The organism is Streptomyces sp. NPDC096040 (genome assembly GCF_040303265.1).
Classification (GTDB): Bacteria; Actinomycetota; Actinomycetes; order Streptomycetales; family Streptomycetaceae; genus Streptomyces.
Genome location: NZ_JBEOTA010000009.1, coordinates 1 through 56,501 on the forward strand (window position 1 = coordinate 1; position 56,501 = coordinate 56,501).

The 56,501-nt window shown below is 71.2% G+C and carries 53 protein-coding genes, 3 tRNA genes and 3 pseudogenes (1 of these 59 running past the window's edge); 39 read left to right on the forward strand and 20 right to left on the reverse strand.

Annotation, left to right across the window (positions count from 1 at the left end; translation table 11 throughout):
• Window positions 1-743: 743 nt before the first annotated feature.
• Window positions 744-872, reverse strand: a complete 129-nt coding sequence (locus ABTY98_RS13560; protein WP_352221061.1) for a hypothetical protein — start codon at window positions 870-872, stop codon at window positions 744-746.
• Window positions 873-884: 12 nt separating this feature from the next.
• On the opposite strand from ABTY98_RS13560, the gene ABTY98_RS13570 reads away from it, so the two are divergent.
• The 3 genes from ABTY98_RS13570 (at window position 885) to ABTY98_RS13580 (ending at window position 3,660) form a co-directional block, all read left to right on the forward strand.
• On the forward strand, window positions 885-1,442 hold the full coding sequence (locus ABTY98_RS13570) for a hypothetical protein (RefSeq protein ID WP_352221062.1): 558 nt from the start codon (window positions 885-887) through the stop codon (window positions 1,440-1,442).
• A gap of 40 nt (window positions 1,443-1,482) precedes the next feature.
• Window positions 1,483-2,502, forward strand: coding sequence for a non-homologous end-joining DNA ligase (gene ligD, locus ABTY98_RS13575; RefSeq protein ID WP_352221063.1), 1,020 nt, complete (start codon window positions 1,483-1,485; stop codon window positions 2,500-2,502).
• Window positions 2,503-2,622: 120 nt separating this feature from the next.
• On the forward strand, window positions 2,623-3,660 hold the full coding sequence (locus ABTY98_RS13580) for a LacI family DNA-binding transcriptional regulator (protein WP_352221064.1): 1,038 nt from the start codon (window positions 2,623-2,625) through the stop codon (window positions 3,658-3,660).
• Between the two features lie 302 nt (window positions 3,661-3,962).
• Here ABTY98_RS13580 and ABTY98_RS13585 read toward each other — a convergent pair whose 3' ends face one another.
• Entirely contained in the window at window positions 3,963-4,751 is a 789-nt protein-coding gene (locus ABTY98_RS13585) for a VOC family protein (RefSeq protein ID WP_352221318.1), read from the reverse strand.
• Window positions 4,752-4,971: 220 nt separating this feature from the next.
• Between ABTY98_RS13585 and ABTY98_RS13590 the strand changes: the two genes are divergently transcribed.
• The 5 genes from ABTY98_RS13590 (at window position 4,972) to ABTY98_RS13610 (ending at window position 8,064) form a co-directional block, all read left to right on the forward strand.
• On the forward strand, window positions 4,972-5,265 hold the full coding sequence (locus ABTY98_RS13590) for a WhiB family transcriptional regulator (RefSeq protein WP_352221065.1): 294 nt from the start codon (window positions 4,972-4,974) through the stop codon (window positions 5,263-5,265).
• 115 nt (window positions 5,266-5,380) lie between these two features.
• Window positions 5,381-5,453 (forward strand) — tRNA-Gly (locus tag ABTY98_RS13595).
• A gap of 11 nt (window positions 5,454-5,464) precedes the next feature.
• A tRNA-Ala gene (locus tag ABTY98_RS13600) sits at window positions 5,465-5,536 on the forward strand.
• Window positions 5,537-5,566: 30 nt separating this feature from the next.
• Window positions 5,567-6,895 carry an SDR family NAD(P)-dependent oxidoreductase gene (locus ABTY98_RS13605; RefSeq protein WP_352221066.1) on the forward strand — a complete coding sequence of 443 codons (1,329 nt, stop codon included), beginning with the start codon at window positions 5,567-5,569 and terminating at the stop codon, window positions 6,893-6,895.
• On the forward strand, window positions 6,892-8,064 hold the full coding sequence (locus tag ABTY98_RS13610; RefSeq protein WP_352221067.1) for a leucine-rich repeat domain-containing protein: 1,173 nt from the start codon (window positions 6,892-6,894) through the stop codon (window positions 8,062-8,064). Before ABTY98_RS13605 ends, ABTY98_RS13610 begins: the two co-directional genes overlap by 4 nt.
• Window positions 8,065-8,227: 163 nt before the next feature.
• Here ABTY98_RS13610 and ABTY98_RS13615 read toward each other — a convergent pair whose 3' ends face one another.
• Window positions 8,228-8,896, reverse strand: coding sequence for a methyltransferase domain-containing protein (locus ABTY98_RS13615; RefSeq protein WP_352221068.1), 669 nt, complete (start codon window positions 8,894-8,896; stop codon window positions 8,228-8,230).
• Between the two features lie 124 nt (window positions 8,897-9,020).
• Here ABTY98_RS13615 and ABTY98_RS13620 point away from each other — a divergent pair.
• The 3 genes and pseudogenes from ABTY98_RS13620 to ABTY98_RS13630 form a co-directional block, all read left to right on the forward strand.
• Window positions 9,021-9,236: pseudogene (locus ABTY98_RS13620) on the forward strand (helix-turn-helix domain-containing protein); the annotation flags it as partial.
• An 11-nt stretch (window positions 9,237-9,247) separates the two neighbouring features.
• Window positions 9,248-9,952, forward strand: coding sequence for a helix-turn-helix domain-containing protein (locus tag ABTY98_RS13625; RefSeq protein WP_352221319.1), 705 nt, complete (start codon window positions 9,248-9,250; stop codon window positions 9,950-9,952).
• Window positions 9,953-10,117: 165 nt separating this feature from the next.
• Window positions 10,118-10,193: transfer RNA gene (locus tag ABTY98_RS13630), tRNA-Trp, on the forward strand.
• Window positions 10,194-10,397: 204 nt separating this feature from the next.
• On the opposite strand, the gene ABTY98_RS13635 is transcribed toward ABTY98_RS13630, so the two are convergent.
• Entirely contained in the window at window positions 10,398-10,661 is a 264-nt protein-coding gene (locus ABTY98_RS13635; RefSeq protein WP_352221069.1) for a hypothetical protein, read from the reverse strand.
• 289 nt (window positions 10,662-10,950) lie between these two features.
• Here ABTY98_RS13635 and ABTY98_RS13640 point away from each other — a divergent pair, with 289 nt between their 5' ends.
• Window positions 10,951-11,562, forward strand: coding sequence for a hypothetical protein (locus ABTY98_RS13640; protein WP_352221070.1), 612 nt, complete (start codon window positions 10,951-10,953; stop codon window positions 11,560-11,562).
• Here the strand turns inward: ABTY98_RS13640 and ABTY98_RS13645 are convergent, their stop codons facing one another.
• The 4 genes from ABTY98_RS13645 to ABTY98_RS13660 form a co-directional block, all read right to left on the reverse strand.
• Window positions 11,563-12,408: a hypothetical protein gene (locus ABTY98_RS13645; protein ID WP_352221071.1), complete on the reverse strand. Its 846-nt coding sequence runs from the start codon at window positions 12,406-12,408 to the stop codon at window positions 11,563-11,565.
• Window positions 12,409-12,475: 67 nt separating this feature from the next.
• Window positions 12,476-13,450: an acyl-ACP desaturase gene (locus ABTY98_RS13650; protein ID WP_352221072.1), complete on the reverse strand. Its 975-nt coding sequence runs from the start codon at window positions 13,448-13,450 to the stop codon at window positions 12,476-12,478.
• Window positions 13,451-13,679: 229 nt separating this feature from the next.
• Window positions 13,680-14,456, reverse strand: a complete 777-nt coding sequence (gene ddaH, locus ABTY98_RS13655; RefSeq protein WP_352221073.1) for a dimethylargininase — start codon at window positions 14,454-14,456, stop codon at window positions 13,680-13,682.
• A 98-nt stretch (window positions 14,457-14,554) separates the two neighbouring features.
• The gene (locus tag ABTY98_RS13660; protein ID WP_352221074.1) at window positions 14,555-16,192 is read right to left on the reverse strand and encodes an ABC-F family ATP-binding cassette domain-containing protein; all 1,638 of its coding nucleotides are present in this window, start codon (window positions 16,190-16,192) and stop codon (window positions 14,555-14,557) included.
• Between the two features lie 326 nt (window positions 16,193-16,518).
• Here ABTY98_RS13660 and ABTY98_RS13665 point away from each other — a divergent pair.
• A pseudogene (locus tag ABTY98_RS13665) lies at window positions 16,519-17,349 on the forward strand (isocitrate lyase/PEP mutase family protein).
• 6 nt (window positions 17,350-17,355) lie between these two features.
• Here the strand turns inward: ABTY98_RS13665 and ssgD are convergent.
• A complete protein-coding gene (gene ssgD / locus ABTY98_RS13670; RefSeq protein ID WP_352221075.1) occupies window positions 17,356-17,772 on the reverse strand; it encodes a spore wall synthesis regulator SsgD in 417 nt (138 codons plus the stop codon).
• Window positions 17,773-17,975: 203 nt separating this feature from the next.
• Between ssgD and ABTY98_RS13675 the strand changes: the two genes are divergently transcribed.
• The 4 genes from ABTY98_RS13675 (at window position 17,976) to mmpA (ending at window position 20,571) form a co-directional block, all read left to right on the forward strand.
• Complete coding sequence (locus ABTY98_RS13675; RefSeq protein ID WP_352221076.1) at window positions 17,976-19,079, forward strand: WD40/YVTN/BNR-like repeat-containing protein; 1,104 nt, start codon at window positions 17,976-17,978, stop codon at window positions 19,077-19,079.
• 46 nt (window positions 19,080-19,125) lie between these two features.
• The gene (locus ABTY98_RS13680; protein WP_352221077.1) at window positions 19,126-19,458 is read left to right on the forward strand and encodes a plasmid stabilization protein; all 333 of its coding nucleotides are present in this window, start codon (window positions 19,126-19,128) and stop codon (window positions 19,456-19,458) included.
• A gap of 214 nt (window positions 19,459-19,672) precedes the next feature.
• Window positions 19,673-20,362: an endonuclease V gene (locus ABTY98_RS13685; RefSeq protein ID WP_352221078.1), complete on the forward strand. Its 690-nt coding sequence runs from the start codon at window positions 19,673-19,675 to the stop codon at window positions 20,360-20,362.
• A 62-nt stretch (window positions 20,363-20,424) separates the two neighbouring features.
• Window positions 20,425-20,571, forward strand: coding sequence for a morphogenic membrane protein MmpA (gene mmpA, locus ABTY98_RS13690; RefSeq protein ID WP_352221079.1), 147 nt, complete (start codon window positions 20,425-20,427; stop codon window positions 20,569-20,571).
• A gap of 9 nt (window positions 20,572-20,580) precedes the next feature.
• Here the strand turns inward: mmpA and ABTY98_RS13695 are convergent, their stop codons facing one another.
• Entirely contained in the window at window positions 20,581-21,759 is a 1,179-nt protein-coding gene (locus tag ABTY98_RS13695) for a saccharopine dehydrogenase family protein (protein WP_352221080.1), read from the reverse strand.
• A gap of 178 nt (window positions 21,760-21,937) precedes the next feature.
• Between ABTY98_RS13695 and ABTY98_RS13700 the strand changes: the two genes are divergently transcribed.
• From ABTY98_RS13700 to ABTY98_RS13715, 4 genes are read left to right on the forward strand one after another with little or no spacing between them, the layout of a single operon-like run.
• Window positions 21,938-23,086: a CaiB/BaiF CoA transferase family protein gene (locus ABTY98_RS13700; RefSeq protein ID WP_352221081.1), complete on the forward strand. Its 1,149-nt coding sequence runs from the start codon at window positions 21,938-21,940 to the stop codon at window positions 23,084-23,086.
• Complete coding sequence (locus ABTY98_RS13705) at window positions 23,086-24,099, forward strand: LLM class F420-dependent oxidoreductase (RefSeq protein ID WP_352221082.1); 1,014 nt, start codon at window positions 23,086-23,088, stop codon at window positions 24,097-24,099. The genes ABTY98_RS13700 and ABTY98_RS13705 overlap by 1 nt, the downstream gene beginning before the upstream one ends.
• 39 nt (window positions 24,100-24,138) lie before the next feature.
• Window positions 24,139-25,353 carry an acetyl-CoA C-acetyltransferase gene (locus tag ABTY98_RS13710; RefSeq protein ID WP_352221083.1) on the forward strand — a complete coding sequence of 405 codons (1,215 nt, stop codon included), beginning with the start codon at window positions 24,139-24,141 and terminating at the stop codon, window positions 25,351-25,353.
• Window positions 25,354-25,391: 38 nt separating this feature from the next.
• Window positions 25,392-27,569, forward strand: coding sequence for a 3-hydroxyacyl-CoA dehydrogenase NAD-binding domain-containing protein (locus tag ABTY98_RS13715; protein WP_352221084.1), 2,178 nt, complete (start codon window positions 25,392-25,394; stop codon window positions 27,567-27,569).
• Between the two features lie 69 nt (window positions 27,570-27,638).
• Here the strand turns inward: ABTY98_RS13715 and ABTY98_RS13720 are convergent, their stop codons facing one another.
• A complete protein-coding gene (locus tag ABTY98_RS13720; protein WP_352221085.1) occupies window positions 27,639-28,364 on the reverse strand; it encodes a MerR family transcriptional regulator in 726 nt (241 codons plus the stop codon).
• 264 nt (window positions 28,365-28,628) lie between these two features.
• On the opposite strand from ABTY98_RS13720, the gene ABTY98_RS13725 reads away from it, so the two are divergent.
• Both ABTY98_RS13725 and ABTY98_RS13730 read left to right on the forward strand, forming a co-directional pair.
• On the forward strand, window positions 28,629-30,098 hold the full coding sequence (locus ABTY98_RS13725) for an amino acid permease (RefSeq protein ID WP_352221086.1): 1,470 nt from the start codon (window positions 28,629-28,631) through the stop codon (window positions 30,096-30,098).
• Window positions 30,099-30,140: 42 nt separating this feature from the next.
• Window positions 30,141-30,632, forward strand: coding sequence for a macro domain-containing protein (locus ABTY98_RS13730; RefSeq protein ID WP_352221087.1), 492 nt, complete (start codon window positions 30,141-30,143; stop codon window positions 30,630-30,632).
• 69 nt (window positions 30,633-30,701) lie between these two features.
• On the opposite strand, the gene ABTY98_RS13735 is transcribed toward ABTY98_RS13730, so the two are convergent.
• Entirely contained in the window at window positions 30,702-32,186 is a 1,485-nt protein-coding gene (locus ABTY98_RS13735; protein ID WP_352221088.1) for a M1 family metallopeptidase, read from the reverse strand.
• A 222-nt stretch (window positions 32,187-32,408) separates the two neighbouring features.
• Here ABTY98_RS13735 and ABTY98_RS13740 point away from each other — a divergent pair, with 222 nt between their 5' ends.
• Window positions 32,409-34,364, forward strand: a complete 1,956-nt coding sequence (locus ABTY98_RS13740; protein WP_352221089.1) for a Xaa-Pro dipeptidyl-peptidase — start codon at window positions 32,409-32,411, stop codon at window positions 34,362-34,364.
• Window positions 34,365-34,368: 4 nt separating this feature from the next.
• On the opposite strand, the gene ABTY98_RS13745 is transcribed toward ABTY98_RS13740, so the two are convergent.
• Entirely contained in the window at window positions 34,369-35,340 is a 972-nt protein-coding gene (locus ABTY98_RS13745; protein WP_502994229.1) for an FAD-dependent oxidoreductase, read from the reverse strand.
• Between the two features lie 89 nt (window positions 35,341-35,429).
• On the opposite strand from ABTY98_RS13745, the gene ABTY98_RS13750 reads away from it, so the two are divergent.
• A complete protein-coding gene (locus tag ABTY98_RS13750) occupies window positions 35,430-36,452 on the forward strand; it encodes an oxidoreductase (protein WP_352221091.1) in 1,023 nt (340 codons plus the stop codon).
• Between the two features lie 58 nt (window positions 36,453-36,510).
• On the forward strand, window positions 36,511-38,151 hold the full coding sequence (locus ABTY98_RS13755; RefSeq protein ID WP_352221092.1) for an ABC-F family ATP-binding cassette domain-containing protein: 1,641 nt from the start codon (window positions 36,511-36,513) through the stop codon (window positions 38,149-38,151).
• A gap of 56 nt (window positions 38,152-38,207) precedes the next feature.
• Here the strand turns inward: ABTY98_RS13755 and ABTY98_RS13760 are convergent, their stop codons facing one another.
• Complete coding sequence (locus ABTY98_RS13760) at window positions 38,208-38,693, reverse strand: DUF4232 domain-containing protein (protein ID WP_352221093.1); 486 nt, start codon at window positions 38,691-38,693, stop codon at window positions 38,208-38,210.
• A gap of 13 nt (window positions 38,694-38,706) precedes the next feature.
• Between ABTY98_RS13760 and ABTY98_RS13765 the strand changes: the two genes are divergently transcribed.
• Window positions 38,707-38,829: a hypothetical protein gene (locus tag ABTY98_RS13765; RefSeq protein ID WP_352221094.1), complete on the forward strand. Its 123-nt coding sequence runs from the start codon at window positions 38,707-38,709 to the stop codon at window positions 38,827-38,829.
• A 111-nt stretch (window positions 38,830-38,940) separates the two neighbouring features.
• On the opposite strand, the gene ABTY98_RS13770 is transcribed toward ABTY98_RS13765, so the two are convergent.
• From ABTY98_RS13770 to ABTY98_RS13780, 3 genes are all read right to left on the reverse strand, one after another.
• Entirely contained in the window at window positions 38,941-39,531 is a 591-nt protein-coding gene (locus ABTY98_RS13770) for a DinB family protein (protein WP_352221095.1), read from the reverse strand.
• A gap of 178 nt (window positions 39,532-39,709) precedes the next feature.
• The gene (locus ABTY98_RS13775; protein ID WP_352221096.1) at window positions 39,710-42,118 is read right to left on the reverse strand and encodes a Tex family protein; all 2,409 of its coding nucleotides are present in this window, start codon (window positions 42,116-42,118) and stop codon (window positions 39,710-39,712) included.
• Window positions 42,119-42,274: 156 nt separating this feature from the next.
• A complete protein-coding gene (locus ABTY98_RS13780) occupies window positions 42,275-43,144 on the reverse strand; it encodes an SCO6745 family protein (protein ID WP_352221097.1) in 870 nt (289 codons plus the stop codon).
• A 47-nt stretch (window positions 43,145-43,191) separates the two neighbouring features.
• On the opposite strand from ABTY98_RS13780, the pseudogene ABTY98_RS13785 reads away from it, so the two are divergent.
• Window positions 43,192-43,497, forward strand: a pseudogene (locus ABTY98_RS13785) (DJ-1/PfpI family protein); the annotation flags it as partial.
• On the opposite strand, the gene ABTY98_RS13790 reads toward ABTY98_RS13785, so the two are convergent.
• On the reverse strand, window positions 43,469-44,224 hold the full coding sequence (locus tag ABTY98_RS13790) for an enoyl-CoA hydratase/isomerase family protein (protein WP_352221098.1): 756 nt from the start codon (window positions 44,222-44,224) through the stop codon (window positions 43,469-43,471). The pseudogene ABTY98_RS13785 and the gene ABTY98_RS13790 overlap by 29 nt on opposite strands.
• A gap of 272 nt (window positions 44,225-44,496) precedes the next feature.
• Between ABTY98_RS13790 and ABTY98_RS13795 the strand changes: the two genes are divergently transcribed.
• Window positions 44,497-44,991, forward strand: coding sequence for an ATP-binding protein (locus ABTY98_RS13795; RefSeq protein WP_352221320.1), 495 nt, complete (start codon window positions 44,497-44,499; stop codon window positions 44,989-44,991).
• A gap of 6 nt (window positions 44,992-44,997) precedes the next feature.
• Here ABTY98_RS13795 and idi read toward each other — a convergent pair whose 3' ends face one another.
• A complete protein-coding gene (gene idi / locus ABTY98_RS13800) occupies window positions 44,998-45,591 on the reverse strand; it encodes an isopentenyl-diphosphate Delta-isomerase (protein WP_352221099.1) in 594 nt (197 codons plus the stop codon).
• A 213-nt stretch (window positions 45,592-45,804) separates the two neighbouring features.
• Complete coding sequence (locus ABTY98_RS13805; RefSeq protein WP_352221100.1) at window positions 45,805-46,746, reverse strand: cation diffusion facilitator family transporter; 942 nt, start codon at window positions 46,744-46,746, stop codon at window positions 45,805-45,807.
• 376 nt (window positions 46,747-47,122) lie between these two features.
• Between ABTY98_RS13805 and ABTY98_RS13810 the strand changes: the two genes are divergently transcribed.
• The 10 genes from ABTY98_RS13810 to ABTY98_RS13855 form a co-directional block, all read left to right on the forward strand.
• A complete protein-coding gene (locus ABTY98_RS13810; protein ID WP_352221101.1) occupies window positions 47,123-48,895 on the forward strand; it encodes a DUF5941 domain-containing protein in 1,773 nt (590 codons plus the stop codon).
• The gene (locus ABTY98_RS13815) at window positions 48,892-49,644 is read left to right on the forward strand and encodes a phosphocholine cytidylyltransferase family protein (protein ID WP_352221102.1); all 753 of its coding nucleotides are present in this window, start codon (window positions 48,892-48,894) and stop codon (window positions 49,642-49,644) included. Before ABTY98_RS13810 ends, ABTY98_RS13815 begins: the two co-directional genes overlap by 4 nt.
• Window positions 49,632-50,693, forward strand: coding sequence for an iron-containing alcohol dehydrogenase family protein (locus ABTY98_RS13820; RefSeq protein ID WP_352221103.1), 1,062 nt, complete (start codon window positions 49,632-49,634; stop codon window positions 50,691-50,693). Before ABTY98_RS13815 ends, ABTY98_RS13820 begins: the two co-directional genes overlap by 13 nt.
• Before the next feature lie 13 nt (window positions 50,694-50,706).
• Complete coding sequence (locus tag ABTY98_RS13825; protein WP_352221104.1) at window positions 50,707-51,450, forward strand: CDP-alcohol phosphatidyltransferase family protein; 744 nt, start codon at window positions 50,707-50,709, stop codon at window positions 51,448-51,450.
• Window positions 51,447-52,331, forward strand: a complete 885-nt coding sequence (locus tag ABTY98_RS13830) for a glycosyltransferase family 2 protein (RefSeq protein ID WP_352221105.1) — start codon at window positions 51,447-51,449, stop codon at window positions 52,329-52,331. The genes ABTY98_RS13825 and ABTY98_RS13830 overlap by 4 nt, the downstream gene beginning before the upstream one ends.
• A gap of 140 nt (window positions 52,332-52,471) precedes the next feature.
• Window positions 52,472-53,401, forward strand: a complete 930-nt coding sequence (locus ABTY98_RS13835) for an ABC transporter permease (protein WP_352221106.1) — start codon at window positions 52,472-52,474, stop codon at window positions 53,399-53,401.
• Window positions 53,394-54,188 carry an ABC transporter ATP-binding protein gene (locus ABTY98_RS13840; RefSeq protein WP_352221107.1) on the forward strand — a complete coding sequence of 265 codons (795 nt, stop codon included), beginning with the start codon at window positions 53,394-53,396 and terminating at the stop codon, window positions 54,186-54,188. Before ABTY98_RS13835 ends, ABTY98_RS13840 begins: the two co-directional genes overlap by 8 nt.
• 359 nt (window positions 54,189-54,547) lie before the next feature.
• Complete coding sequence (hpnC, locus tag ABTY98_RS13845; RefSeq protein ID WP_352221108.1) at window positions 54,548-55,450, forward strand: squalene synthase HpnC; 903 nt, start codon at window positions 54,548-54,550, stop codon at window positions 55,448-55,450.
• Window positions 55,447-56,400 carry a presqualene diphosphate synthase HpnD gene (gene hpnD, locus ABTY98_RS13850; protein WP_352221109.1) on the forward strand — a complete coding sequence of 318 codons (954 nt, stop codon included), beginning with the start codon at window positions 55,447-55,449 and terminating at the stop codon, window positions 56,398-56,400. The genes hpnC and hpnD overlap by 4 nt, the downstream gene beginning before the upstream one ends.
• Window positions 56,400-56,501: the 5' portion of a DUF6380 family protein gene (locus ABTY98_RS13855; protein WP_352221110.1), read on the forward strand. Its footprint extends 39 nt past the window's final position; the window shows 102 of its 141 coding nt (coding positions 1-102); the start codon lies at window positions 56,400-56,402; its stop codon lies off the right edge, out of view. The genes hpnD and ABTY98_RS13855 overlap by 1 nt, the downstream gene beginning before the upstream one ends.

Genomic DNA, 56,501 nt, shown 5'->3' on the forward strand with positions numbered 1-56,501 from the left:
GGACCGGACACGACCAGCACCACACACGCAGCAGCCGCCTCGAACACCTCGCCTACCGGCTCACGGCCTGACCCCGGAATTGCGCAGCAGAGTCACCCGCGCGCTCAAAGCCACCCACGCTGAACTCCTCGAACGCCTCCTGCCACGACCCCGCCGCCGGGCCAACCCCCGCGTCATCAAACGCAAAGTCGCCAGCCGGCCCCTCAAACGCGCCGTCCACCGGGCAGCAGATCGCCCACCCGCCGCGGCCACCACCCTCGTTGGCGCCACCAAACCCAAACAGGTCAAGAGAACACCAAAGCCCTAAGTTACCGGTATTGAGGTTAGCCCCACGAGCTTGTCATCGAGAGTCTGTTCAGTGACCTTCAGCGGGCCCCCGAACTGCCCCATCAGACGGTCGACGATCCGCTTCTCCAGCGCGTCCAGGTTATCGGGGAGATTCGGCGGCCGCGCCTCCAGATCGTCGACGCGTTTTCAAGGGTCTGGTTCGCCCGGCGCACGACGAGCGCGATGGATGCCGAGGCAGCGACGCCCGCCGATGCGTACACGGTGCCGGGGCGACGGAGGTAGTCCGAGAGGCGCACCGTGGATGTCGTGAACGGTCCAAACGGTCCATACGGTCCATACGAGTCCGCCAAGTTCTAGAAGGGCGGCGACGACGTTGAGGGGCACAGCGGCGACGTCATGCGGGGGAGGGCTAACCCAGCACTCCCGTCAGTGCAGTGCGTCGATGGCCTTCACGATCAGGGCCCGCGCCTCGGCGCGTACATGGCCATGGAGCACAGCCGCTCGAACGTCTCCAGGTACTGGGCGATCTCACCGGCGCGGCGCTCGCACAGGCAGCATGATGCTCGTTCGGACACACGCTCCACGGGGGAACATCCATGCGTATCCGTACGACTGTCACCGCCGCCCTGCTGCTCGCCGCGACCGCGACGGCCTGCGCCGGCGGTGGCGCGGACGCGACCGGCGCCAAGGCGTCCCGCCCGTCGGCCGCCGCCGAGGCCCTCACGCTCGGCTCCGGCCGGCACTGGAAGGACATCGACGGCGACGGCAGTTACATCAGCGCCACGACGACCGCCGTCAGCTACACCCAGCCCGCCAGGGGCGTGAACCTCCCCCGCTACCTCGCCGACATCCCCGACCCGGAGTGGGCGGTGCTGGAGGTGAAGACCTGCGCCGACGCCGCCAGCACCAACGTCATCGTCGCGCAGTCCCCCTGGACCCTCCGGCTCAAGGACGGCACCGAGGTCAAGCCGCTGGGGCTCGGCGGACACGGCATACCGGCGCCGACCTATCCCGTCTCGGGCGAAGCCGTGCGACCGGGTGACTGCCTGCGCGGGAAGATCACGTTCAGTGTGCCCAAGGGCAGCCGTCCTGAGCGGATCGTCTACGACGTCCGGCGCCGGCCCGCCGTCACCTGGTCCGTGCCCCGGGCGTAACCGATGTGCGAGGGCCGGACGGTGCGCCTACCGTAGCTGCATGGGTGATGCGGTGGAACTGGAGGTGGCCGGCCGGACCGTACGGCTGTCCAGCCCCGGCAAGGTGTTCTTCCCGGAGCGCGGTTTCACCAAGCTGGACGTGGCCCGCTACTACGCGGCCGTGGCCCCCGGCATCCTGCGCGCCCTGCGCGACCGCCCCACCACGCTCCAGCGCTACCCGGACGGCATTGAGGGCGAGTGGTTCTACCAGAAGCGCGCGCCCAAGGGCATGCCCGACTGGATCCCCACCGCCCACATCACCTTTCCCAGCGGCCGCACCGCCGACGAGATGTGTCCCACGGAGGAGGCCGCCGTGGTGTGGGCCGCCCAGTACGGCACCCTCACCTTCCACCCCTGGCCGGTGCGCCGCGCCGATGTGGACAGTCCCGACGAACTCCGTATCGACCTTGATCCGCAGCCCGGCACCGACTTCGCCGACGCCGTCCGCGCCGCCCACGAACTGCGCGCTGTCCTCGACGAGTTCGGCGGGCTGCGGGGCTGGCCCAAGACCTCGGGCGGCCGTGGGCTGCATGTCTTCGTGCCCATCGAACCCCGCTGGACCTTCACCCAGGTCCGGCGCGCCGCGATCGCCGTGGGCCGTGAACTGGAACGCCGGATGCCGGACCAGGTGACGATCAGGTGGTGGAAGGAGGAGCGTGGCGAGCGCATCTTCGTCGACTACAACCAGACCGCCCGGGACCGCACCATCGCCTCCGCCTACTCTCTGCGGCCCCGCCCGAACGCCCCGGTCTCCGCCCCCCTGCGCTGGGAGGAGGTCGACGAGGTGCAGCCGGGCGACTTCGACCTCGCCACGATGCCGGCCCGCTTCGCCGAAGTCGGCGATGTGCACGCCGACATGGACGACCACGCCTACTCACTCGACGCACTCCTGGAACTCGCCCGCCGCGACGAACACGAGCACGGCCTCGGCGACCTGCCGTATCCGCCCGAGTACCCCAAGATGCCGGGCGAGCCCAAACGCGTCCAGCCGAGCCGCGCCCGGCCCGAACAGCCCTCCTGACGACAGTACTTGGCGCGGATGCCCGATCCGCCGACGGGCTGCCACACCCCCGAGAGCGCTCCCGGCGCCCCTGCCACCCGGGGCTATGCTGATCGCCAGCCGCCGACGAGGAGGGCCGTGGTGTCCGAGGCAGTGTCGCGCCCCACACTGGAGGCCGTGGCCGCGCGGGCCGGGGTGTCCCGGGCCACCGTGTCACGGGTGGTCAACGGCGGCGACGGGGTGCGCGAACCCCTCGTCGAGCGGGTCCGGAAAGCGGTCGAGGAACTCGGGTACGTCCCCAACCAGGCGGCCCGCAGCCTGGTCACCAAACGGCACGACGCGGTCGCCGTCGTCATCGCCGAACCCGAGGCCCGGATCTTCACCGACCCCTTCTTCGCCCTCCAGCTACGTGGTATCAGCAAGGAGCTGACCACCCACGACAACCAGCTCGTGCTGCTGCTCACCGAGGGGCGGGACGACCACGCCCGCGTGGCCCGCTATCTCGCCGGCGGCCATGTCGACGGCGCGCTCGTCTTCTCACTTCATCTCGACGACCCGCTGCCCGGACTGATCGAGGGCGCCGGAGTCCCGACCGTGTTCGGCGGCCGGCCCGGCTGGAGCGATGGCACGGACAGCGCCGTGTACGTCGACTGCGACAACCGCGGCGGCGCCCAGGACGCCGTACGGCATCTCGCCGGCCTGGGCCGGACCCGGATCGCCCATATCACCGGGCCCCTGGATCAGACGTCGGCCGCCGACCGCCTCCAGGGCTATCGCGACGTCATGGACGTCCTGGGGAAGGCCGATCCACGGCTGGTCGTGCCCAGCGACTTCACCCCGGCCGGCGGCGAGCGCGCCATGGGCGAACTCCTCGACCGCTGCCCGGACCTCGACGCCGTGTTCGCGGCCAACGACCTCACCGCGATCGGCGCCCTGCGTGTCCTGCGCGAGCGCGGCCGCAGGGTGCCTGAGGACGTGGCCGTGATCGGCTTCGACGATGTGCTGCCCGTCACCGAGGAGACCGAGCCGTCGCTGACGACGGTTCGTCAGGACATCGAGGAGATGGGCCGGTTGATGGCCCGGCTCCTGCTGGGCTCCCTGCCCCGGGGCAAGCCGGTGACCGGCACGCCGTCCAGCGTCATCCTGCCCACGACACTGGTACGACGCGCCACGGCTTAGGGGGTGCCCGGTGGATCATGCCGGGCAGTGGGGTCTGGCACGCGCTCCCCCAGAGGGGGGACCCCCAGCCGTGTTGTCGTCACTCGCCGACGTCGGCCAGTCTTCGGCCGGGGGTGCCCCCATCGCGTCCCCCGCCGCGATGGGGGTGGCCCGCGCGAGCCTGTTCGAGCGTGGGGGAGGCTGATCGTCCGGGGCTCCGCCGCCTTGCAACTGCACGCACCAGACCCCGCTCGGCTCGGCCACAAGGCGCCGTTTCTCACAGCCGACCTGATCCGCCGGACATCCCCTGGCCCGTCTCCGCCTCAGCTCTGCTGCTCGCTCCTGATCACCGCGAAGCGGGCGCCGTACGGGTCGGCCAGCTTGGCCATGCGGCCCACACCCTCCAGCGTGGTCGCGGGCATCCGCACCTTGCCACCGGTCTGCTGCGCCTTCTCCACCACCGCGTCCGGGTCCTCGACCTCGAAGTACGGCAGCCAGTACGCGCCGACCTGCGCCTCGGCCGGGTCCTCGGCCAGCGGGACCACCCCGCCGAAGACCGAGTCGTCGTCGCCGTCCGCCGGGTTGACACAGGTGTAGGTGCCGCCGGGGTAGGGCACTCCGGAGGTCTCCAGGCCGAGCACCTTGTGGTAGAAAGCAGCGGCCGCCGCGATGTCCGGGGTGTACAGCTCGACCCAGCACAGCGAACCCGGATCGCCCGCCACCTCCACGCCCTTGGTCAGCCCGGGCTGCCAGATACCGAAGGGCACGCCCGCCTGGTCGGTGAGGATCGCCATATGGCCCCGGCCCATCACGTCCATCGGCTGGGCGAGGACGCTGCCGTGCGCCTGCTCGGCGGTCTTGGCGGTGGCCTGCGCGTCTTCGCTCTGAAAGTACACGGTCCAGGACGGCGGCCCCTGTTCGGGAGTGGTCTGCATACCGCCGGCGACCGTCCTGCCGTCCAGCTGGAAGAAGCCGTAACCGCCGGCTTCGGGTCCCGCCGACTGGAACTGCCAGCCGAAGAGACCGTTGTAGAAGGAGACAGCGCCGTCGATCTCGGGGGTGCCGAGGTCGATCCAGTTGGGAGCGCCGTTGACAAAACGGGTGGTGAGCATCATCGCCCTCCTCGGAAGGGTCCCGTTCATTGCACAGCCGAGTCTTCCACCGCCCACTGACAATCGCTGCCGGAGCGCGCCCACCGGAACCCGGTTACCGTGGGTCACTTGACGCACTCGGCGAGTTTTGAATCCGTTGCGCGCGCCGCCGTGCGCAGGCGTGTTGCCGTCGCGCATCATCGAGGCTGCGGTGGTCCGTCGCGCCTGCGTTGAGCGGGCGTTGATCGAACGTTTTTCGCCGCACGGCACGATCCTGGCCATGCACTTCGACACCACCATCCCGCCCCGCTCGCCCGTCCCGGTCTGGCATGCGCAGGCGTTGTGCGCGCAGACCGGGGCGGACTTCTTCTTCCCCGAGCCCGGCAGCTCGGTGCGCGAGGCGAAGCGCATCTGCGGTATGTGCGAGATGCGTTCGGCCTGCCTGGAGTACGCGCTGGACAACGACGAACGCTTCGGCGTCTGGGGCGGACTGTCCGAGAAGGAGCGACTGGAACTCCGGCGCGCCTCCCGCTGAACCACGGCCGCCCCGGAGAAGCCGAACCACGGCCGCCCCGGAGGAGCCGAACCACGGCCGCCACGGAAAATGTGTGCGGTCCCTCGCCCGGCCCGGCTACGATCCCGGGACGCGGCCGGACGTAGCGCAGAGGCAGTCGCACCGCCCTGCCCGGGCGAACACGCCGGTTCGAATCCGGCCGTCTCGGGCCGCGTGACGAGGTCCTGTAGAGCAGAGGCAGACTCGCCGCCTTTGCAAGGCGGATACGCCGGTTCGAATCCGGCCGGGACCACGGTACGGCGGGCACGGAGCGGCGGGACGGATGAGCGAGGTGATCACCGAGGCGGAACTGGCGGCTTTCCACGACGTGGTGGGGAAACTGCGGGCCCTGCCCGTCGACGACCCGGTGCGGCTGCGCGCCGAGCAGGTCGCCGCCTCCTTCGCCCGCGACGGACGGCTGCGCCGCCGCAAGACCCGCGGCACCGAGCTGTCGTCGGCCGACGCCTCGGTGATGGCCGCGACCGCGACCGGCGCCCTGGACCGCCGCGAGGACGCGCCACTGGCCGTGCCCGGCGCCGGGGGCGTCTTCCGCAAACCGCGCACCTGTTACGTCTGCAAGTCGCCCTACCGACAGGTCGACGCCTTCTACCACCGGCTCTGCCCCGGCTGCGCCGCCGACAACACCGCCCGCCGCTCCCTGAGCACCGACCTGAGCGGCCGCAAGGTGCTGCTGACCGGCGGCCGGGTGAAGATCGGCTTCCAGCTGGCGCTGATGATGCTGCGCGACGGCGCCGAAGTCCTGGTCACCTCCCGTTTCCCGCACGACACCGTGCGCCGCTTCGAAGCCGTCCCCGGCAGCGCGAAGTGGCGGGACCGGCTGGCCGTGCTCGCCGTCGACCTGCGCGATCCGCGCCAAGTGCTCGGCCTGTGCCAGGAGTTGCGGCAGGAGGGCGAGCCGCTGGACATCCTTGTCAACAACGCCGCCCAGACCGTGCGCAGACCACCCGAGTCGTATGCCCTGCTGGCCTCAGGCGAGCGCACCGCGCTGCCTCCGGGCACCCGGCGGGCCCCCGGATTCACGCCGCTGCGGATGCCGGCGGACGGAGCCGCGTCCCTGCCCGTCGCGCTGCGGGAGGCCGACGAGGCGGGGCTGCTGCCCGACCCCTCGCCGGAGAACTCCTGGTCGGCCCGGCTCGGCGACCTCGACCCGGCCGAGGTCCTGGAGACCCAGCTCGTCAACGCCCTCGCCCCGGCCCTGCTGTGCGACCGGCTGTTGCCGCTGCTGCTGGCCTCTCCGCACCCGCGCCGGTACGTGGTCAACGTGACCGCCGTCGAGGGCCGGTTCGCCGTCCGCAACAAGATGGCGGGCCATCCACACACCAACATGGCCAAGGCCGCCCTCAACATGCTCACCCGCACCAGCGCCGCCGAACTCGCCGAGCGGGGCGTCCACATGTGCGCCGTCGACACCGGATGGATCACCGACGAGAACCCGGTCCCGAAGAAGGCCCGGATGGCGGACGCCGGCTTCCGCACCCCCCTCGACGTCGTCGACGGGGCGGCCCGCGTCTACGACCCGATCGTGCGCGGCGAGGCCGGCGACCCGGTGTCCGGGGTGTTCCTGAAGGACTTCCGGGAGGCGGCGTGGTGAGCGAGAAGCCGACGTTCGCCGGGGTACCACATGTCCGGCCGCGGCCGGCCGCCGAACTCGCCCCGCTGCTCGACTGGTTGCGGGCCGGGCGCCCGGCGGGGGAGCGGCTGGACTTCACGGCCGGCACCGCTCTGCCGGACGGCCGCCTCGACCTGTGCAAGCAGGGCGTCGGCGCTGCGGGCGCCGCCCTGATCGCCGAGGCCCTGGGCGAGGGCCCCGCTCCGGTACGGCATCTGCTGCTCGGCACGGACGCGCTCGGTGACGAGGGCGCCGCCGCGGTGGCCGGGTCCGGCGCCGGGGTCGAGACGCTCTACCTCGGCTGCAACGGCATCACGGCGGGCGGCGCCTGCCGGATCGCCGACCAACTGCGCGCCTCGCCCCAGGTCGTCACCGGCGTCTGGCTGAAGCGGAACCCGCTGGGCAGCGGGGGCGGGCGGGCCGCCGCCGAACTCATCGAGTCCGCCCGCTCCCTGCGCACCCTCGACCTCGTCCAGACCGGGCTGGACCCGGCCGGCGCGGCGGTGCTGGCCGACGCGCTGCTGGTGGCCGCCGACGGCGGGCGCCGGATCGAACGGCTCTTCGTCGGCGGCAACCCGCTCGGCGAGGCCGGTGCTCGGGCACTGGCCGCCGTCGTCGCCGCAGGCGCGGTCGACGAACTGTACGTGTCCGCGGCCCGGTTGGGCGACGCGGGTGCGCTGCTGCTGGCCGACGCCCTGGACCGAGCCCCTTACGGGCGTCTCACCCGGCTCTCCGCCGCCAGCAACGGCGTCGGTCCCTCGGCCGCCGCCCGCCTGGTGACTGCGTCGGCCTCGGCCGGGGTCACCCTGCTCGACCTCGGGCGGGTCCGCGCGGCCGCCGTCCTTGCGGCGCCGGACAACCGGCTGGACCTGGCCGCCGCCGACACCATCGGGCAGGCCCTCGCCGGCGCCGAGCACCGCCTCGCCCATCTCGTCCTGACCCACACCGGCATACGCAGCCGCGAGGCCCACCGCCTCCTCGACCACGCGGCCCGCGCCGGCACGGCCACCCGCTACCGCCTCGGCGCCGGCATCGCCGCCAGTGTCAAACGCCGCCTGGACGACCTCAGCGCCCACATCCCGGCCCCGACAGTCCCGGCCGACGTGGCCGCCGTACGCAGTGTGCACCGGACGGCAGCACCGGAGGGCTGACCCTCAGCTTCCGCGCACCTCCCTGAACTAAGTGGTCGCCTCCGGAGGTCCTTCGGGGGTCACCTCCGGAGGCGGGCGTCGTGCGGGGCTGGTCAGATGTCGGGGGCGGCGAGGTGGAGGGAGGAGGCGCAGTCCAGGGCGTGCTGCCTCCGGCGCCTGGTCCTCAGACGGGGCGCTTGGCCATGACGACCACGCCCGGCCCGCTCCACTCATCCGCGGGGAGCCGGAGTTCGGCGACCGGGTGCAGTCCGGCCTGCTCGATCAGGTCCACGAGCTGCTCCGGCCGCCACTTGTGCGTGGTCCAACGAACGGGCACTCCTCCGTATGCCTCGGTGCGCAGCACGTCCTCGTCGCCGACGTGTGTGCCGGCGATGAGGTGCCCGCCCGGCTTCAGGGCGTGCGCGAAATGGGCGAGGACCTGGGGAAGGACATCACGGGGGAGGTTGAACAGTGACCACCACCCGAGCACGCCGCCGAGGGAGGCTTCACCGAGGTTGAGCTCGGTGGCGGAGGCGACGCTGAAGCGGCATTGCGGATGTAGACGGCGCGCGTTCTCGATCATGCGGGGAGAGAGGTCCACCCCGGATACGTCGAGTCCGCGTTCGGCGAGGTAGCCGGTCACCGTGCCGGGTCCGCAGCCGACGTCGAGGACGGGTCCGAGCTCGCCCACGGTGTCGGCGAAGGCGTCAATCGACGCCTTGAGCCATGGATGGCGGCGGATGTCGCCCATGCCCGTTGTCGCCACCATGTGGGCGTAGTTGTCGGCCACATGGTCATAGGACTCACGGACGACGTCGAGATCGGCTGGGCGGTCTATTTGGTGTGCGCGCATCAGCCAACAATAGGACGGTGGCCTTGTTGAATCCGGTGGTGCGGGTATGCCGGTCACCCTGCCCGGCATGGGCCCGGCAGACTGCGGCCCCGGTGATCCACTTCTCCCGATCGGCCTGCCTGTCATGCCTGTTGCCCTCGCCCGTCCGATCGCCCTGACCAACGCCGAACGTGAGCGGTTGAAGAAGGCGGCCTACGGTCACAAGACCGCATACCAGGCCCGGCAGCGGGCCGCGATCGTGCCGCACGCGGCCCGCGGGCGCCCCAACGCGCACATCGCCCGCGAGACGGGCCTGCACCTGGACACCGTGCGGACCTGGCGAAACCGCTTCGCCGACGGCCGGCTGCCAGCCTGGCCGACCGCAGGCGCTCGGGGCGCCCGGCCCGTTTCACTCCCGGTCAGGTCGCCGAGGCCAAGGCCCTGGCCTGCCAGCTCCCGGCCGAGACCGGGGTCCCGTTGTCGCGCTGGTCTTGCTCTGAGCCGGCTGCAGAGCTGACCGCGCGCCAGATCACCGACAGCATCTCCGCGTCCACGGTGCGCCGCTGGTTGCGCCAGGACGCGCTCAGGCCCTGGCAGTACCGGCCTTGGATCTCCATCCGCGACCCGGACTTCCGCGCCAAGGCCCAGCGGGCCCTGGACCTGTACGCCCGCACCTTCGAAGGAGAACCCCTCGGCGCGGACGAGTACGTAGTATCCAGCGACGAGAAGACCTCGATCCAGGCCCGCTGCCGCTGCCACCCGACCCTGGCCCCGGGCCACGCCAGGGCGATGCGCGTCAACCACACCTACGGACGCGGCGGCGCGCTGGCCTACCTGGCCGCCTACGACGTCCACCAAGCCCGAGCGCTCGGCCGCTGCGAACCGCGCACCGGCATCGAGCCGTTCATGAGCCTGGTCATCCAGGTCATGACACAGGAACCCTACGCCAGCGCCAGGCGCGTCTTCAGGGTCGTCGACAACGGTTCCTCCCACCGCGGCAAGAGGGCCGCCGACCGGCTGACGGCCGCGTTCCCGAACGCCGTCATGGTCCACCCCCCGTGCACGCCTCCTGGTTGAACCAGGTGGAGATCTACTTCTCCGTCGTCCAGCGCAAGGTCGTCCAACCCAACGACTTCCCCGACCTGACCCAGGTCGGGGACCGGCCCCGAGCAATCGCCGCGCTGGCAGCCTGATCAACCCCCGAAGGACTTCCGGAACGGACCACCAAGATCTGCCGCAAGGGCGGGGCCGTAGCGCAGAGGCAGGCGCACTGGTCTCCAAAACCGGAACACGCCGGTTCGAATCCGGCCGCCCCGCCCCCTGGAAGGCCTCTGGACGGTCGCCAGCAGGGCGTCCAACCAGTCGAAGACCAGCTGTTCGAAGAGCGCGCGGCCCATCGGCTCGCAGCGCAGCTGCGCGCCCTCCGCCGCCGTGAAGCGGACCAGCTGCCGTGGGCCCGGCAGCGCGTCGTAGAGCCGCTGCGAGGCGCCCGGCCAGAAGTGCTCCCCCTCCGGGTCGGTGATCAGCAGCGGGGTGCTGATCCGGTCGGCGACCGGTGTGATGACATGATCCGGGAGCAGCCGCTGCCGTTTCCGGCGATCAGCGTGGGCCGCGGGCCGTCGGCGCCGGGCGGGCCGAGCAGGTAGCCGGGGAGGAAGTCGCCCTCGTACGGGCTCGCCACCCGCTCCGTCGGCGGGTTCCAGGAGCTCAGGACGCGGTCGAAGCAGTCCCGGTGCCGCGGGAACACCTCGCGCAGCCGCGGCTCGGGATCCGCGCAGGCGTCCACCGCCACCAGTGCGGTGCCGAAGTACCCGGCGCCCGCAGGTAAGTACGCGTCACGGGCGGAGACCGTACGCCCTTCGGCCGCGCTCAGGACGGCCTGCTCGCGGACCCCGTCCGCCAGCCCGGACCAGGCCCGGAACCAGGTTTCCCGTCGCCGTCCGCCGTCGCGGCCACGGTGGCCATGACCTCGTCCACGTCGGCCCTGGCAGGGCACCGCACACCGGAGAGCATGCGGACGGCCCCCTCGCACGGCAGGCTGGTAGGAGAGCGACGTGGTGATGGGAGGAGCTCCCATGGGACACACGGAACAGCGGACCGCAGTCAGAACCCGGGCCGAGAAGCCCGCCGGCACCGGGAGCGTCTTCCTCTCCTTCGGCCCGTGGATCATCTTCGGCGTCGTCGCGAGCCCCAGCACCTGGGAGTACGCGGCGCTGGCGGCCCTGGTCGCCGCGGTCGTCCTGTCCGGCAAGGACATGCTCCGGGGCCGGTTCTTCCTGCTCGACATGGTCGCCATCGTGTTCTTCGCCGTGCTCTGCGTCCTCGCCCTCGCCGTGGACCGCCATGAGCTGATCTGGCTGGAGACGTACGCACAGGTCATCTCCAACGCGGTCGTGGCCGTCGTGGCGCTCGGCTCTCTGCTGTCCGACCCCTTCACCGCCCAGTACGCTCGCCACTCGGTACCGCGCGAGTTCTGGGGCTCGCCCGTCTTCAAACACGTCAACGTGGTGCTGACCGCGGCCTGGGGCGTGGTCTTCGCACTGATGGCCCTGTCCACCTGGCTGGCCATCAGGCTGCCCGGGCAGAGCGACTGGTTCAACTGGGTCATCCCCGTCGCCCTGCTTGTTTGGGTGGTGAAGTTCACCGAACGCCATCCGGAGCGGTACAAGGAGCGGGCAGCGGCTTAGCTAGGCGATGGCCCCCGCGGTGACGACCAGTTCCTCGGTCGTGCCGTGGAAGGTCTGGAGCAGCTGCGTCAGTGCCGCCCAGGCCTCCTCGCGGGTGCCCAGGTGGTCCCGGACGAGCGGGCGCAGCGCGTTCTCGGCCTCGGCGATCCGGCGCGGGAACATCATATGTCCCAGGGAGAGCACCTTCAGCACGTCCAGGGCGGGTCCGTGGCCCACGGCGTACTCGGCGGGGTCCGTCATGATCCCGGCCTGGCGGACGCGGAAGTCGAACTTGCGGTGCGCGCCGAACTGGGCGCGCAGTGAGGGCGGGCAGTCCGCGCGGATGGCCAGCGCCCAACGGACGTAGCCCGGAAGAGAGTTCTCGCGGTCGGCCTCCGCGACCGTCTGCCAGTGCTCGCGCCGGTAGACCATGGAGGTGGCCTCCCGCGCGGCGGCCATGGTGGTCGACTCGCGCAGGGCCGGCACCAGTCCGAGGCGGGCGACCCGGTCCGGGACCGGCGGTTCCCGGTAGGTGTCGCGCAGGACCGGGTCGACCTCCACGGCGAGCAACCGGCCCGGGCTGAAGGGCACTCCGTCGAGAATCGCCCGGCGCAGCGCCGTGTCCTGGTCCGGGAGGAGGCGCCAGACGACGGCGTTGAGATCGGGGTCGTCCTCCTGGAGCATCCACAGCACCACCGAGGACGGCAACGCCGACAGCTCCCACGGGAGCCGGCGCCGGGCCTCCCGGAGGTCCTCCGGCGCCGGCCGGGGCAGCCCGGCACGCGCGCGTACCCGGTCGGCGTCCCAGGAGTCGATCAGGTCCAGCAGGAAGCCGACCGCCCGGCCGGAGGTGGTGTCAGCAGGCATGCGCGCATGATGCCGCAGGCCGCCGACAGAGCGCACCGGTAAATCCGCGCGCCCGTCGGTCGTGGGTTCACGCGCCGGCGCGCGCCGCCATCCGCGCCTTGCGGGCGGCCAGCTTCTCGTCGAACTTCAGAGCCTCGGCGTCCAGCCCACCCATGAACAGGCCGAGTTCCTCCTGTGCCTGCAGGCCCTCCGGGCCGAGCCCGTCGATCTCCAGGACCTTCAGGTGGCGCAGCACCGGCTGGATCACGTCGTCGTGGTGGATGCGCAGGTTGTAGACCTCACCGATGGCCATCTGGGCGGCGGCCCGCTCGAAACCGGGGATACCGTGGCCCGGCATACGGAAGTTGACGACGACGTCCCGGACGGCCTGCATGGTCAGGTCGGGGGCGAGTTCGAAGGCGGCCTTCAGGAGGTTGCGGTAGAAGACCATGTGCAGGTTCTCGTCGGTGGCGATGCGGGCCAGCATGCGGTCGCAGACCGGGTCGCCGGACTGGTGACCGGTGTTGCGGTGCGAGATGCGGGTCGCGAGCTCCTGGAAGGCGACATAGGCGACCGAGTGCAGCATCGAGTGCCGGTTGTCCGACTCGAAGCCCTCGCTCATGTGGGACATCCGGAACTGCTCCAGCTTGTCCGGGTCGACGGCGCGCGAGGCGAGCAGATAGTCGCGCATCACGATGCCGTGCCGGCCCTCCTCGGCGGTCCAGCGGTGCACCCAGGTGCCCCAGGCACCCTCCCGGCCGAACAGGGAGGCGATCTCGTGGTGGTAGCTGGGCAGGTTGTCCTCGGTGAGCAGGTTCACCACCAGGGCGATCCGGCCGACCTCGGTGACCTTGGACTGCTCCTTGCCCCAGGCCTCGCCGTCCTCGAAGAAGCCGGGGAAGTTACGGGCGTCGGACCACGGCACGTACTCGTGCGGCATCCAGTCCTTGGCGACCTTCAGATGGCGGTCCAGCTCCTTCTCGACCACTTCCTCCAGGGCGTACAGCAGCCGCGCGTCGGTCCATGCGGATGAGCTGCCGAGATGGGGAGAAGTGATCGTCACGAGAACTCCAGGGGGACGCCGAACAAGAGCGAATGAACAAGAGAGGACCGGCGAGCGGTGCCGGGAACCTACGTGATCGTAGGCTACGAATCCGTAGGTTACGAAGCCGTAGGTTAAGCGCGCCGTAAAAGACTGCTGATCAGGTGTTGCGCCCCGGGCGAATCGGGACATGCCAAACGGTCCCGGGGTCCGCAGGTCCGGAGACTGGAGGGGCGAATCGATCACCTGGTCAGACGTACAGCTCCCGCAGCCGCACCGAGAGGCACGTCACACATCCCTCGAGCTTCTCGAACTCGGAGATGTCCACCGTGACGATGTCATGGCCGAGGTCGGCCAGCAGTTCCGCCGTCTTCGGGGCGCTAGCCGACATCAGCAACTTGTCGCCGCCCAGCAGCACCACATGGGCGCCCGCCTCCTCGGGCACCGCCAGGAAGCCCGGGAACAACGAGGGCCGGTCCACGTTCGGGATGTGCCCCAGAATCGTTCCGTCGGGCAGCGCGGTCACCGCCGACTTCAGATGCAGGACCTTGCTCACCGGCACGGCGACCAGACGCGCGCCGAGCGGCTCGAACGCGGCCCGCAGCTGCTGCACCCCGGCCGCGTTGGTGCGCCCGCCGCGGCCGACGTAGACGGTGTCGCCGACCTTGAGGACGTCACCGCCGTCCAGAGTGCCGGGCTCCCAGACCCAGTTCACCGAGCAACCGAGGCGGGCCACCGCCTCCTCGACCCCGGCGGTCTCCTCGCGCCGGGACTCGGCGCCGGGCCGGGTGATCAGCGCCACGTTCCGGTACATGACGACGGTGTCCTCGACGAAGACCGAGTCCGGGCAGTCGTCCTCCGGATCGACCTCGATGGTCTCCCAGCCGTGCGCGCGCAGTGTCCCGGCGTACGCCTCCCACTGGTCCTGGGCGAGCTCGACGTCGACCTTCTCCCGCTCGATGTGCGTCACCAGACCTTCGGCGAGGCGCGGGCTGGGGCGGCGGATGAGGGCCTTCTTGCTGGGCACGGCGGGTCTCCGGGTTCGGCGGTTCGGTCCGGCGCCCATTGTGGGGGCGCCGGACCGCCATCATGCAGGGCGGGTCCGTGTCGACATAACCCCCGTCGTCAGGCTGTGCCCCTCCTGAGACGCGCCACCTCCTCCGGTGTGGTGCCCGTCAGCTCCCCGTCCGCCATCAGCAACCAGCGGGTGATCCCGATCGTTTCCAGGAACGGCAGATCGTGACTGGCCACGATCAGAGCGCCCTTGTACGACTCCAGGGCCGTGGTGAGCTGCCGTACGCTCGCCATGTCGAGGTTGTTCGTCGGCTCGTCCAGCATCAGCAGCTGCGGGGCGGGCTCGGCCAGCAGCAGCGCGGCCAGCGCCGCCCGGAAGCGTTCGCCGCCGGAGAGCGTGGCCGCCCGCTGGTCGGCGCGGGCGCCCCGGAACAGGAAGCGGGCCAGCCGGGCCCGGATCCGGTTGTTGGTGACGCCCGGGGCGAACCGGGCCACGTTCTCGGCCACGGTCAGCTCCCCGTCGAGCACGTCAAGCCGCTGCGGCAGGAAGCGGAGCGGCACATGCGCGTACGCCTCGCCCGCGACCGGCTCCAGCTCCCCGGCGATCGTCCGCAACAGCGTCGTCTTGCCCGCTCCGTTGCGCCCGATCAGCGCGATCCGCTCAGGACCCCGCAGATCGAGGATGCCCTGCACCCGCGCGCCGTGGGCCAGCTCCAGGTTCTGGAGCGTCAGCACGTTCCGGCCCGGCGGTACGGCCGTGTACGGCAGCTCGACACGGATCTCGTCGTCGTCCCGTACGGCCTCCACCGCGTCGTCGAGCCGTTCCCTGGCCTCGGCGAGCCGCTCCTCGTGCATGATGCGGTGCTTGCCCGCGGACTCCTGTGCCGTCCGTTTGCGCGCCCCCATGACGATCTTCGGCTCGCGTTTCTGCTCGTACATCTTCTGCCCGTACCGCTTGCGGCGGGCCAGTTTGACCTGGGCGTCGGACAGTTCGCGTTTCTGCTTGCGGACATCGGCCTCGGCGACCCGCACCATGCGCTCGGCCGCCTCCTGTTCGACGGCGAGAGCCTCCTCGTACGCCGAGAAGTTGCCGCCGTACCAGGTGACCTCCCCGGAGCGCAGGTCGGCGATCTGGTCGACCAGGTCGAGGAGCTCACGGTCGTGACTGACCACGATCAGCAGACCCGGCCAAGAGGCGACCGCCGCATACAGCCGCTTGCGCGCGTACAGGTCGAGGTTGTTGGTGGGCTCGTCGAGCAGCAGCACGTCCGGCCGGCCCAGGAGCAGCGCGGCCAGCCGCAGCAGCACCGACTCGCCGCCGGAGACCTCGCCCACGGTCCGGTCGAGTCCGATGTGGCCGAGCCCGAGCTCGCCGAGGGTGACCAGGGCGCGCTCCTCGACGTCCCAGTCGTCGCCGAGCGTCTCGAAGTGCGCCTCGGACGTGTCGCCCGCCTCGATGGCGTGCAGCGCGGCCCGACGGGCGGCGATGCCGAGCGCCTCGTCGACGCGCAGCGCGGTGTCGAGGGTGACGTTCTGCGGGAGGTAACCGACCTCGCCGGTCACCTTCACGGTGCCGTCGGACGGGGTGAGCTCACCGGCGATGAGCTTCAGAAGCGTTGATTTCCCTGATCCGTTGACGCCGACGAGACCGGTCCGGCCGGGACCTACGGCGACGTCGAGGCCGTCGAGGACGGAGGAGCCGTCGGGCCAGGAGAAGGACAGGGACGTACAGGTGATGGATGCAGACATGGGCGCCTCGCGGTTGCTTGCGGTGTCGGGGACAGACGCATGTCGAGACACCGCGAGACAGCAGCCGAGGGGCCGGGGAAAGATCCCGTGCCGGAGGACGGCTCGCACGCCGAGGTCGAACGCCACGGACACACCTCACGGGTGTGACGCGGTGTCTCGGATCCTCAGACGAGCAACGTCCTTCTCCAATCGACGGCAACAGAACCGTCGTACAACGTAGGAGAGCCCCAACGGGGTGTCAACGCAATTAATCACCAGCCCCCAGCCCACGCTCATGACGGATTCCTGCCAGTGTCCGCTCCGTCCGGGATGGTTGAGTCGTCCGCTTGACGAACCGGAACACCCTTCGGGAGCGCGCCCTCGCCTTCCACGCCCTGCACGTCCCGGGGCGTCCGCTCGTCCTCCCGAACGCCTGGGACGCGGTGAGTGCGCGGCTCACCGAGGACGCGGGCGCCGCCGCCGTCGCGACCACCAGCGCCGGACTCGCCTGGGCCCTCGGCGCCGCCGACGGTGACCGGCTGGACCGGGACCGTGCGCTGGAGGCCGTCGCGCGCATCGCGGCCACGGTGCGGGTCCCGGTCAGTGCCGACGTGGAGAGCGGGTACGCCGAGGATCGGAGGGAGTCGCCGACACCGTCCGCGCGGTGCTCGCGGCGGGCGCGGTGGGCGTCAACATCGAGGACGCGTTGTATGGCGAGGAGGGGAGCGGGCCGCTGCGGTCGGTCTCGGGGCAGGCCGAGCGCATTGCCGTCGCCCGTGAGGCCGCCGACAAGGAGGGCGTGCCGCTGTTCGTGAACGCCCGGATCGACACTTTCCTGCGTGATGCCGGGGAGTGGACGCCACCCTGGAGCGGGCCGCCGCCTTCCGGGCCGCGGGCGCCGACGGGATCTTCGTCCCCGGGGCCGTCGACCCGGAAACGGTCAGGGCGCTCGTCGACGGTGTCGACGGGCCGCTCAACGTACTGGTGGGTCCGGGTGCGCCGACCGTCGCCGAACTGGCCGCCCTCGGCGTGGCCCGGGTGAGCGCCGGTTCCGGCCTGGCCGAGGCCGCGCACGCGGCCGTCCGCCGCGCCGCGCGGGAACTGCTGAACCGGGAACGTACGGGGCGCTGGCGGGCGGGCTCGACTACGGCGAGCTCAACACCCTGCTGGCGCGGTAGGGCGGCTCAGCGGGCGTCGCCCATCAGTTCGGCCAGGTCGTGGTCCAGGTCCAGCCGGAGGTGTTCGAGACCGGTGGGCACCAAGTCACCGGTCGCCTCCAGGAACCGGTGTATCTCGCCCGTGCGCACATGGACGACGGCGGTGCCCTCGGGGGCGTGGAACTCCAGCACGGTCCGGTCGTAGCCGTACGGCCGCACCCGGACGTCCCCCTTGCCCTCCGGGGCGTGCAGGCCGGCCGCGAGCAGCTCGCGGGAGAACGTCCAGCAGACGTCGACGCCCTCCAGGGTGGCCGGGGCCGGGAAGGTCATACGGACGGCGAAGGGGTCCTCGCTGTCGTAGCGCAGGCTGGCGGGAATGCTCGGCATGCGCGGCGACGCGGCGACCAGGCGGGCCTCTACGGGCTGCTCGATGACGGTTGACAACGCCTTGCTCCCTAGTGACGGCTGGACGAATTTCCGGGCGGGTAAGACCTGGCACTGGAAGAGACGACGGAAGCGGCCGATCCGTGCACACGAAGTGCGAGTGACCTCTGTCACCGGGCTCATTCACACCCGGGGCTTACCTGGCCCCTGGGGCGGTCGGGCCCTCTGGACGGCACCGGGACAGTGGGCTAACTTCCCGCGCCATGAGGCGCTTGGGGAGCACGCGGCGGGCAGGGCGGACGGGACGTACGAGCCGGGCGGTGACGGCGGCGGTGGCGTGCGGGGCGGCGCTGGCCGCGCTGACCGCGGGCTCCGCGCGCGCGGCGACACCGGCACCGCACTGGGCGCTCAAGGACACCGGCGCACCGGACGTGCGGTTCCGCGGCCTGGCCGCCGTCGACCGCCACACCGCCTGGCTCGCCGGAACGGCCGGCACCGTGCTGCGCACCACCGACGGCGGGACCAGTTGGCGGAACGTCTCTCCGCCGGGCGCGGGCGACCTCCAGTTCCGGGACGTCGAGGCGTTCGACGCGCGCCGCGCGGTGGTGCTTGCCATCGGCGAGGGCGAGGCGTCCCGCGTCTATCGCACCGACGACGGCGGAGCGACCTGGACCGAGTCGTTCCGCAACACCGACCCCGCCGCCTTCTACGACTGCATGACCTTCTTCGACCGCCGCCACGGCCTCGCCATGAGCGACCCGGTGGACGGCAGGTTCCGCATCCTGTCCACCGGCGACGGCGGCCGCACCTGGCGGGTGTTGCCGGACCGCGGGATGCCGGCCGCCCTGGACGGCGAGGCGGGCTTCGCGGCGAGCGGCCAGTGCCTGGTCGCCTCCGGGCCGAAGGACGCCTGGCTGGCCACGGGCGGCGGCGCGCACGCGCGCGTGCTGCACTCCGCCGACCGCGGACTGACCTGGACCGCCGCCGACACCCCCGTCCCCGCGGCCGATCCGGCCAAGGGCGTCTTCGCCCTCGCCTTCCGCGACCGCACCCACGGCCTCGCGGTCGGCGGCGACTACCGCCCCGATCAGCCCTCCCCGCAGGCGGCCGCGGTCACCCGCGACGGCGGCCGCACCTGGCAGTCCACGACGACACCGCCGCCGGCCTACCGCTCCGGCGCCGCCTGGCTGCCGCACAGCCGCACCGCCGCCCTCGCCGTCGGCCCCACCGGCACCGACCTGACCACCGACGGCGGTCGCACCTGGCGGACGGTCGACACCGGCTCGTACGACACCGTCGACTGCGCCCCGGACCTGAGCTGCTGGGCGGCCGGTGAGCAGGGGCGGGCGGCACGTCTGGAGGGCTGACCCGCGGGTACCCGGTGTCGGCACACCCACGAAGGGAGCGATGATCATGCCACGAGGATCCAGCCCCAAGCGGGAACGCCAGTACGAGCACATCAAGGAGAGCGCGCTCGACCGGGGCGAGGGCGAAGACCGCGCCGAGGAGATCGCCGCGCGGACCGTCAACAAGGAACGCGCACGCTCCGGCGAGTCCAAGACCGCCAGCCGTACCTCCACCCAGGACATGTCGTCCTCCAAGCGCGGCGGCAAGCGGTCGCACAGCGGCTCCGGGGGCCCGACCTACGACCAGCTCTACGAGGAGGCCAAGCAGCGCGGCGTCGAGGGCCGTTCGGACATGAACAAGGCCCAGCTGCAACGCGCCCTGAACGCCAAGAAGAGCTGACCCACCCCACATAGGCGCGAGGCGGGCTACGCCGCGCGCCGGGTTCTCTCGTGGCCTGCGCCGTACGCGCGTGAGGCGGGCGGGCGGTTTCCGGTTCGGCCGGTCTCCGCAGGCGCGAGCCGTCGGCGTACGCTCGCGAGTTGGGCCCTGCGCAGGGTTCTGCTTCGGGCCGTCACCGCTCGCGCGTGTGGTGCGTCGTACGCTCGTGGCCACCATGACGACCGTATGTGTACCCGCGGGCTGGCCCGCGACCGAGGAAGCGGCCCTGGCCGTACAGGACGAGCTGCGGGGACGGGTGGTCCTCGACGAGCCGGGACCGGCGCCCGGCGCGGGCCATGTCACGGGCGTCGACGTGGCCTACGACGACGAGCGGGACTTGGTCGTGGCGGCGGCCGTCGTCCTGGACGCGGTGACCCTGGAGGCCGTCGCCGAGGCGACCGCCGTCGGCCGGGTCTCCTTCCCGTACGTGCCCGGCCTGCTCGCCTTCCGCGAGATCCCCACCGTACGGGCCGCCCTGGACGCTCTGCCCTGCCCGCCGGGCCTGGTCGTCTGCGACGGCTACGGCCTCGCCCACCCGCGCCGCTTCGGCCTCGCCAGCCACCTCGGCGTCCTCACCGGCCTGCCCACCATCGGCGTCGCCAAGAACCCCTTCGTCTTCGCGTACGACGACCCGGACGCCCCGCGCGGCAGCCACGCACCGCTTCTCGCCGGCACCGAGGAGGTCGGCCGCGCGCTGCGCACCCGGGACGGCGTCAAGCCGGTGTTCGTCTCCGTCGGCCACCGGGTGAGCCTGGACAACGCCTGCGCCCACACGCTGGCGCTCACCCCGGACTACCGCCTGCCGGAGACCACCCGCCGCGCGGACGCGCTGTGCCGCAGGGCACTTCGGGAGGCCCAGGCCTGAGTACCCCTACTGAGTACGAGTACGGATGTGGCCGCCCTGGCCTGGGCGGCAGGCTGGCCCGCATGACGACACACCGTGCCCCCAAGCCCGCGGCCGACCCCGCCCAGCCCGTCGAGCGCGCCGTGAACGCGGCGCTCGTCCTCGCGGTGGTGGCGGGGTTCGCCTGGATCGTCGGGATGCTCTACACCGTGGTGGCGTGGCAGTCCTGACAGCGTCTCCTACAGCGTGGCCGCCACCCGGAAGCCGATCCCGGCCGCGCGCAGCCGCTCGGTCAGCGCGTCGCCCATCGCTTGCGCGGTGGTGACCTGGCCGGCCGTCGCCGGCAGGTCGTCGAAGGCGAGGGAGAGCGCGGCCTCGGCGAACATCTTCGCCGTCTCGCCGTAGCCGGGATCGCCGCCCGAGACCTCCGTGAAGACACGCCGTCCGCCGCCCTGGCCGACGAACCGGACCGTGAACCAGCTGCGGGCGCGCTTCTCGGCGCTGGGCCCCTCGCCGGGCCTGAGCCGGTCCGACAGCCAGCGCCGGGCGGGCGGCAGCTGGGCGGCCGCGGCGACCGCGCCGACGGCCGCGACCCCGCCGAGCGCCACCGGCAGCTGCCTGACCGCGGCGTAGTGCCGGTAGCGGAAGTCCGGGCCGTAGCGGTCCAGGGCCTTCGCCGAACGGCGCACGATCTGGGCGTCGATGGTGGGCAGCGGCAGCGCCCAGGCACCGACCTCCTTGGCGAAGCGCGGCGGCCCGGCGGTCGCGGTCGCGCGGCGGCTTATCAGCCGGGGTTCGTGCCGGGCGCGGTCCCGGGCGGCGGCGATCACCTGCCGGGGGCGCGCGAACTGGTCGAGGACGGAGGCGAAGGTGCCGCCGGAGAAGGTCGCGTCGGCGGTCACGAAGCCGTCCACGGTCAGCGGCACGCCCTCGGGCAGCTGACGGACCGTGAAGTACGCGCCGAGGTCGTGCGGGACCGAGTCGAACCCGCACGCGTGCACCAGGCGGGCCCTCGTCTCCCGAGCGCGTGCGTCGTGCCGCACATACGTCAGGTCCACGAACTCGGGCTCCCCGCACAGGTCCAGATAGTCCGCGCCGGTGTCCACGCAGGCCGCGACCAGGTCCTCGCCGTAGCGGCCGTACGGACCGACCGTCGTGGCCACCACGCGCCCGTGCTCGGCGAGCGCGCGGACCGTGGCGGGTTCCGTGACGTCGGCGCGCAGCAGCCCGACCTCCGTGCCGCCCGGCAGCCGCTCGCGCAGCGCCTTCAGCTTGCGCTCGTCCCGGGCCGCGATCGCCCAGCGCAGGCCCTGGGGCGCGTGGGCGGCGAGATAGTCGGCGGTGAGCTCGCCGACGAAGCCGGTGGCCCCGAAGAGCACGATGTCGTAGGGACGGTCCGTCATCTTCAGCCTGCTCATGACACCTCTCGGTCGTTGCAGCCCGCGCCGTTGTCGGTGGCTGAGGCTAGCGTGAGGAGTGCGGACGCACCCCACCGGGCATCTTGACTAAGCGCTTGCTCGTCCACCCTTGTGCCCGGTGGAACGTGTTCCTAGCATCGTCGGTGTTACATCAGTTGTGTCAATGACTGGGGGCGGCATGACCACGGCAGGGACGCCAGGACACGGCCCGCTCTCCGGCGTGCGCGTGGTCGAGCTGGCAGGCATCGGACCGGGCCCCTTCGCCGCCATGCTCCTGGCCGACCTGGGCGCCGACGTGGTCCGCGTCGACCGGCCTGGCGGCCCGGGGCTCGCGATCGACCCGGCGTACGACGTCACCAACCGCAACAAGCGCTCGGTGCTCGTCGACCTGAAGGCCCCCGACGGCCCGGCCCGCGTCCTCGACCTGGCCGAGCGTGCCGACATCCTCGTCGAGGGCTACCGCCCCGGTGTCGCCGAGCGCCTCGGCGTCGGCCCCGAGGCCTGCCACGCCCGTAACCCCGGCCTGGTCTACGGCCGGATGACCGGCTGGGGCCAGGAGGGGCCGCTGGCCCACCGCGCGGGCCACGACATCGGCTACATCGCCGTCACCGGCACCCTCGGCATGATCGGCCGCCCCGACGAACCCCCGGCCGTCCCCGCCAACCTGCTCGGCGACTACGCGGGCGGCTCCCTCTACCTCGTCGTCGGCGTCCTGGCCGCGCTGCACCACGCGCGCGCGACCGGCACCGGCCAGGTCGTCGACGCAGCCATCGTGGACGGCACCGCGCACCTCACCGCGATGATCCACGGCATGGTGGCCGCCGGCGGCTGGCAGGACCGGCGCGCGGCCAACCTGCTGGACGGCGGCTGCCCGTACTACGGCACCTACGAAACCGCCGACGGCGGGCACATGGCGGTCGGCGCCCTGGAGCCGCAGTTCTACGCCGAGTTCCTCCGGCTGCTGGGCGGTCTCGAAGACCTGGCCGACGCCCGCAAGGACTGGACCCGCTGGGGCGAGCTGCGCGAGCGCGTCGCCGCCCGCTTCAAGGCCCGCACCCGCGAGGAGTGGACGGCTGTCTTCGAGGGCTCCGACGCCTGCGTGGCGCCGGTGCTCTCCCTGGGCGAGGCCCCGCACCACCCCCATCTGGCGGCCCGCGGCACCTTCACCGACCATGGCGGCATCACCCAGCCCGCCCCCGCCCCCCGCTTCTCCGCGACCCCCACGACCGTGCGCACCGCCCCCGCCCAGCCGGGCGCGGACACCATCGAGGTGGCCCACGACTGGGCCGTACCCGCCCTGCTCGACGACGACAAGGACGCCACCTGATGGAGCTCTCGACCTTCCTCGACTACGCGGGCGACCCGCGCTCGGCGGCGGACCGGGCGGCCGCGCTGGAGTCGGCGGGCCTCGACACGGTCTGGGTCGCGGAAGCGTACGGCTTCGACTCGCCCACCATCATGGGCTACCTGGCGGCCCGCACCGAGCGGATGAAGATCGGCTCCGCGATCCTCAACGTCTACTCCCGCACCCCCGCCCTCATCGCCCAGACGGCCGCAGGCCTCGACGCGATCTCCGGCGGCCGGGCGATCATCGGGCTCGGCGCCTCCGGCCCGCAGGTGGTCGAGGGCTGGCACGGGAAGGCGTACGACAAGCCCCTCGGCCGCACCCGCGAGACCATCGAGCTGACCCGGCGGATCCTGCGCCGCGAGACCATCGACCACCACGGCATCACCGACATGCCCCGCCCCGGCGGCCTCGGCAAGCCCCTGAAGATCCTCACCAGGCCGGTCCGCGCCGAGGTCCCGCTCTATGTGGCCTCCCTCGGCCCCGCCAACGTCCGGATGACCGCCGAGATCGCCGACGGCTGGCTGCCCACCCTGTTCGTCCCCGAGAAGGCGCAGGCCGTCTGGGGGACCCCGCTGAAGGAGGGCGCCGCCCGCCGCGACCCGGCCCTCGGACCGCTGCGGATCGTCGCCGGCGGCCTGCTCGCCATCGGCGAGGACGCGGCCGCCGCACGTGACCTGGCCCGCCCCAGGATCGCCCTGTACGTCGGCGGCATGGGCGCACCCGGCAAGAACTTCTACAACGACCTCGCCGTCGCCTACGGCTACGAGAAGGAGGCCCGGCTCATCCAGGATCTGTACCTCGCCGGCCGCCACCGGGACGCGGCGGCGGCCGTACCGGACGAGTTCTGCGAGCTCATATCACTGTGCGGCCCAGAGGGTTACGTCCGTGAGCGCATCGCCGCCTTCCGCGAGGCGGGCGTGACCACGCTGGACGTCATCCCCGTCGGCCCGGACCCGGCCCGCCTGGTCGAGACCGTCAAGAACTGGCTCTGACCACCCACCGCCCCCAAACCCTCGTTGAAAGGCTTGTCAGTGAGCACCGAAGCGTACGTGTACGACGCGATCCGCACCCCGCGCGGCCGCGGCAAGGCGAACGGCGCCCTGCACGGCACGAAGCCCATCGACCTGGTCGTCGGTCTCATCCACGAGATCCAGGGCCGTTTCCCGGGGCTCGACCCGGCCGCGATCGACGACATCGTGCTCGGTGTCGTCGGCCCGGTCGGCGACCAGGGCTCCGACATCGCACGGATCGCCGCGATCGCCGCCGGACTGCCCGACACGGTGGCCGGAGTGCAGGAGAACCGCTTCTGTGCGTCCGGTCTGGAAGCCGTCAACATGGCCGCCGCCAAGGTCCGTTCGGGTTTCGAGGACCTCGTCCTCGCGGGCGGCGTCGAGTCGATGTCCCGGGTGCCGATGGCCTCCGACGGCGGTGCCTGGTTCAACGACCCGATGACCAACCTGGCCGTCAACTTCGTGCCGCAGGGCATCGGAGCCGACCTGATCGCCACCATCGAGGGCTTCTCCCGGCGGGACGTGGACGAGTACGCGGCGCTCTCCCAGGAGCGGGCGGCGACGGCCTGGAAGGAGGGCCGCTTCGACCGTTCCGTGGTCCCTGTGAAGGACCGCGCGGGACTCGTCGTCCTCGACCACGACGAACACCCGCGACCGGGCACCACCGCCGACTCCCTCGCCAAGCTCAAGCCCTCCTTCGCCGACATCGGCGAGCTGGGCGGCTTCGACGCGGTCGCGCTGCAGAAGTACCACTGGGTCGAGAAGATCGACCACGTCCACCACGCGGGCAACTCCTCCGGCATCGTCGACGGCGCCTCCCTGGTCGCCATCGGCTCCCAGGAGATCGGCGAACGCTACGGCCTCACCCCGCGCGCCCGGATCATCTCGGCCGCCGTCTCCGGCTCCGAGCCGACCATCATGCTCACCGGCCCCGCCCCCGCCACCCGCAAGGCGCTCGCCAAGGCCGGCCTCACCATCGACGACATCGACCTGGTCGAGATCAACGAGGCGTTCGCGGCGGTCGTGCTGCGCTTCGTCAAGGACATGGGCCTGTCCCTGGACAAGGTCAACGTCAACGGCGGCGCCATCGCCCTCGGCCACCCGCTCGGCGCCACCGGCGCGATGATCCTCGGCTCCCTCGTCGACGAACTGGAGCGCCAGGACAAGCGCTACGGCCTCGCCACCCTGTGCGTGGGCGGCGGCATGGGCGTCGCCACCATCGTCGAGCGCGTCTGAACCCCGGCGGAACCAAGAGACCTCACGGAGACCCTCACATGACCGAGAGCACCACCATCCGCTGGGAACAGGACGACACCGGCGTCGTCACCCTCGTCCTGGACGACCCCAACCAGTCCGCCAACACCATGAACGCGGCCTTCGTCGAGTCCCTCGCCGCGGTCGCCGACCGCCTGGAGGCCGAGCAGGACTCGATCCGGGGGATCATCTTCACCTCCGCCAAGAAGACCTTCTTCGCCGGCGGCGACCTGCGCGACCTCATCCGGGTCACCCCCGAGACCGCCCAGGACCTCTTCGACGGCGGCCTCGCCATCAAGCGGAACCTGCGCCGTATCGAGACCCTCGGCAAGCCCGTCGTCGCCGCCATCAACGGCGCCGCCCTCGGCGGCGGTTACGAACTCGCCCTGGCCTGCCACCACCGCGTCGCCCTCGACACCCCCGGCACCAAGATCGGCTGCCCCGAGGTCACCCTCGGCCTGCTCCCCGGCGGCGGCGGAGTCGTCCGCACCGTCCGCCTGCTCGGGATCGCCGACGCCCTGCTGAAGGTCCTCCTCCAGGGCACCCAGTACAACGCCCGCCGCGCCCAGGAGAACGGCCTGATCCACGAGGTCGCCGAGACGCCGGAGGATCTGCTGGCCAAGGCCCGCGCCTTCATCGACGCCAACCCCGAGTCTCAGCAGCCCTGGGACAAGCCGGGCTACCGGATCCCCGGCGGTACGCCTGCCAACCCCAAGTTCGCGGCCAACCTGCCCGCCTTCCCGGCGACCCTGCGCAAGCAGACCAACAACGCCCCCTACCCGGCGCCGCGCCGCATCCTCGCCGCCGCCGTCGAGGGCAGCCAGGTCGACTTCGAGAACGCCCAGGTCATCGAGGCCCGCTACTTCGTGGAGCTGGCCGCCGGGCAGATCTCGAAGAACATGATCCAGGCGTTCTTCTTCGACCTCCAGGCCGTCAACTCCGGCGCCAACCGGCCCAAGGGCGTCGAGCCCCGCAAGGTCACCAAGGTCGCCGTCCTCGGCGCGGGCATGATGGGCGTCGGCATCGCCTACTCCTGCGCCCGCGCGGGCATCGACGTCGTCCTCAAGGACGTCTCCCTCGAGGCCGCCCAGAAGGGCAAGGGCTACTCCGAGAAGCTGTGCGCCAAGGCCGTCGCCAAGGGCCGTAGCAGCCAGGAGAAGGCGGACGCGCTGCTGGCCCGCATCACGCCCACCGCGGACCCGCAGGACCTCGCCGGCTGTGACGCGGTCATCGAGGCCGTCTTCGAGGACACCTCGCTCAAGCACAAGGTGTTCCAGGAGATCGAGGCGGTCGTCGCCCCCGACGCCCTGCTCTGCTCCAACACCTCCACGCTCCCCATCACCGCCCTCGCCGAGGGAGTGGAGCGCCAGGAGGACTTCATCGGGCTGCACTTCTTCTCGCCCGTCGACAAGATGCCGCTCGTCGAGATCATCAAGGGCGAGCGCACCGGCGACGAGGCCCTGGCCCGCGCCTTCGACCTGGTTCGGCAGATCAGCAAGACGCCGATCGTCGTCAACGACTCGCGCGGCTTCTTCACCTCCCGGGTGATCGGCCACTTCATCAATGAGGGCGTCGCCATGGTCGGCGAGGGCATCGAGCCCGCCTCCGTCGAGCAGGCGGCGGCCCAGGCCGGCTACCCGGCCAAGGTGCTCTCCCTGATGGACGAGCTGACGCTCACCCTGCCCCAGAAGATCCGCCGTGAGTCGAAGCTGGCCGTCGAGGAGGCCGGCGGCACCTGGACCGCGCACCCCGCCGAGGCGGTCATCGACCGCATGGTCGACGAGTTCGGCCGCCCCGGCCGCAGCGGCGGCGCCGGCTTCTACGAGTACGGCGAGGACGGCAAGCGCGGTGCGCTCTGGCCTGGCCTGCGCGAGCACTTCACGAAGCAGGGCCACCAGATCCCGTTCCGGGACATGCAGGAGCGGATGCTCTTCGCCGAGGCGCTGGACACCGTCCGCCTCCTGGAGGAGGGCGTCCTGACCTCGGTCGCCGACGCCAACATCGGCTCGATCTTCGGCATCGGCTTCCCCGGCTGGACCGGCGGTGTCCTCCAGTACATCAACGGTTACGACGGCGGGCCGGCGGGCTTCGTGGCACGCGCGCGTGAACTCGCCGAGACCTACGGCGAGCGGTTCACCCCGCCCGCGCTGCTGGTCGACAAGGCGGCGAAGGGGGAGACCTTCACCGACGGCCGCTGACCGGTCCGTGCCGCCCAGTGACACACCACGGGCCGGGCGCCCAGGAGGCGTCCGGCCCGGTCCCCGCCCTCAGGAGGGCGGGCCTTCCTCCGGGCCGGAGAGCCACTGGTGCACCTCTTCCCTGAGCGACCGCTGGAACGTCGTCAGCAGCGCCTGCACCACCAGCGGCTGCATATGCGCGGACAGGGACTTCACGTCCTCCTCGGTCCGCTCCGCCATCTCGGCCCGGAACAGCTGCGACAGCTCGTGGGCGGCCGCGCGCGAGTGCTCGACCAGCACTGTGCGCGCGGCCAGGATCGCCTTCTCGGACAGCGGTACGTCCAGGAGCTGTACGGCGAGACGGAGAAGGCCCGGATCGATGCGGTAGGCGTCACCGTCACGCCGTACGACATCCATGGCGACGAGCCGCTCGACGTCCCCCTCGTCCAGCGGCCGCCCGGCCCGCCGCCGTAGCTCCCCGGCGCTCACCGTCTCCTCGGCGTCCGGGGCCCAGGACGCCATCACGGCCCGGTGGACGGCCAGGTCGTGGTTGCTCAGCCCGGGCGGCAGCCGGTGCAGATAGCGCTCGATGGCCGCCAGCGTCATGCCCTGGTGCTGAAGCTCCTCGATGAGCGCCAGCCGGGCCAGGTGCTCGGGCCCGTAGTGGCCCACCCGGCGCGGACCGATCACCGGCGGCGGGAGCAGCCCCTTGGTGCCGTAGAACCGGACCGTGCGGACCGTGGTGCCGGCCCGGGCGGCCAGTTCGTCGATGGTGAGCGCCGGCTCACCGGACTCACTGTCGGTGTCGGTCGTCATGCGTAGCAGTATCGCTGTCACAGCGACACTGTGACACCCGGGTGCGTGCGGGATACGCGATCATCTGTTCAGCGGATCTTCGCCCAGATGTCGTGATCGCAGTCTTGTGAGATGTGCCGCTCTGTGATCTGCGCCATCGCATATGCCCTGGTGTCCGAGGGAAGGTGATGCCGTGGTCTGTGCCCACCACCGAGCGCGCCGACCGAGTACGTCCGGAAACCCGAGCGCGATCCGCTCGGGCGCACCAGAGAGTGGAATCCACCTGTGAGCAAGGACGCCGTGGACACGGCACAGGCCCTCACCAGCCGGACCGACGTGGCCCCGACGCCCGCGGACGCGGGCGACGCCGGTTACAGCAAGGACCTCAAGGCCCGCCATGTCAACATGATCGCCATCGGCGGCGCGATCGGCACCGGCCTCTTCCTCGGCGCCGGCGGACGCCTCCACAACGCGGGCCCGGCGCTCGCCCTCGCCTACCTGGTCTGCGGAATCTTCGCCTTCTTCGTCGTCCGTGCCCTCGGCGAGCTGGTCCTGTACCGCCCGTCGTCCGGCTCCTTCGTGTCGTACGCGCGCGAGTTCCTCGGCGAGAAGGGCGCGTACGTCGCCGGCTGGATGTACTTCCTGAACTGGTCGACGACCGGAATCGCCGACATCACCGCGATCGCGCTCTACACGCACTACTGGAGCATGTTCACGAGCATCCCGCAGTGGACGCTCGCGCTGATCGCCCTGGCCGTGGTCCTGGCGGTGAACCTCATCTCGGTGAAGATCTTCGGCGAGATGGAGTTCTGGTTCGCGATCATCAAGGTCGCGACCCTGGTCGGCTTCATGCTGATCGGTATCTTCCTGCTGGCCACCCAGCACAAGGTCGACGGCCAGACCCCGGGCCTGAGCGCCATCAGCGACCACGGCGGTGTCCTCCCGCACGGCCTGATGCCGGTCGTCCTGGTCATGCAGGGCGTGATCTTCGCGTACGCGGCCCTGGAGTTGGTCGGTGTCGCGGCGGGCGAGACCGCCGAGCCGGAGAAGGTCGTCCCGCGCGCGGTGAACTCGATCATGTGGCGCGTCGGCATCTTCTACGTCGGCTCGGTCGTCCTGCTGGCCCTGCTCCTCCCCGGCTCGGTGTACTCGGCCGACCAGAGCCCCTTCGTGACCGTCCTCTCCAAGATCGGCGTCTCGGGCGCCGGCGACGTCATGAACCTGGTGGTCCTCACCGCGGCGATGTCCTCCCTCAACTCCGGCCTGTACTCCACGGGCCGCATCCTCCGTTCCATGGCCGTGGCCGGCTCGGCCCCCAAGTTCACGGCCCGTATGAACCGCAGCCAGGTCCCCTACGGCGGCATCCTGCTGACCTGCGCCGTCTGCGTGCTCGGCGTCGGCCTGAACTACCTGGTGCCCAGCCAGGCCTTCGAGATCGTGCTGAACGTCGCCTCCCTCGGCATCATCAGCACCTGGGTGATCATCATGCTCTGCCACCTGATCTTCGTCCGCCGGGCGAAGGCGGGCCTGGTCGACCGCCCCACGTTCCGCCTCCGCTTCAGCCCGGCCACCGAGATCGCCACGATCGCCTTCCTGCTGGTCTGCCTGGGCATGATGTGGAACGACCCGGAGGTCGGGCGCAAGACCCTCCTGCTCATCCCGGTCATCGCCGCACTGCTGGTGGCGGGCTGGTTCGGCGTCCGCCGTAGGGTCACCGAGACAGCCGACAAGGAACTGTCGCAGCTCACGAAGTAGCAGTTCAGCGCCATTGTCAGTGGCATCGCCTACGGTGGCGTCATGTCGGAGATCACTTACATCCGGGGTGACGCCACCGCGCCGTCGGGCAAGGGCGTCAAGGTGATCGCCCATGTCTGCAACGACCTGGGGGGTTGGGGAAAGGGCTTCGTCCTGGCGCTTTCGCGTCGCTGGCCGGAGCCGGAGAAGGCGTACCGAGCCTGGCACCGCGACCGCGCGGCGACCGACTTCGGCCTGGGCGCGACCCAACTGGTGCGCGTCGAGCGGTACCTCTGGGTGGCCAACATGATCGGTCAGCGAGGGACCAGAACGGGCAGCAAGGGCGCGCCGGTCCGCTACGAGGCGATCGACACGGCGCTCGGCAGGCTGGCCGACGAGGCACTCGAACTCGGCGCGTCCGTCCACATGCCCCGCATAGGCTGCGGGCTGGCGGGCGGAAAGTGGTCGCGCGTCGAGCCGCTGATAGAGAACCGGCTGGTGGGGCGTGGAACAGCGGTCACGGTGTACGACTACGGCGAGGAAGCGCCCCACTAGGGGCGCGGGGAACTGCGCGACCAGCCACGACGGCCCCGCAGTCCCCACCCCACCGAACCCGGCAACCCCTCAGTGCACGTCGTTCGTGGCCTCGATCGTCCTCCAGGACTTCGGCTGGGCCGGCGCCACGGTCCTGGCCGTCCCCGCGGCCTTCACCGCAGGCTCCGCCGGCTTCGTCGGCTGGAACAGCCACGCGTCGAACACGGCGGACAACGACTTCCCCGACACCCGCTCCGCGTAAGCCTCGAAGTCGGCCACCGAGGCATTGCCGTACGCATGCTCCTTCGGCCACCCCTTCAGGATCGCGAAGAAGGCGTCGTCACCGACCGCGTTCCGCAGCGCCTGCACGGCCAGCGCCCCGCGGTCGTAGACGGCGATGTCGAACTGGTCGTCCGGGCCGGGATCCCCCGGCTTGACCGTCCAGAACGCGTCGTCGGCCGGATGCGACGCGTACACGTAGTCGGCGAGTTCCTGCGTCGTGCCCTCGCCCTCGTGCTCGGACCACAGCCACTGGGCGTAACGGGCGAAGCCCTCGTTGATCCAGATGTCCTTCCAGCCCTTGAGGGAGACGTCGTCGCCGTACCACTGGTGCGCCAGCTCGTGCACCACCACGGATGTGTTGGAGCCGTTCGCGAACTGCCTGGGGCTGTAGTACACGCGGGTCTGCGTCTCCAGCGCGTACCCGGTCGTCGTGTTCGGCACATACCCGCCGGCCGAACTGAAGGGGTACGGCCCGAAGTAACCGGAGAGCCAGTCGACGAGTTCCCCGGTGCGTTCCACGCTCGCCCGCGCCGCCGCGTCGTTGTCGCCGAGGTCCTTGCTGTAGGCGTTGACGACCGGAACGCCGCCCTCGGAGGTACTCGTCGTGATGTCGAACCTGCCGACGGCCAGCGTGGTCAGATAGGTCGCCTGCGGCTTGTTCTGCCGCCAGTTGTAGCGGGTCCAGCCGCGCTGTGAACTCGTCGACTGGAGCAGGCCGTTGGAGATGACCTGGGTGCCGTCCGGGACGGCGACCGAGACGTCGTACGTCGCCTTGTCCAGCGGGTGGTCATTGCTCGGATACCACCACCAGGCGGCCTCGGGTTCGTCCGCCGCGACCGCCCCGTCGGGCGTGCGGTGCCAGGTGCTGAAGCCGTAGGCGCTCTTCGTCGACGGCACCCCGCTGTAGCGGACGACCACCGTGACCGGTGTGCCCTTCGCCAGCGGTGACTTGGGGGTGACCACCAGCTCGTGCTGACCGGTCGTGGCGAAGTCCGCCTTCGCCCCGTTGACCCGCACCTCGCTCACGTCGAGGAGGAAGTCCAGGTCGAAGCTGGACAGGTCCTGCGTGGTCCGCGCCAGGATCGTCGCCGTGCCGGCCAGTTCGTCGGTGGCCGGCTGGTACTGCAGACGCAGGTCGTAGTGGGAGACGTCGTAACCGCCGTTGCCGTAGTACGGGTAGTAGGGGTCGCCGATGCCCGGCGCGCCGGGGCTGTAGCTCGCGGCCGATGCCGGGATCGCCAGCAGAAGGGAGGCCGCCGCGAGTGCGCCCGGCGCGAGGATTCTGCGGTGCACGAGAACTCCAGATCGCTAGGGGGCCGAGGCGCGCCCGCCACAACCGGGCGGGAACGCCAAGTCGATGGAGCACGAAACTGTTCGGAGCCTATTCAGTCCCTGTGACCCCTGGCCTGTCCACGGCCCCTGCTGTCACACGATCGCCATTCGGCCGCAATCAGCCCGGCGCGTCCCTCAGGCGCCCCCTTCTGCACGGGAGTTGACCGGGGTAGCGTCCGCCGCATGCCGAAACGCACGCGCTTCACGATCTGGAGACCGTTCGTCATCGCGGCTGTCGCAGCCCTGACAGCCGCCTTCCTCAGCCCGGTCGCGGCCCAGGCGGCCGGGGCGGCCCCGCGCGAGAGCCGTCCCGTCTACTCCTACGCCGACGCCATCCGCGAGGCGGTCTGGGTGGACACGGGCCTCGACTCCGACGGCGACGGAAAGACCGACCGCGTCGCCGCGGACATCGTCCGGCCCGCCGAACCCGCCGCGCAGGGCCGCAAGGTGCCGGTCATCATGGACGCCAGCCCCTACTACTCCTGCTGCGGACGCGGCAACGAGAGCCAGCTCAAGACGTACGACGCCGACGGCAACATCGTCCGGATGCCGCTGTTCTACGACAACTTCTTCGTGCCCCGCGGCTACGCAGTCGTCGGCGTCGACCTGGCCGGCACCAACCGTTCCGACGGCTGTGTCGATGTCGGCGGCCGCTCGGACATCCAGTCCGCGAAGGCCGTGGTCGACTGGCTGAACGGCCGCGCCAAGGCGTACAGCAGCCGCACCGGCGGCACCACCGTCAAGGCCACCTGGACCAACGGCAGGACGGGCATGATCGGCAAGAGCTGGGACGGCACCATCGCCAACGGTGTCGCCGCCACCGGCGTCAAAGGCCTCCAGACGATCGTCCCGATCAGCTCCATCTCCTCCTGGTACGACTACTACTTCGCCCAGGGCGCCCCGCTCTACGACTCCGGACCCGACTGGCTGGCCGGCGCGGTGGAGAGCGACGCGGCCTACGCCAAGTGCGCCGCCGTACAGCAGAAGCTGGTCGACGGCGCGCCGCGCACCGGCGACTGGACCGGTCTGTGGACCGAGCGGGACTACGTCAAGGACGCCTCCAAGGTGCGTGCCAGCGTGTTCCTCGTGCACGGCATGCAGGACCTCAACGTCCGCACCAAGAACTTCGGCCAGTGGTGGGACGCGCTCGCCAAGAACGGCGTCGAGCGCAAGATCTGGCTCTCCCAGACGGGCCATGTCGACCCCTTCGACTACCGGCGCGGCGCCTGGGTCGACACCCTGCACCGCTGGTTCGACCATGAACTCCTCGGCTACGACAACGGCATCGACCGCGAGCCGATGGCCGACGTCGAACGCCACCCCGACCAGTGGGTGACCTCGTCCGTCTGGCCGCCGCGCGGTACGCAGGCCACCACCCTGCGCCCCGCCACCGGCACCCGGGCGGGCGTGGGCACCCTCGGCCTGAGCCGGAGCTCCGGCACCGAGACGTTCACGGACGACCCGCGGCAGAGCGAGACCGACTGGGCGGCCCAGATCGCCACCCCGACCTCGGACAAGGCCGGCTTCCTCACCGCGCCGCTCACGCACGACCTGCGCCTGTCCGGCTCCTCCAAGGTCACGGTCACCGCCACCCCGACCACCTCGACGGCCCACCTGACCGCCGTCCTGGTCGACCTCGGCCCGGACACCATCCGGGACTACGCCGACGCCGCCGAGGGCATCACCACCCTCACCGACCGCACCTGCTGGGGCGAGAGCACGGCCGGTGACAGCGCCTGCTTCCTGGAGACCGCCGCCAAGACCAAGTCCGTCGACTACACGGTCCTCAGCCGCGGCTGGGCCGACCTCGGCACCTACGCCGACCCCGGCAAGGGCGTCCCGCTCACCCCGGGCAAGGCCTACACGATCACCCTCGACCTGGCGGCCACCGACCATGTCGTACCCAAGGGGCACCGCCTGGCGCTGATCGTCGCGGGCACGGACAAGGACCTCATCGATCCGCCGTCCACGACGCCGACGCTCACCCTGGACCTGTCCCGTACCGCGGCCAGGGTCCCGCTCGTCGGCGGAGCTGCCGCGTTCGCCCGCGCGACCTCCGCGAGCTGGACCGCGCCCGAGGCGGGCGCCCTGACCGGCGTGCGTGCCCCGCACACCGCGCTGCGCGTCCCGCTGAGCTGACCGATCAGGCGGCCGGGCCCGGATCCACCAGCCCGGCCGCCTGACGGGCACACCCCCAGGCCACAGTGACCCCGGCCCCGCCGTGCCCGTAGTTGTGCACCAATACCCGCCCGTCCGGAAGGAGTTCACGTTCCAGCCGGACCGCCTCCCGGTACGGCCGCAGCCCCGCCCGGTGCCCGAGCACCCGCGCCCCGGCGATCTCCGGCCGTACCGCCGCACAACGCGCCACGATCCCGGCCGCGATGTCCGGATCCGGTTCCAGGGACCAGGCGTCCTCCTCCGCCGTACCCCCGAGCAGCAACCCGCCCGGCTGCGGGAAGAAGTAGGCGGAGACACCCTCTTCGGATCCCTCTTCGAATCCCTCTTCGGATCCTCCGCCGGGCCTCCCGTCGGGCGCGTCGACGGACGTGTACCAGGTGGTGATCCCCGGGTTCTCCACCACGACCAGCTGCCCGCGCACCGGACGCACGGCCGGATCCGGAACAAGCGAACGAGCCCCGAGCCCGGTGCAGTTGACCACAGCAGCCGCAGGCACCTCACCCAGCCCGAACACCACCCGCTTCTCGACCGTCCCGCCCGCCTTGTCCAACCGCTCCCGCAACCAGGCCAGATGGACCGGCATGTCGATCAACGGCAGCCGCGCCGAAACCCCCTCGGCCGTGTCGGTCAGCCCCGGCACCCGCGCCGCCCACGGACCCAGCCTGTTCAGCCGCAGCCCGCCGTGTACGCCCTCGACCAGGCGTACGCCCGTCTCCTCCGGCCGCGCCGCCAACTCCGCGTACACCGCCAGGGATTCGAGAGCCCACTCCCCGGCCGACCGCTCCGGCCGGATGCGGTACGGCCACCACAGCGCTCCCGCGACAGCCGAGGTCGTACGCTCGCCGCTCTCCCGCGCCCAGACCCGCACCCGGCGCCCGCCCTCGGCCAGCACCACCGCCGTGGTCAGCCCGACGACCCCGCCACCGACCACGATCACTTCGTCACTCAGCTCACGGTCCACGCCGGGACGTTAGCGGAATATGTCATGCCGCGCTCAGATCGTCCCGCTCTGGGGATACTCACAGCATGTCTGCCGCATACGCGACCTTCGGCCTGGCCCCGGCGATGCGCGCCGGCGGTGTCCGCGCCGACGGCGGCTACCAGGTCCACCGGGACTTCGTGGACTTCGTCGTCGACGGCGCCCCGCTGCTGTTCCAGCTCTCCGACCTGGACGCCGTCTCCCCGCTCGCCTCCGACATCCCGCCCGCGATCTTCACCGCCCAGGTCCGTAGCCTGTTGCTGGAGTCCGACGCACCGCTGCCCGAGGACCGGTACGTCATCTACGGCTGCCCCGAGTGCGAGGACCTGGCCTGCGGCGCGGTCACCGCGGTCATCGAGAAGGACGGCGACGACTACGTCTGGCGGGACTTCGCCTGGCAGACCGAGGAACACGCCGACCTGGAGCTCAACGGCTACCACGGCATCGGTCCGTTCCGCTTCCGCGGTGCCGAGTACCGCGAGGCCCTCGGTGCCCTCCTCGACGACTCCGGCCCCCCGCCGGGCCGCCGCGTCCTCCTGATCGGCGCCCGCGTCGCCCTCCTCGCCAAGCTGGCCGCCGCCCTGCGCATCATCGGCATCGGCGCCGACATCACCCGCGACGCCGAGGGCGTCCCCGCCGAGGAACTCCGCGGCTACGGCGCGGTGGCCTTCGGCCCCACGGCAGGCGAGACCGAACGGGCCGCCGTACGCAAGGCGTTCGACCGGGCCGGAGTGGAGGTCGCCTACGTCGACGGGCTCGCCCCGATCGTCCCTCTCCTCGTCGCCCAGATCGAACACGCCCTCGACCGCAGCCCGCTCCCACAGCGCCGTCTGACCCATCTGGTCGCCGCCGACGGCGCGGCCGGCATCGAGGTCACCTCACCCTGCCGGGTCCAGCTCACGGCGTACCGCCTGGACCGCCTCGCCCGCCTCCGCTCCCAGGACCTCTTCGACGGCGTCCTGGAACCCGGCAGCCACCGCATCCCCCTCGACGGCAAGGCGGCCAAGGACGGCGCCTATGTCGTCGCCCGCACCTCCGGGAGCGTCCTGGTGGCGGCGACGGCGCACTGACCGGCGGAGAAAAGGGGGCTGAGGGTGTGCTTCCCGGCGCATTAGGATCGACGTTCTGATGACTGCCACCCTCGTCGCCAAGAACCTCGCCGCCGGGCACGGCGACCGCTCGCTCTTCTCCGGGCTCGACCTCGTCGTCGCGCCCGGGGACGTGATCGGGCTGGTCGGTGCCAACGGCGCGGGCAAGTCCACCCTGCTCAGGCTGCTCGCCGGGCTCACCGCCCCCGAGCAGGGAGAGCTGCGGCTCTCCCCGCCGACCGCGGCCGTCGGCCATCTGCCCCAGGAGCCGGAGCGGCGGCCGGGCGAGACCGTGCGCGCGTTCCTCGCCCGCCGCACCGGCGTCGCCGAGGCACAGCGCGTGATGGACGAGGCCACCCAGGCCCTGGTGGACGAGGCGCCAGGGGCCGACGACGCGTACGCCACCTCTCTGGAGCGCTGGCTCGGCCTCGGCGGCGCGGACCTGGAGGAGCGGGCCGAGGAGGTCGCCGACTCCCTGGGCCTCACCGTCGACCTCGACCAGCCCATGACCTCCCTCTCCGGCGGCCAGGCGGCCCGCGCGGGCCTCGCCTCCCTCCTCCTCTCCCGCTACGACGTCTTCCTGCTCGACGAACCCACAAACGACCTGGACCTGGACGGTCTGGAACGGCTCGAACGCTTCGTGACCGGCCTGCGCGCCGGCACCGTCGTCGTCAGCCACGACCGTGAGTTCCTCACCCGCACGGTCACCAAGGTCCTCGAACTCGACCTCGCCCAGGGCCGGATCAACCTCTTCGGCGGCGGCTACGACGCCTACCTGGAGGAACGCGAGGTGGCCCGCCGGCACGCCCGCGACGACTACGAGGAGTACGCCGACAAGAGGACCGCCCTCCAGGACCGCGCGCAGACGCAGCGCTCCTGGATGGACAAGGGCGTCAAGAACGCCCGGCGCAAGGCGGCCAACGACAACGACAAGATCGGCCGCAAGTTCCGCAGCGAGGCCAGCGAGAAACAGGCGGCCAAGGCCCGCCAGACCCAGCGCATGATCGAACGCCTGGACGTCGTCGAGGAACCTCGCAAGGAGTGGGAACTGCGCATGGAGATCGCGGCGGCCCCGCGCTCCGGCGCCGTGGTGGCCACCCTGCGGGATGCGGAAGTACGACGAGATGACTTCACCTTCGGGCCGGTGTCCCTGCAGATCGACTGGGCGGACCGGGTCGCGGTGACCGGCGCGAACGGGGCCGGCAAGTCGACGCTCCTCGCCGCCCTGCTGGGCCGGGTACCGCTGGACGCCGGGCACGCCGCGCTCGGCTCCGGAGTCGTCGTCGGCGAGGTCGACCAGGCGCGCAAGCTCTTCCACGGCACAGAGGCCCTCCTGGACGCCTTCTGCGCGGCCGTCCCGGACACCGAGCCGGTCGAAGTCCGCACTCTGCTCGCCAAGTTCGGCCTCAAGCAGGACCATGTCCTTCGCTCCGCGGCGACATTGTCACCCGGGGAACGGACACGTGCGGCGCTGGCGCTGCTCCAGGGCCGGGGTGTCAACCTCCTCGTCCTGGACGAGCCGACGAACCACCTCGACCTGCCCGCGATCGAACAACTGGAGTCGGCCCTCGACACCTACGAGGGCACGCTTCTGCTGGTCACCCACGACCGCCGCATGCTGGACGCGGTCCACGTCACCCGCCGCCTGGAGGTAGCGGCAGGCAAGGTGACCGAACGCTGAGAGCCGCCTCCGGCTTCGTACAGCGGCGCGGGCACCTGTGGCGGGGACGCGGCGGGTCAGGTGGTGACCCCGAAGGGGGTGACATCCAGCTTCTCCTCGCACGGGAAGACGTATTTCGTGGGCGCCACGGTCAGCGGCCGGGAGTCGCCGGGCAGCCGTATCTCGACCCCGTACGGGGCGTCGAGGTCGACACCGCAGAACGGCCAGGACATCGTGAACGAGGTCGTGCGGCCCGGGCTGAGCAAGACGGCGGGCGGCGCCACCGCCCGGGACCGGGTGACCTTGAACGGGCGGGTGCCCGAGGTGCTCACCGGGCCGCTCTCGCAGCCCGGCGGGTCGGCCGTCGTACAAACATGGATGTTGCCGTCACCGAAGAAGGTGAGACCGGGCCAGCCGCTCAGCCGGCACGTCGAGCCCGAGCGGCTGCCCAACACGATCTGCACGGCGTACCGTATCGACTGGCCGTGGTTGTAGGCCCGGCCCGTTCCCTCCGAAGCCGTCAGGTCACGCGAGGCGCAGTCGGGGGCGGCGGGCGGTTCCACCGCTCGGGACGGTGTGTCGGAGGGAACGGCCGCCGGGCTCGAAGCCGGTGTCTCGGGGGCGTCGGTCGGCGTGGCGGAGCGCCGGGCGGGGGAGGCCGACGGCGCGGCGGTGCTGGGCCGCGCCGTAGCCTCGTGACTCACCTTTGTGTCGGAGACGGAATAGTGAACCCCCGAGTCGCAGGCCGCGGTTGCGAGCATCAGCAGCCCAGATACGACGGTGAGCCGACGGACCCTCTTCGTCTCCCGTTCACCGCCCGCCCCGCCCGGCCTCCTCTGCCGCCCGCTCCACCCGGTCCCGGTGCTCCGCCCAGACTCCGGCATCCCCGGGCGCCATGTTGGTACCGCCCGGCCGCTGCCCCGTAGCCCCGTCGACGAGTTCGCGGACGATGTCGGCATGACCGGCGTGCCGCTGGCTCTCGGCGACCATGTGGGTCAGCACCCGGTGGAGGGATATCGCCTTCGCGTTGGCGCCGGGCAGATGGCCGACCGCGTCCAGGGGCAACGCGTCGATGGTCTCGTCCGCGTGGGCGCAGGCCCGCCGGTACAGCCCGGCCATCTCCTCGCGTGTCTCGTCGGCCCGGGCCCACAGGTCGGCGTTGGGCTCGGAGTCACCGGTGATCCACAACGCCGTTGCGGCGAAGGGCCGCCCGAAGGTCGCCCCGAGGTACCAGGCCTCGGCACCGGCGAGATGCTTGACGAGGCCCAGCAGACTGGTGCCTGTGGGAGTCAGGGGCCGCCGTATGTCGTACTCGGACAGCCCCTCCAACTTCCACAACAGCACGTCACGGGCGTCCTGGAGGTACGTCTGAAGATCGGCCTTGAACTCTGGTCCACTCATGCGGCCAGTGTCGGGACCGACGGACTCTTGGTCCACGGGAATTCGCAGTGCGAGATCACACCGGGCACGCAGAACAACCAAGGGGCGCGGGGGCCGCATTCGATATGCGGCCACCGCCGCGTGCTGCGCGACCAGCCACAACGGACCCGCAGCTCCCCACGCCCTCCGGAAGGTACGGTCAGCGCTTCCCCTTCTTGCCGCCGTCCAGCAACCCGGCCCGGCGCAGAGCATCGGCCATCGCACTGTTGGCCGGCGCCGGCGCCTGCCGCGCGCCACCGCCGGCGCCACCCTGGCCCCCACGCCCGCCGCCCTGCTGCCGCTGCTGCGGCGGACGCCCACCGCGCTGACGTCGTTCGCCGCCGTCGCCGCCCTGTCGACCGCCGCCGCCCTGAGGTGCCGCCTCGTCGTCCAGCCGCAGCGTCAGCGAGATCCGCTTGCGCGGGATGTCCACGTCGAGGACCTTCACCTTGACGATGTCACCCGGCTTCACCACATCCCGCGGGTCCTTGACGAAGGTCTTCGACAGGGCGGAGACATGCGCCAGACCGTCCTGGTGGACACCGACGTCGATGAACGCGCCGAACGCCGCCACGTTCGTGACGACCCCCTCCAGGACCATTCCGGACGACAGGTCCGAGATCTTCTCGACGCCCTCCTTGAACGTGGCCGTCTTGAAGGCCGGACGCGGGTCGCGCCCCGGCTTCTCCAGTTCCTTGAGGATGTCGGTGACGGTCGGCAGACCGAACGTCTCGTCCACGAAGTCGCCCGGCTTCAGCGAGCGCAGCACGCCCGTGTTGCCGATGAGCGCGGCCACCTCCTGGTGCGACGCCTTCACCATGCGCCGTACGACGGGGTACGCCTCGGGGTGGACGCTCGACGCGTCCAGCGGGTCGTCGCCGCCGCGGATGCGGAGAAAGCCCGCGCACTGCTCGTACGCCTTGGGGCCGAGCCGTGCCACGTTCTTCAGCTGTCCGCGGGAGGTGAACGGGCCGTTGGTGTCCCGGTGGGCCACGATGTTCTCGGCGAGCCCGGAGGTGATGCCGGAGACCCGGGCGAGGAGCGGGGTCGAGGCCGTGTTCACGTCGACGCCCACGCCGTTCACACAGTCCTCCACCACCGCGTCCAGCGAGCGCGACAGCTTCACCTCGGACAGGTCGTGCTGGTACTGGCCGACGCCGATCGACTTCGGGTCGATCTTCACGAGCTCGGCGAGTGGGTCCTGGAGCCGGCGGGCGATGGAGACGGCGCCACGCAGGGACACGTCCATGTCCGGCAGCTCCTGGGAGGCGAAGGCGGAAGCCGAGTAAACGGACGCGCCCGCCTCGGACACCATCACCTTGGTGAGCTTCAACTCCGGGTGCTTGGCGATGAGTTCACCGGCGAGCTTGTCGGTCTCGCGGGAAGCCGTGCCGTTGCCGATCGCGATCAGCTCGACGGTGTGCTCGGTGGCGAGACGGGCGAGCTTGGCGATCGCCTCGTCCCACTTGTTGGCGGGGACATGCGGGTAGATGACGTCGGTGGCGACCACCTTGCCGGTGGCGTCGACGACGGCGACCTTCACGCCGGTACGGAATCCGGGGTCCAGACCCAGCGTCGCGCGCGTGCCGGCCGGGGCGGCGAGCAGCAGGTCGCGCAGGTTGGCCGCGAAGACATTGACCGCCTCGTCCTCGGCGGCCGTACGCAGCCGCAGCCGCAGATCGATGCCGAGGTGGACGAGGAGGCGGGTGCGCCAGGCCCAGCGGACCGTGTCGGTCAGCCACTTGTCGGCGGGCCGCCCCCGGTCGGTGATCCCGAACTTGTGGGCGACGATGCCTTCGTACGACGACGGCCCTTCGGTCGGCTCCTCCGGCTCCAGGACGAGGTCGAGGACCTCCTCCTTCTCGCCGCGCAGCATCGCCAGGATGCGGTGCGAGGGCAGCTCGGTGAACGGCTCGGCGAAGTCGAAGTAGTCGGCGAACTTGGCGCCCGCCTCCTCCTTGCCCTCGCGCACCTTCGCGGCGAGCCGGCCGCGCACCCACATGCGCTCGCGCAGCTCGCCGATGAGGTCGGCGTCCTCCGAGAACCGCTCGGTGAGGATCGCGCGGGCACCCTCCAGGGCGGCCTGCGGATCGGCCACGCCCTTGTCGGCGTCCACGAACGCGGCGGCCGCGGCCAGCGGTTCCACCGTCGGGTCGGTGAGCAGCCCCTCGGCCAGCGGCTCCAGGCCGGCCTCCCGCGCGATCTGCGCCTTGGTCCGCCGCTTCGGCTTGTACGGCAGGTAGATGTCCTCGAGCCGCGCCTTGGTCTCGGCGCTCCGGATCTGTGCCTCCAGCTCCTCGGTGAGCTTGCCCTGCTCGCGCACCGACTCCAGGATCGCCGTCCGACGCTCCTCCAGCTCCCGCAGGTAGCGCAGCCGCTCCTCGAGCGTGCGCAGCTGCGCGTCGTCGAGCATCTCGGTCGCTTCCTTGCGGTAGCGGGCGATGAAGGGCACCGTCGAACCGCCGTCGAGCAGCTCCACGGCAGCCTTGACCTGCCGCTCCCGTACGCCGAGTTCCTCGGCGATCCTGCCTTCGATGGACCCTGGAACCAGGGACCCGGGTGTCGTCACGATCCCGTACCGCCTTCTCACTGAGGTTGCGCGGCAATTGTGGCAGGTGACACCGACAACCGGGCCCCAGGGCGCCGTTCCGCGACACGAAGTCGTACTCCCGTCGCGTTCCCTGTGCCCCATGTGTCTCTCGAACCGGCCGTAACGGCGCTCGGCTCACCCCTTGCCGACCAGATCCGCCGGAAAGGCCCCCGCGGCGAGCGCCGCCCCCGCGAACCCCTTCGCCAGCTCGGTCAGCCGGGTCACTCCGTCGGCCCCCAGATGCTCGTAGGGTGCCCGGTCCAGCCGGTCCGTCTCCGTCTCGATCTCCGCCCGCAGGGCCGTCCCCGCCTCGGTCAGCTCGCCCGCCGCGTCGAGCAGCCCGCGCTCCCGCAGCCGCTCCACCGCGGCGTCCCAGTCGTCCCGGCTCCAGCCGCGTGTGGCGAGCACCCACTTGGGGTTCATGCCCTTGCCGGTCGCGGTGTGCGTCACCACCGCCTGCAGTCCGTCGAGACCGGCCGCGATCAGCACCGCGAGGTGCCCGTCGCCACGGTGCTCGCGCAGCAGTGTGGTCGCGTACCAGTAGGCGAGGTGGGGCTCCTCGGGCACCGGCAGATCCGCGTGCGCCGCGTACAGCGGGCGGCCGGAGCGGGAGCAGGCCTCGGTGGCACGCAGCGCGAGCCGCGCGGCCTCGGCCATTCCGGCGGAGGCCACCGCGTCCGCGCCGAGCAGCCGCCGCATCGAGGCGTCGACGGCACGGGCGCGTGCGGCGAGGACATCGCCGGGTGACGCGGTCTCCCAGACGGCCGGGACATGCCGGGCCACCAGTTCGTACTTGTAGTTGTAGAACGTGGCCGTCACCGTGCCGGGCCCGACCGGCCCCAACGCGGCGGCCCGCACCGCGAAGTTGACGGCCCGCGGGTGGGTGACCCCGAGCGCGGCGAGTTCCTCGGCCAGCTCGGGGCTGAAGAAGTGGGTCGCGTGCAGGGAGTTGAGCAGGGTGTGGCAGCGGCGGCCGGCGCGCGGCTCCAGGGCGGCAGTGGTCATGGCGAGCACGTTACCGACTGGTCGGTACGGACTTCCAGTGCCGCGTCCGTACCAAACGGCACTGGCCGGCCCTCGACGAGCTGCGGAAGTTCGGCGCCGAGCCGACAGGGGAGCGGGTCGTCACCGACGGCAAGTACGTCACCGCGGCCGGCGTCTCCTCCGGCATCGACATGGGGTTCGCCCTGCTCGGCCGGATCGCCGCAGACACCGTCGCCCAGGCCGTGCAACTCGGCATCGAGTACGACCCGCGGCCGCCCTGCGACGCGGGCTCCCCGCAGAAGGCGCCCGCCGGGGTCGTCGAGCTGCTGCGCTCGATGAGCCGGTTCATCCTCGGCCGGGAACAACCCACGTGAACCGCGGCTGACGGCGCTCCAGGAACGCGGCGACGCCCTCGGCGGTGTCGCCGCTGCCGTGAGCCTGCCGCGTCCAGTGGTCGTCGCGGTCGGTACGGCCGTTCGCGAACTCCTTCGCCGCCGCCTGCGTCAGCTGTGAGCGCGCGACCAGGATCCGGGTGAACTCGGCCACCCGCTTGGCCAGCTCGCCGTCCGGCAGTACCTCGTCGACCAGTCCGGTGCGCAACGCCCGCTCCGTGTCGATCAACTCACCGGAGTACAGCAGGTACTTGGTGGCGGCGGGGCCGACCAGGGACACCAGACGGCGGGTGGAGGAGGCCGGGTAGACGATCCCGAGCTTGGCCGGGGTCACCCCGAAGAGCGCGCCCTCCTCGGCGAACCGCAGATCGCAGGCCGCCGCGAGCTGCGAGCCGCCGCCGACACAGTGGCCGCGGACCGCGGCGAGCGTCGGCTTGGGGAACGCGGCGAGAGCCTCCTCGGCGGCGCAGGCGAGGGACTGTGCCTCGGCGGCGGAGCCCTGGAGGGTGGAGATGTCGGCACCGGCGCAGAAGGTTCCGTCCTCGCCGGCCAGCACGAGGGCCCGGACGGCGGGGTCGGCCGACAGTTCGTGCAGGAGCGGTGGCAGGGCTCGCCACATCGCGGCGGTCATCGCGTTGCGTTTGGCGGGGTTGTGGATGACGACGGTGGCCACGGCGTCGGTGACCTGGTGGGAGAGGTGGGGCTCCATACTGCCGGATGCTATCGGCGTGGCGTTGCGCGCCCAGGCGGCGGAGCCGCGGATCGACGGACCCCGCGTCCCCAGTGGTTGCAGTACAACCCTAATAGTGCGCGAAGTCGGCTTTCGTAGGACAGGAGCAGTCCTTCAATTGACGTTGTCATACGCCAACGGTCAGAAGCGTTCGATAGTTGCTGACTTGCGTTCAGGCATCCGGAGCGGAGGGGGTCGTTACCAACACTCGTCGTGTGGTGACAATCGAGCGCGAGGGTGGCGACCGGACGATGGAGAACCACGGGCGTGGGCACGACCCGCGTCCAGAGGGAGGCGGTGCTCCGCCTACGGATCCGCTGCCGTACGAAGGAGTCTGGCGGTTCACCGCCGCCGCCGTGGACGCCTCGGTCCCGCAGGCGCGGCGCGCCGTACGGGACCTGCTCCAGCGCCAGGGCGTCCCGGTCTCGGAGGACCTGGTGTACGGGCTGTTGCTGATCGTCTCCGAACTGGTCACCAACGCGGTCAAGCACGCGGCGCTGTTGTCGCCGGTGCTCGCCGTCGAGGTCGCCGTCGGCGCCGAGTGGGTGCGGGTGTCGGTGGAGGACAACCACCCCTACCGCCCGACCGCCCTGGAGGCCGACCACGGCCAGACCGGCGGCCGGGGGCTGCTGCTGGTGCGGGAGGTGGCCCGGGAGGCGGGCGGAGTCGTGGACGTGGAGCACACGTCGAGCGGCGGCAAGGTGATCTGGGCCGCCCTGCCGCTCAAACCCGCGTCGCTGCCGTGAGGCCGTTCACCAGCCCGCGGACGGGCCGGTCAGCTCCCTGATCGCCGGGCGGGCCGCGTCCAGCACGGTCATGAACCACGACGAGAAGGTGTCCCGGGCGTGCCGCTCGGTCAGCTCGGTGGCCGTCACGAAGGCGGTCTCACCGACCTCCTCCGGGTCCGGCGCCAGCGGTGCCTGCACCAGGCCGACGAACAGGTGGTTGAACTCCTGCTCGACCAGGCCGGAGGCCGGGTCCGGGTGGTTGTAGCGGACCGTGCCCGCCTCGCCGAGCAGGGACGGGGAGACGCCCAGCTCCTCGAAGGTGCGGCGGGCCGCCGCCGCGAAGGGGGCCTCACCGGGGTAGGGATGGCCGCAGCAGGTGTTCGACCACACACCGGGGGAGTGGTACTTGCCCAGCGCCCGCCGTTGGAGCAGGAGTCTGCCCTGTTCGTCGAAGAGGAAGACGGAGAACGCCCGGTGCAACTGCCCGGGTGGCTGATGCGCGGCCAACTTCTCCGCGGTCCCGATGGTCACACCCTTCTCGTCGACGAGTTCAAGCAAGATCGCGTCCGTTGTGCCCTTCGACGTGCTCTGCGTCGCGGTGGCAGGTGTGATCGGCATACCCATCCTTCGCCTCGGTCTTCGCACCAAGTCTGCCGTACGAATCCGACACTCCCGGCACTTCCCGGCACGGGCACGCCGGAAGAGGGACCCGGTAGTTGATCGTGCCCTACGGGTGTGAACGGGAACCGCCCGGGGGTGTCGAACACAAGGACGCCGGGGGAGCTCCGGCCGCCGCGTTCCGCCCCGCCGGCCGGGCGGAGAGCGGCACGATCAGTGGCAGAGCCGGGCCTCGTGCTCCGCGTGGCCGCCCGGCTCCAGCTGGAAGGTGCAGTGCTCCACGTCGAAGTGATGGCCGAGGCAGCCCTGCAGCTCATGCAGCATCTTCTCGTGGCCGATGGCGTTCAGCACGTCCGAGCGGACCACCACGTGCGCCGACAGCACCGGCAGCCCCGAGGTGATCGTCCAGGCGTGCAGATCATGGACGTCCTGTACGCCGTCCAGCGCCAGGATGTGCGACCGCACCTCTGTCATGTTCACGTCCTTGGGGGCCGCCTCCAGCAGGACCTCCAGGGTTTCGCGCAGCAGCTTCACCGTCCTCGGCACGATCATCAGGCCGATGACCAGCGAGGCGATCGGGTCGGCCGCCTGCCATCCGGTGGTCAGGATCACCGCGGCCGAGATCAGCACCGCCAGCGAGCCCAGCGCGTCGGCCGCCACCTCCAGGAAGGCACCGCGCACGTTCAGGCTCTCGTGCCGGCCGCGCACCAGCAGCGTGAGCGAGATCATGTTGGCGACCAGGCCGATCAGACCGAACACGATCATCAGGTCGCCCTCGGTGTCCGCGGGCGTGAGGAACCGCTGGATCGCCTCGTACAGCACATAGCCGCCGACCACGAGCAGCAGCAGACAGTTGGCCAGGGCGGCCAGGATCTCGGCACGGGCGTAGCCGAAGGTGCGGTTGGTGCTCGCCGGGCGGTTCGCGAAGTGGATCGCCAGCAGCGCCATGCCCAGGCCCAGCGCGTCGGTCGCCATGTGGGCCGCGTCCGCGATCAGCGCCAGCGAGTCGGCGAGCAGACCGCCGGCGATCTCGACGACCATCACCCCGAGGGTGATGGCGAGCGCCACCCGCAGCCGTCCGCGATAGGCCGCCGCGGCGGTGCCGGTGGCCGGCGCGTGGGTGTGCGCGTGGCCGTGGTCGTGCCCTGCCCCCATGAGATACGCCTCCTGTGTTCCGCCCGGGATCACAGTGAACTACGGGTGGGGGGTATCCGGCAACGCGGCAGTGAACACCGTTGTCATGTGCCCTGACCTGCGGAAACCAATCCCGGTTCAGGGCACCCTCGGTTACTCCCCATGTCCTCAATGCCCGTTCTGTGAGCGCGGTTTGTGGGTCGGGGGCCGGATCACGGATGATGATCTCGGCAAAGGCCGGGGCAGAGTGGGTCGTCCGTACCGTGAACGGCCGGTGAACAAGCAGTCCTCACCATCCGATAACCTCTGCCGAATGCCACCCGGGGGCCACCAGGCACACCGCCCCACCATGCAGTAGACCGGCGCCCGTGCGCCGGCACCCAGGGAGTGAGTTCGGTTGTCGACCGCCATCGTCACCGGCCAGCCGGTCCCCGGCTCGTCGTTGGAGAGCGATCTGCGGGCGCTCGGCTTCGAGGTGTCCGTGGCCTCGGACAGTGCCGACACCGCGATCCTCCTCGCGGCCGTGCCCGCCGACCGTCGGGTCGCCGTCGTCGACGCCCGGTTCGTCGGCCATGTGCACGCCCTGCGCCTCGGCCTCACCGACCCGCGCTTCCCGCTCGCCGCGATCCCGGGCGCCGTCACCGCCCAGCCGGCCGGCCGTCAGGCCCTGAGCCGGGCGCTGGCCCGGGAGGCCGCCGGCGGCGGCGGCACCGCCCTCGCCGTCGACGGCCTGGTCACCGCCCTGGACACCGACGTGCACCGCCCCGAGCTGGGCAGTCTGGTCGCCGCCGTCCCCGCCGACCCACAGGCCCGCAACGAGGCACGGCAGGCCGTCGCGGCCGTCGACGACGAGGCCGTACGCCTGAAGTCGGCCGTGAAGTCCCGCGACGGCTTCTTCACCACCTTCTTCATCAGCCCGTACTCCCGCTACCTCGCCCGCTGGTGCGCCCAGCGCGGGCTGACTCCCAACCAGGTCACCACCGCCTCCCTGCTCACCGCCCTCGTCGCGGCGGGCTGCGCGGCCACCGGCACCCGTGCCGGGTTCGTCGCGGCGGGCGTCCTGCTCATCGCGTCCTTCGTCCTGGACTGCACGGACGGCCAGCTCGCCCGCTACTCCCTGCAGTACTCCACGCTCGGCGCCTGGCTGGACGCCACCTTCGACCGGGCCAAGGAGTACGCCTACTACGCGGGCCTGGCCCTCGGCGCGGCCCGGGGCGGCGGCCATGACGATGTATGGGCCCTCGCCCTCGGCGCGATGATCCTGCAGACCTGCCGGCACGTGGTGGACTTCTCCTTCAACGAGGCCAACCACGACGCCACGGCCAACACCAGCCCCACCGCGGCCCTCTCCGACAAGCTCGACGGCGTCGGCTGGACGGTCTGGGTGCGCCGGATGATAGTCCTGCCCATCGGCGAACGATGGGCACTGATAGCCGTCCTGACCGCGGTGACGACCCCGCGGATCACCTTCTGTGTGCTGCTGGTCGGCTGCGCCTTCGCGGCGACCTACACCACGGCCGGGCGGGTGCTGCGCTCGCTGACCCGGAGGGCGAGGCGTACCGACCGGGCGGCGGAGGCGCTGGCCGACCTGGCCGACAACGGCCCGCTCGCCGGATTCGTGTCCCGTGCGATGCCCGCCCCGCTCGGCTCCCCGCTCCTGGTGACGCTCGCCGGAGTGGCGGTTCTCACCGTGTCCCTTTTCTCAGGTGTGACCTGGGCACCGGTCGCGGGCGCCGTCGTCTATGCCCTGGCCTCCGGTCAGGCCCTCGCCCGCCCGCTCAAGGGCGCCCTCGACTGGCTGGTCCCGCCCCTCTTCCGGGCCGCCGAATACGGCACCGTCCTCGTCCTCGCAAGCAAATCCGGGATGAACGGAACCCTTCCTGCGGCTTTCGGCCTGGTGGCCGCCGTCGCCTACCATCACTACGACACGGTGTACCGCATCCGCGGCAACGCCGGGGCGCCGCCGGCCTGGCTGGTACGCGCCATCGGGGGGCAGGAGGGGCGAACGCTGCTGGTCACGGTGGGGGCCGCGGTGCTCACCGTCACGCAGTTCGAGGTCGCGCTCACGGTCCTGGCCGTGGCCGTGGCCGGGCTGGTGCTCGTCGAGAGCATCCGCTTCTGGGTGTCCGCAGGGGCGCCCGCCGTACACGATGAAGGAGAACCCGCATGATCGGCCTCGTGCTGGCGGCCGGCGCCGGACGGCGTCTGCGCCCCTACACCGACAGCCTGCCCAAGGCGCTGGTGCCGGTGGGGCCTGCCGGGATAGAGGACTCGATCACGGTGCTCGACCTGACCCTCGGCAACTTCGCCGAGATCGGCCTGACCGAGGTCGCGATCATCGTTGGCTACCGCAAGGAGGCCGTGTACGAGCGCAAGGCGGCCCTGGAGGCGAAGTACGGCCTCAAGCTCACCCTCATCGACAACGACAAGGCCGAGGAGTGGAACAACGCCTACTCCCTGTGGTGCGGCCGTGACGTCCTCAAGGACGGGGTGATCCTCGCCAACGGCGACACCGTGCACCCGGTGTCCGTCGAGAAGACGCTGCTCGCCGCCCGCGGCGACGGCAAGCGGATCATCCTCGCCCTGGACACCGTGAAGTCCCTCGCGGACGAGGAGATGAAGGTCGTCGTCGACGCCGGCCGCGGCATGACGAAGATCACCAAGCTGATGGACCCCGCCGAGGCCACCGGCGAGTACATCGGCGTCACCCTCATCGAGGGCGACGCGGCCCCCGAGCTCGCCGACGCGCTGAAGACGGTCTGGGAGAGCGACCCACAGCAGTTCTACGAGCACGGCTACCAGGAGCTGGTCAACCGCGGCTTCCGGATCGACGTGGCGCCGATCGGCGACGTCCGGTGGGTCGAGATCGACAACCACGACGATCTCGCCCGGGGACGGGAGATCGCGTGCCAGTACTGACCAGGCTGATCCCCTCGCCGGTCGTCGTCGACATCCGTCCGGGTGCCCTCGACGACCTCGCGAGCGTGCTCGCCGACCAACGTATCTCACACTCCGGCCGGCTCGCCGTCGCCGTCAGCGGCGGCTCCGGCAGCAGGCTGCGCGAGCGCATCGCGCCGAGCCTGCCCGGCGCCACCTGGTACGAGGTCGGCGGCGGCACCCTCGACGACGCGATCCGGCTGGCCGGCGAGATCAAGGCCGGCCACTACGACGCGGTCGTCGGCCTCGGCGGCGGCAAGATCATCGACTGTGCCAAGTTCGCGGCCGCGCGCGTGGGCCTGCCCCTGGTCGCCGTCCCGACGAACCTCGCGCACGACGGCCTGTGCTCGCCGGTCGCGACCCTGGACAACGACGCGGGCCGCGGCTCCTACGGCGTGCCGAACCCGATCGCGGTCGTCATCGACCTCGACGTCATCCGCGAGGCCCCGGCACGCTTCGTGCGCTCGGGCATCGGGGACGCCGTCTCCAACATCTCGGCGATCGCGGACTGGGAGCTGTCCCACCGCGTCAACGGCGAGAAGATCGACGGACTGGCGGCCGCCATGGCCCGGCAGGCCGGCGAGGCGGTGCTGCGCCATCCCGGCGGCATTGGGGAGAACGACTTCCTCCAGGTGCTCGCCGAGGCTCTGGTGCTCAGCGGTATCGCCATGTCGGTGTCGGGCGACTCCCGCCCGTCCTCCGGCGCCTGCCACGAGATCAACCACGCCTTCGACCTGCTCTACCCGAGGCGTGCCGCCAGCCATGGCGAGCAGTGCGGGCTCGGCGCGGCCTTCGCGATGTATCTGCGCGGATCCCACGAGGAGTCCGCGTTCATGGCCGATGTGCTGCGCCGGCACGGACTGCCGGTACTGCCGGAGGAGATCGGCTTCACCGTGGACGAGTTCGTCCGGGTCGTCGAGTTCGCCCCGGAGACCCGCCCCGGCCGCTACACCATCCTCGAACACCTCGACCTCAAGACCGACCAGATCAAGGACTCCTACACCGACTATGTCAAGGCCATCGGTAGCTGAACTACGTCCGGTCGTGCACCCCGTCGGGGTCAAGGACCGGCGCAGCGGTGAGCACTGGATGGGGCGCCTCTATATGCGCGAGGTGTCCCTGCGGGTCGACCGCTACCTGGTGAACACCAGGGTCACGCCCAACCAGCTCACTTACCTGATGACCGTCTTCGGTGTGCTCGCTGCCCCGGCCCTGCTGGTGCCGGGGATCACGGGCGCCGTGCTCGGTGTGGTCTGCGTCCAGCTGTACCTGCTGCTGGACTGCGTCGACGGCGAGGTCGCGCGCTGGAAGCAGCAGTACTCGCTGGGCGGGGTCTACCTCGACCGGGTGGGGGCGTACCTGACCGACGCGGCCGTGCTTGTCGGGCTCGGGCTGCGCGCCGCCGACCTGTTCGGCAGCGGCCGGATCGACTGGCTGTGGGCCTTCCTGGGCACCCTGGGCGCGCTCGGCGCGATCCTGATCAAGGCCGAGACCGACCTCGTCGGGGTCGCCCGGCACCAGGCCGGGCTGCCGGTGGTCAAGGAGACCGCCGCCGAGATGCGCTCCTCCGGGATGGCGCTGGCCCGCCGGGCCGCCGCCGCGTTCAAGTTCCACCGGCTGATCCTCGGTATCGAGGCATCCCTGCTGATCCTGGCCCTCGCGATCGTCGACCAGGTCCGCGGCGACCTCTTCTACACCCGGCTCGGCACCGCCGTACTCGCCGGGATCGCGCTGCTGCAGACCCTCCTGCACCTGGTCTCCGTCCTCGCGTCGAGCAGGCTGCGGTGAGCGCCGGGCTGAAGGTCGGTGCGGTCGTCATCACCATGGGCAACCGCCCCGACGAACTGCGGGCCCTCCTCGACTCGGTCGCCAGGCAGGACGGCGACCCGGTCGAGGTGGTCGTCGTCGGCAACGGCTCGCCCGTCCCGGAGGTCCCGGACGGCGTCCGCACCCTGGAGCTGCCCGAGAACCTCGGGATCCCCGGCGGCCGCAACGTCGGCATAGAGGCCTTCGGCCCCAGCGGCCGCGATGTCGACATACTGCTCTTCCTCGACGACGACGGACTGCTCCCCGGGCACGACACCGCCGAGCTGTGCCGGCAGGCCTTCGCCGCCGACCCGAGGCTCGGCATCGTCAGCTTCCGCATCGCCGACCCGGACACCGGCCGGACCCAGCGCCGGCACGTGCCGAGGCTGCGGGCCTCCGACCCGATGCGCTCCTCCCGGGTCACCACCTTCCTCGGCGGCGCCAACGCCGTCCGTACCCAGGTCCTCGCCGAGGTCGGCGGATTGCCGGACGAGTTCTTCTACGCCCATGAGGAGACCGACCTGGCCTGGCGGGCCCTGGACGCCGGCTGGATGATCGACTACCGCTCCGACATGGTGCTGTACCACCCCACGACCGCCCCCTCCCGGCACGCGGTCTACCACCGGATGGTCGCCCGCAACCGGGTGTGGCTGGCTCGCCGCAACCTGCCCGCCCCCCTGGTCCCCGTCTACCTCGGGGTGTGGCTGCTGCTGACCCTGGTGCGCCGCCCCTCGCGCCCGGCCCTGCACGCCTGGTTCGCCGGCTTCCGCGAGGGCTGGACCACCCCGTGCGGACCCCGTCGGCCCATGCGCTGGCGGACCGTGTGGAAGCTCACGCGACTGGGCCGGCCCCCGGTGATCTGAGAAGCTCGAAGGTGCGTGTCGCGCGCGCTCGGCGCGCGGACACCCTCGGGAACGTGTCCCATGGCGGATACGTGTCGCCTCCAGTAGCACAATTCCGTAAGACGAACGTAAGACGAATCCGAGGACGAAGGCTTCCACCCTTGAGTGAGACAACGCACGACGTCGGGATCGCGGTGAACGCGGTGCCGTCGCCCGACGAGGGCCTGACGGCGGCGCAGCTGGCCGCCAAGTACGGGCTCACGGTGAGCGGCGCCCGTCCCTCGCTCGTCGAGTACGTACGCCAGCTCTGGGGACGCCGGCACTTCGTCTTCGCCTTCTCGCAGGCGAAGCTCACCGCCCAGTACAGCCAGGCCAAACTCGGCCAGCTCTGGCAGGTGGCCACGCCCCTGCTGAACGCGGCCGTGTACTACTTCATCTTCGGCGTCGTCCTGCATGCCAGCCGCGGTATGTCCCAGGAGATGTACATCCCGTTCCTGGTCACGGGCGTCTTCACCTTCACCTTCACGCAGAGCTCGATCATGACGGGTGTCCGCGCGATCTCCGGGAACCTCGGCCTGGTGCGCGCGCTGCACTTCCCGCGCGCCGCGCTGCCCGTCTCCTTCGCGCTCCAGCAGCTCCAGCAGCTGCTGTTCTCGATGATCGTCATGGTCGCCGTGGTGATCGGCTTCGGCACCACCCCGGGGCTGTCCTGGCTGCTGGTACTGCCGGTCCTGGCCCTGCTGTTCCTCTTCAACACCGGCCTGGCGCTGATCGTGGCCCGCCTGGGCGCCAAGACGCCGGACCTGGCCCAGCTGATGCCGTTCGTGCTGCGCACCTGGATGTACATGTCCGGTGTCATGTTCTCCATCAGCAAGATGATGGAGCACCGCCCGGAGTGGGCGCGGCTCCTGTTCCAGGTGAACCCCGCGGCTGTCTTCATGGACCTGATGCGCTTCGCGCTCATCGACGGCTACGGTTCCGAGAACCTCCCGCCGCATGTCTGGGCCATCGCGCTGGCCTGGGCCCTGGTCGTCTTCAGCGGCGGTTTCATGTACTTCTGGAAGGCGGAGGAGCGGTACGGCCGTGGCTGAGCTGAACGACGCGGAGCGGAACCAGGGGGATCGGATCCCCACCGTCATCGCGGAGGACGTGCACATCGTCTACCGCGTCAACGGCGCCAAGAGCGGCAAGGGCAACGCGACGGCCGCCCTCAGCCGCATCTTCAGGCGCGGCGAGGAGCGGGGTGTCCGCAAGGTGCACGCCGTCCGCGGTGTCTCCTTCGTCGCCTACCGTGGCGAGGCCGTCGGCCTGATCGGCTCCAACGGCTCCGGCAAGTCCACCCTGCTGCGCGCCATCGCCGGCCTGCTGCCCGCCGAGAAGGGCCGGGTCTACACCAACGGGCAGCCCTCGCTGCTCGGCGTCAACGCGGCCCTGATGAACGACCTCACCGGCGAGCGGAACGTCATCCTCGGCGGGCTCGCGATGGGCATGTCCCGCGAGGAGGTGAGGGATCGCTATCAGGAGATCGTCGACTTCTCCGGCATCAACGACAAGGGCGACTTCATCAGCCTTCCCATGCGCACCTATTCCTCCGGTATGGCGGCGCGGCTGCGGTTCTCCATCGCCGCCGCCAAGGACCACGACGTCCTCATGATCGACGAGGCGCTGGCCACCGGCGACGCGGCCTTCCGCAAGCGGTCCGAGGACCGGATCCGCGAACTGCGCGAGCACGCGGGCACCGTGTTCCTGGTCAGCCACAACAACAAGTCGATCCGCGACACCTGCGACCGGGTCCTGTGGCTGGAGCGCGGTGAGCTGCGCATGGACGGCCCGACCGAAGAGGTGCTCACGGAGTACGAGAAGTTCACGGGCAAGTAGCCCAGTGGACGCCGGGCCCCGTCGGAACCTTTCCGGCGGGGCCCGGCGTCTGCAAAGGAAACGTCAACTCCGGCCCGCCTTAGGAATCTTGAAGCCAATCGGTGTGTTGTTGTGATCTGCGGGACACCCCGACGAACCTCGATGCGTTGTACAACGTAAGCTGTACCGGTCCCGGAAAGCGGCAAGTGGGGCGATAATGCGCGACACCCTCGGCCGGGCCGCCCCGCGGATTGCTGGGCGGCGTGTCCGAAATAGTGTGTATTGGGTCGGCAGTGTAGAACGGGAGATGTGACGGCATTGGCTACGGAAACTCCCCAGCTCAACGCAGGCCGCGCCGTCCCGGCCCCGGGCAGCGAACGGTGACGGCGGCCACCCCGGCGCGTACCGGAGACGCCGAGCGCGGCACCCTGGACAAGGCCGCCGACGAGAACTTCCCGGTGGCCCCGTTCTTCCTGCCGAGGGCATGGCGAGACGACCTGATGGCGGTGTACGGCTTCGCCCGCCTCGTCGACGACATCGGTGACGGCGACCTGGCCCCCGGCGGTGCCGACGCCCGGCTGCTCGGAGTGGGCCCCGAGGAGGCCGAGGACCGCCTGGTCCTGCTCGACGCCTTCGAGGCCGATCTGCGGCGCGTGTTCGACGGCACCCCGCACCACCCCCTGCTGCGCCGTCTCAGCGCCACTGTCCGCCGTCACTCACTCACCCCCGAGCCCTTCCTCGGGCTGATCGCCGCCAACCGTCAGGACCAGCTCGTCAGGCGGTACGAGACCTACGGCGACCTCCTCGCCTACTGCGAGCTGTCCGCCAACCCCGTCGGCCGCCTGGTCCTCGCCGTCACCGGCACCTCGACCCCCGAGCGGATCCGGCTCTCGGACGCGATCTGTACCGCACTCCAGATCGTCGAACACCTCCAGGACGTGGCCGAGGACCTCGGCCGCGACCGGATCTATCTGCCCGCCGTGGACATGAAGCGCTTTCATGTCCAGGAGGCGGATCTCGCCAGGAAAACCACGGGCGCATCGGTGCGTGCACTGGTTGCATATGAAGCACAACGCGCCCGCGATCTCCTGAATGAAGGCGCCCCCCTGGTGGGTAGCGTCCACGGCAGGTTGAAGTTGCTGCTCGCGGGGTTCGTGGCGGGGGGAAGGGCGGCGATCGCTGCGATCGCCGCCGCCGAATACGACGTACTTCCCGGCCCGCCCAAGCCCGGCAAGGGCCGGTTGCTGCGTGAGGTGGGCGTGACTCTGCGAGGAGAGGGGTGATCCGGACCGTGGACTCTCCCACACATGTGTCCGCACCGGTACTCGCCGCCTACAGCTACTGCGAGACCGTCACCGGACAGCAGGCACGTAACTTCGCCTACGGCATCAGGCTGCTGCCTGCGCCCAAGCGGCGCGCCATGTCGGCGCTCTACGCGTTCTCCCGGCGCGTCGACGACATCGGCGACGGCGTGCTGGCCGACGACATGAAGGCGGCCCGCCTGGAGGACACCCGGGCGCTGCTCGCCCGGGTCCAGGACGGCGCGGTCGACGAGGACGACACCGACCCGGTCGCGGTCGCCCTCGCCCACGCCGCCCAGGCCTTCCCGATCCCGCTGGGCGGCCTGGACGAGCTGATCGACGGCGTGCTGATGGACGTACGCGGCGAGACCTACGAGACCTGGGACGACCTCAAGGTCTACTGCCGCTGCGTGGCCGGCGCGATTGGCCGGCTCTCGCTCGGTGTGTTCGGCACAGAACCGGGGGCGCGCGGCGCCGAGCGCGCGCCGGAGTATGCCGACACGCTCGGCCTCGCGCTCCAGCTCACCAACATCCTCCGGGACATCCGCGAGGACGCCGAGAACGGCCGTACCTATCTGCCCGTCGACGATCTCGCCAAGTTCGGCTGTGCGGCCGGGTTCCACGGACCGACCCCCCCGGAGGGCTCGGACTTCGCGGGGCTCGTGCACTTCGAAGTACGGCGCGCCCGTGCCCTTTTCGCCGAGGGCTACCGGCTGCTGCCCATGCTCGACCGGCGCAGCGGCGCCTGTGTGGCCGCCATGGCCGGCATCTACCGCCGACTGCTCGACCGTATCGAGCGCGACCCGGAGGCGGTGCTGCGCGGCCGGGTCTCGCTGCCCGGACGCGAGAAGGCGTACGTCGCCGTACGCGGCCTGTCCGGGCTCGACACCCGGCGCCACACCTCCCGCCGGACCGTCAGGAGGCGCGTCTGATGGACAAAGTGGGTCAAGCTGACTCCACCGGAGAGAAACGGCAGGCAACCCTCCGGCGCGGCGCGGCGTCCCTGACTGCGACGGCCCGGTCTGCCCCGTTC

Coding starts and splice junctions, on each gene's coding strand:
- ABTY98_RS13790 (WP_352221098.1), bottom strand. CDS start 44,224: ATGGAGCCCCACCTCTCCCACCAGGTCACCGACGCCGTGGCCACCGTC.
- ABTY98_RS13645 (WP_352221071.1), bottom strand. CDS start 12,408: ATGCCTGCTGACACCACCTCCGGCCGGGCGGTCGGCTTCCTGCTGGAC.
- ABTY98_RS13695 (WP_352221080.1), bottom strand. CDS start 21,759: ATGAGCAGGCTGAAGATGACGGACCGTCCCTACGACATCGTGCTCTTC.
- ABTY98_RS13730 (WP_352221087.1), top strand. CDS start 30,141: ATGTCGGAGATCACTTACATCCGGGGTGACGCCACCGCGCCGTCGGGC.
- ABTY98_RS13605 (WP_352221066.1), top strand. CDS start 5,567: ATGAGCGAGGTGATCACCGAGGCGGAACTGGCGGCTTTCCACGACGTG.
- ABTY98_RS13640 (WP_352221070.1), top strand. CDS start 10,951: ATGGGACACACGGAACAGCGGACCGCAGTCAGAACCCGGGCCGAGAAG.
- ABTY98_RS13715 (WP_352221084.1), top strand. CDS start 25,392: ATGACCGAGAGCACCACCATCCGCTGGGAACAGGACGACACCGGCGTC.
- ABTY98_RS13770 (WP_352221095.1), bottom strand. CDS start 39,531: ATGAGTGGACCAGAGTTCAAGGCCGATCTTCAGACGTACCTCCAGGAC.
- ABTY98_RS13755 (WP_352221092.1), top strand. CDS start 36,511: ATGACTGCCACCCTCGTCGCCAAGAACCTCGCCGCCGGGCACGGCGAC.
- ABTY98_RS13720 (WP_352221085.1), bottom strand. CDS start 28,364: ATGACGACCGACACCGACAGTGAGTCCGGTGAGCCGGCGCTCACCATC.
- idi (WP_352221099.1), bottom strand. CDS start 45,591: ATGCCGATCACACCTGCCACCGCGACGCAGAGCACGTCGAAGGGCACA.
- ABTY98_RS13615 (WP_352221068.1), bottom strand. CDS start 8,896: ATGCGCGCACACCAAATAGACCGCCCAGCCGATCTCGACGTCGTCCGT.
- ABTY98_RS13740 (WP_352221089.1), top strand. CDS start 32,409: ATGCCGAAACGCACGCGCTTCACGATCTGGAGACCGTTCGTCATCGCG.
- ABTY98_RS13680 (WP_352221077.1), top strand. CDS start 19,126: ATGCCACGAGGATCCAGCCCCAAGCGGGAACGCCAGTACGAGCACATC.
- ABTY98_RS13705 (WP_352221082.1), top strand. CDS start 23,086: ATGGAGCTCTCGACCTTCCTCGACTACGCGGGCGACCCGCGCTCGGCG.
- ligD (WP_352221063.1), top strand. CDS start 1,483: ATGGGTGATGCGGTGGAACTGGAGGTGGCCGGCCGGACCGTACGGCTG.
- ABTY98_RS13700 (WP_352221081.1), top strand. CDS start 21,938: ATGACCACGGCAGGGACGCCAGGACACGGCCCGCTCTCCGGCGTGCGC.
- ABTY98_RS13685 (WP_352221078.1), top strand. CDS start 19,673: ATGACGACCGTATGTGTACCCGCGGGCTGGCCCGCGACCGAGGAAGCG.
- ABTY98_RS13585 (WP_352221318.1), bottom strand. CDS start 4,751: ATGCTCACCACCCGTTTTGTCAACGGCGCTCCCAACTGGATCGACCTC.
- ABTY98_RS13815 (WP_352221102.1), top strand. CDS start 48,892: ATGATCGGCCTCGTGCTGGCGGCCGGCGCCGGACGGCGTCTGCGCCCC.
- ABTY98_RS13795 (WP_352221320.1), top strand. CDS start 44,497: ATGGAGAACCACGGGCGTGGGCACGACCCGCGTCCAGAGGGAGGCGGT.
- mmpA (WP_352221079.1), top strand. CDS start 20,425: ATGACGACACACCGTGCCCCCAAGCCCGCGGCCGACCCCGCCCAGCCC.
- ABTY98_RS13750 (WP_352221091.1), top strand. CDS start 35,430: ATGTCTGCCGCATACGCGACCTTCGGCCTGGCCCCGGCGATGCGCGCC.
- ABTY98_RS13780 (WP_352221097.1), bottom strand. CDS start 43,144: ATGACCACTGCCGCCCTGGAGCCGCGCGCCGGCCGCCGCTGCCACACC.
- ABTY98_RS13805 (WP_352221100.1), bottom strand. CDS start 46,746: ATGGGGGCAGGGCACGACCACGGCCACGCGCACACCCACGCGCCGGCC.
- ABTY98_RS13570 (WP_352221062.1), top strand. CDS start 885: ATGCGTATCCGTACGACTGTCACCGCCGCCCTGCTGCTCGCCGCGACC.
- ABTY98_RS13675 (WP_352221076.1), top strand. CDS start 17,976: ATGAGGCGCTTGGGGAGCACGCGGCGGGCAGGGCGGACGGGACGTACG.
- ABTY98_RS13660 (WP_352221074.1), bottom strand. CDS start 16,192: ATGTCTGCATCCATCACCTGTACGTCCCTGTCCTTCTCCTGGCCCGAC.